The sequence below is a fragment of the Plantactinospora endophytica genome (genome assembly GCF_016862915.1).
Taxonomy (GTDB): Bacteria; Actinomycetota; Actinomycetes; order Mycobacteriales; family Micromonosporaceae; genus Plantactinospora; species Plantactinospora endophytica.
Genome location: NZ_BONW01000022.1, coordinates 1 through 55,169, shown reverse-complemented (window position 1 = coordinate 55,169; position 55,169 = coordinate 1). Strand labels below are relative to the sequence as shown.

General features: G+C 71.7%; 48 protein-coding genes, 21 tRNA genes and 3 pseudogenes (1 of these 72 running past the window's edge). 30 read left to right on the top strand and 42 right to left on the bottom strand.

Annotation, left to right across the window (positions count from 1 at the left end; all coding sequences use genetic code 11):
• The 3 genes from Pen02_RS23995 to Pen02_RS23985 form a co-directional block, all read right to left on the bottom strand.
• Positions 1-91: the 5' portion of a hypervirulence associated TUDOR domain-containing protein gene (locus tag Pen02_RS23995; RefSeq protein ID WP_307837728.1), read on the bottom strand. It extends 86 nt beyond the left edge of the window; the window shows 91 of its 177 coding nt (coding positions 1-91); it begins with the start codon at positions 89-91; the stop codon falls past the left edge of the window.
• A gap of 99 nt (positions 92-190) precedes the next feature.
• Entirely contained in the window at positions 191-793 is a 603-nt protein-coding gene (locus Pen02_RS23990; RefSeq protein WP_203868334.1) for a Uma2 family endonuclease, read from the bottom strand.
• 28 nt (positions 794-821) lie between these two features.
• Positions 822-1,667, bottom strand: a complete 846-nt coding sequence (locus Pen02_RS23985) for a class I SAM-dependent methyltransferase (RefSeq protein ID WP_372445657.1) — start codon at positions 1,665-1,667, stop codon at positions 822-824.
• A gap of 409 nt (positions 1,668-2,076) precedes the next feature.
• On the opposite strand from Pen02_RS23985, the gene rpsA reads away from it, so the two are divergent.
• The 3 genes from rpsA (at position 2,077) to uvrB (ending at position 7,618) form a co-directional block, all read left to right on the top strand.
• Positions 2,077-3,588: a 30S ribosomal protein S1 gene (gene rpsA, locus Pen02_RS23980; RefSeq protein WP_239141184.1), complete on the top strand. Its 1,512-nt coding sequence runs from the start codon at positions 2,077-2,079 to the stop codon at positions 3,586-3,588.
• Positions 3,589-3,912: 324 nt separating this feature from the next.
• Positions 3,913-5,115, top strand: a complete 1,203-nt coding sequence (gene coaE / locus Pen02_RS23975) for a dephospho-CoA kinase (protein WP_203868333.1) — start codon at positions 3,913-3,915, stop codon at positions 5,113-5,115.
• Between the two features lie 391 nt (positions 5,116-5,506).
• Positions 5,507-7,618, top strand: a complete 2,112-nt coding sequence (gene uvrB, locus Pen02_RS23970) for an excinuclease ABC subunit UvrB (protein ID WP_203868332.1) — start codon at positions 5,507-5,509, stop codon at positions 7,616-7,618.
• Between the two features lie 38 nt (positions 7,619-7,656).
• On the opposite strand, the gene Pen02_RS23965 is transcribed toward uvrB, so the two are convergent.
• Complete coding sequence (locus Pen02_RS23965; RefSeq protein ID WP_203868331.1) at positions 7,657-8,436, bottom strand: SDR family oxidoreductase; 780 nt, start codon at positions 8,434-8,436, stop codon at positions 7,657-7,659.
• 173 nt (positions 8,437-8,609) lie between these two features.
• Here Pen02_RS23965 and Pen02_RS23960 point away from each other — a divergent pair, with 173 nt between their 5' ends.
• Genes Pen02_RS23960 through Pen02_RS23935 form a run of 6 tightly spaced genes read left to right on the top strand, consistent with a single transcriptional unit; the run spans position 8,610 to position 14,456 of the window.
• A complete protein-coding gene (locus Pen02_RS23960; RefSeq protein WP_203868330.1) occupies positions 8,610-9,539 on the top strand; it encodes an STM4015 family protein in 930 nt (309 codons plus the stop codon).
• A complete protein-coding gene (locus Pen02_RS23955; RefSeq protein WP_203868329.1) occupies positions 9,536-9,715 on the top strand; it encodes a hypothetical protein in 180 nt (59 codons plus the stop codon). Before Pen02_RS23960 ends, Pen02_RS23955 begins: the two co-directional genes overlap by 4 nt.
• 7 nt (positions 9,716-9,722) lie before the next feature.
• On the top strand, positions 9,723-11,192 hold the full coding sequence (locus tag Pen02_RS23950) for an STM4014 family protein (RefSeq protein ID WP_203868328.1): 1,470 nt from the start codon (positions 9,723-9,725) through the stop codon (positions 11,190-11,192).
• Complete coding sequence (locus Pen02_RS23945) at positions 11,189-12,031, top strand: STM4013/SEN3800 family hydrolase (RefSeq protein ID WP_203868327.1); 843 nt, start codon at positions 11,189-11,191, stop codon at positions 12,029-12,031. The genes Pen02_RS23950 and Pen02_RS23945 overlap by 4 nt, the downstream gene beginning before the upstream one ends.
• A complete protein-coding gene (locus Pen02_RS41940; RefSeq protein ID WP_239141182.1) occupies positions 12,028-13,494 on the top strand; it encodes an STM4012 family radical SAM protein in 1,467 nt (488 codons plus the stop codon). The genes Pen02_RS23945 and Pen02_RS41940 overlap by 4 nt, the downstream gene beginning before the upstream one ends.
• On the top strand, positions 13,491-14,456 hold the full coding sequence (locus Pen02_RS23935; protein WP_203868326.1) for an STM4011 family radical SAM protein: 966 nt from the start codon (positions 13,491-13,493) through the stop codon (positions 14,454-14,456). Before Pen02_RS41940 ends, Pen02_RS23935 begins: the two co-directional genes overlap by 4 nt.
• Positions 14,457-14,539: 83 nt before the next feature.
• On the opposite strand, the gene Pen02_RS23930 is transcribed toward Pen02_RS23935, so the two are convergent.
• From Pen02_RS23930 to Pen02_RS23920, 3 genes are all read right to left on the bottom strand, one after another.
• Positions 14,540-14,881, bottom strand: a complete 342-nt coding sequence (locus Pen02_RS23930) for a hypothetical protein (protein WP_203868325.1) — start codon at positions 14,879-14,881, stop codon at positions 14,540-14,542.
• A gap of 485 nt (positions 14,882-15,366) precedes the next feature.
• A complete protein-coding gene (locus tag Pen02_RS23925) occupies positions 15,367-15,537 on the bottom strand; it encodes a hypothetical protein (RefSeq protein WP_203868324.1) in 171 nt (56 codons plus the stop codon).
• Positions 15,538-15,789: 252 nt separating this feature from the next.
• The gene (locus Pen02_RS23920) at positions 15,790-16,791 is read right to left on the bottom strand and encodes a helix-turn-helix domain-containing protein (RefSeq protein ID WP_203868323.1); all 1,002 of its coding nucleotides are present in this window, start codon (positions 16,789-16,791) and stop codon (positions 15,790-15,792) included.
• 268 nt (positions 16,792-17,059) lie between these two features.
• On the opposite strand from Pen02_RS23920, the gene Pen02_RS43035 reads away from it, so the two are divergent.
• The 4 genes and pseudogenes from Pen02_RS43035 to Pen02_RS23910 all read left to right on the top strand — a co-directional run bounded on the left by Pen02_RS43035 (position 17,060) and on the right by Pen02_RS23910 (position 18,329).
• Positions 17,060-17,329: a Scr1 family TA system antitoxin-like transcriptional regulator gene (locus Pen02_RS43035; RefSeq protein WP_372445656.1), complete on the top strand. Its 270-nt coding sequence runs from the start codon at positions 17,060-17,062 to the stop codon at positions 17,327-17,329.
• On the top strand, positions 17,326-17,508 hold the full coding sequence (locus Pen02_RS23915; RefSeq protein ID WP_203868322.1) for a DUF397 domain-containing protein: 183 nt from the start codon (positions 17,326-17,328) through the stop codon (positions 17,506-17,508). Before Pen02_RS43035 ends, Pen02_RS23915 begins: the two co-directional genes overlap by 4 nt.
• Before the next feature lie 158 nt (positions 17,509-17,666).
• Positions 17,667-18,178 (top strand): annotated as a pseudogene (locus Pen02_RS43030) (DUF5753 domain-containing protein).
• Positions 18,135-18,329: a DUF397 domain-containing protein gene (locus tag Pen02_RS23910; protein ID WP_203868321.1), complete on the top strand. Its 195-nt coding sequence runs from the start codon at positions 18,135-18,137 to the stop codon at positions 18,327-18,329. Before Pen02_RS43030 ends, Pen02_RS23910 begins: the two are co-directional and overlap by 44 nt.
• A 317-nt stretch (positions 18,330-18,646) precedes the next feature.
• On the opposite strand, the gene Pen02_RS23905 is transcribed toward Pen02_RS23910, so the two are convergent.
• Entirely contained in the window at positions 18,647-18,946 is a 300-nt protein-coding gene (locus Pen02_RS23905; RefSeq protein ID WP_203868320.1) for an antibiotic biosynthesis monooxygenase family protein, read from the bottom strand.
• Positions 18,947-19,054: 108 nt separating this feature from the next.
• On the opposite strand from Pen02_RS23905, the gene pnuC reads away from it, so the two are divergent.
• The 3 genes from pnuC (at position 19,055) to Pen02_RS23890 (ending at position 22,332) form a co-directional block, all read left to right on the top strand.
• Entirely contained in the window at positions 19,055-19,708 is a 654-nt protein-coding gene (pnuC, locus tag Pen02_RS23900; RefSeq protein ID WP_203868319.1) for a nicotinamide riboside transporter PnuC, read from the top strand.
• Between the two features lie 176 nt (positions 19,709-19,884).
• Entirely contained in the window at positions 19,885-21,036 is a 1,152-nt protein-coding gene (locus Pen02_RS23895) for an AAA family ATPase (protein ID WP_239141180.1), read from the top strand.
• A 297-nt stretch (positions 21,037-21,333) separates the two neighbouring features.
• Complete coding sequence (locus Pen02_RS23890; RefSeq protein WP_203868318.1) at positions 21,334-22,332, top strand: TerC family protein; 999 nt, start codon at positions 21,334-21,336, stop codon at positions 22,330-22,332.
• Positions 22,333-22,353: 21 nt separating this feature from the next.
• Here the strand turns inward: Pen02_RS23890 and Pen02_RS23885 are convergent, their stop codons facing one another.
• The 4 genes from Pen02_RS23885 to typA all read right to left on the bottom strand — a co-directional run bounded on the left by Pen02_RS23885 (position 22,354) and on the right by typA (position 27,279).
• On the bottom strand, positions 22,354-23,280 hold the full coding sequence (locus Pen02_RS23885) for a C40 family peptidase (RefSeq protein ID WP_203868317.1): 927 nt from the start codon (positions 23,278-23,280) through the stop codon (positions 22,354-22,356).
• A 129-nt stretch (positions 23,281-23,409) separates the two neighbouring features.
• Positions 23,410-24,504, bottom strand: coding sequence for a mandelate racemase/muconate lactonizing enzyme family protein (locus Pen02_RS23880; protein ID WP_203868316.1), 1,095 nt, complete (start codon positions 24,502-24,504; stop codon positions 23,410-23,412).
• A gap of 24 nt (positions 24,505-24,528) precedes the next feature.
• Positions 24,529-25,389 (bottom strand): serine hydrolase, encoded by an 861-nt coding sequence (locus Pen02_RS23875; protein ID WP_203868315.1) that lies wholly within the window; start codon positions 25,387-25,389, stop codon positions 24,529-24,531.
• A gap of 21 nt (positions 25,390-25,410) precedes the next feature.
• On the bottom strand, positions 25,411-27,279 hold the full coding sequence (typA, locus tag Pen02_RS23870) for a translational GTPase TypA (RefSeq protein WP_203868314.1): 1,869 nt from the start codon (positions 27,277-27,279) through the stop codon (positions 25,411-25,413).
• Between the two features lie 134 nt (positions 27,280-27,413).
• Here typA and Pen02_RS23865 point away from each other — a divergent pair.
• The 3 genes and pseudogenes from Pen02_RS23865 to Pen02_RS23855 form a co-directional block, all read left to right on the top strand.
• Positions 27,414-28,748 (top strand): annotated as a pseudogene (locus Pen02_RS23865) (DedA family protein); the annotation flags it as partial.
• 300 nt (positions 28,749-29,048) lie between these two features.
• Positions 29,049-29,912, top strand: a complete 864-nt coding sequence (locus tag Pen02_RS23860; RefSeq protein WP_203868312.1) for a transglycosylase SLT domain-containing protein — start codon at positions 29,049-29,051, stop codon at positions 29,910-29,912.
• Between the two features lie 150 nt (positions 29,913-30,062).
• Positions 30,063-30,938, top strand: a complete 876-nt coding sequence (locus tag Pen02_RS23855) for a peptidoglycan recognition protein family protein (protein ID WP_203868311.1) — start codon at positions 30,063-30,065, stop codon at positions 30,936-30,938.
• Positions 30,939-31,081: 143 nt separating this feature from the next.
• Here Pen02_RS23855 and Pen02_RS23850 read toward each other — a convergent pair whose 3' ends face one another.
• Complete coding sequence (locus Pen02_RS23850) at positions 31,082-32,137, bottom strand: NAD-dependent epimerase/dehydratase family protein (RefSeq protein ID WP_203868310.1); 1,056 nt, start codon at positions 32,135-32,137, stop codon at positions 31,082-31,084.
• Positions 32,138-32,270: 133 nt separating this feature from the next.
• Positions 32,271-33,047: a GntR family transcriptional regulator gene (locus Pen02_RS23845; RefSeq protein WP_203868309.1), complete on the bottom strand. Its 777-nt coding sequence runs from the start codon at positions 33,045-33,047 to the stop codon at positions 32,271-32,273.
• Positions 33,048-33,121: 74 nt separating this feature from the next.
• Between Pen02_RS23845 and Pen02_RS23840 the strand changes: the two genes are divergently transcribed.
• From Pen02_RS23840 to Pen02_RS23820, 5 genes are all read left to right on the top strand, one after another.
• Positions 33,122-34,009, top strand: coding sequence for a Cgl0159 family (beta/alpha)8-fold protein (locus tag Pen02_RS23840; protein WP_203868308.1), 888 nt, complete (start codon positions 33,122-33,124; stop codon positions 34,007-34,009).
• Complete coding sequence (gene iolB / locus Pen02_RS23835) at positions 34,006-35,007, top strand: 5-deoxy-glucuronate isomerase (RefSeq protein WP_203868307.1); 1,002 nt, start codon at positions 34,006-34,008, stop codon at positions 35,005-35,007. The genes Pen02_RS23840 and iolB overlap by 4 nt, the downstream gene beginning before the upstream one ends.
• Positions 35,008-35,217: 210 nt before the next feature.
• The gene (gene iolD / locus Pen02_RS23830; protein WP_203868306.1) at positions 35,218-37,101 is read left to right on the top strand and encodes a 3D-(3,5/4)-trihydroxycyclohexane-1,2-dione acylhydrolase (decyclizing); all 1,884 of its coding nucleotides are present in this window, start codon (positions 35,218-35,220) and stop codon (positions 37,099-37,101) included.
• Between the two features lie 99 nt (positions 37,102-37,200).
• Complete coding sequence (locus tag Pen02_RS23825) at positions 37,201-37,725, top strand: ArsR/SmtB family transcription factor (RefSeq protein ID WP_203868505.1); 525 nt, start codon at positions 37,201-37,203, stop codon at positions 37,723-37,725.
• Between the two features lie 123 nt (positions 37,726-37,848).
• Positions 37,849-39,135 (top strand): MFS transporter, encoded by a 1,287-nt coding sequence (locus Pen02_RS23820; protein ID WP_203868305.1) that lies wholly within the window; start codon positions 37,849-37,851, stop codon positions 39,133-39,135.
• Here Pen02_RS23820 and Pen02_RS23815 read toward each other — a convergent pair.
• Positions 39,116-39,319 carry a cold-shock protein gene (locus Pen02_RS23815; RefSeq protein WP_203868304.1) on the bottom strand — a complete coding sequence of 68 codons (204 nt, stop codon included), beginning with the start codon at positions 39,317-39,319 and terminating at the stop codon, positions 39,116-39,118. The two genes, Pen02_RS23820 and Pen02_RS23815, sit on opposite strands and share 20 nt — an antisense overlap.
• Before the next feature lie 283 nt (positions 39,320-39,602).
• Here Pen02_RS23815 and Pen02_RS23810 point away from each other — a divergent pair, with 283 nt between their 5' ends.
• Positions 39,603-40,211, top strand: coding sequence for a DedA family protein (locus Pen02_RS23810; RefSeq protein ID WP_203868303.1), 609 nt, complete (start codon positions 39,603-39,605; stop codon positions 40,209-40,211).
• A 213-nt stretch (positions 40,212-40,424) separates the two neighbouring features.
• Complete coding sequence (locus tag Pen02_RS23805) at positions 40,425-40,676, top strand: SCO4848 family membrane protein (RefSeq protein ID WP_203868302.1); 252 nt, start codon at positions 40,425-40,427, stop codon at positions 40,674-40,676.
• Between the two features lie 153 nt (positions 40,677-40,829).
• Here Pen02_RS23805 and Pen02_RS23800 read toward each other — a convergent pair.
• From Pen02_RS23800 to Pen02_RS23675, 26 genes are all read right to left on the bottom strand, one after another.
• A tRNA-Cys gene (locus tag Pen02_RS23800) sits at positions 40,830-40,902 on the bottom strand.
• Between the two features lie 33 nt (positions 40,903-40,935).
• Positions 40,936-41,018: transfer RNA gene (locus Pen02_RS23795), tRNA-Tyr, on the bottom strand.
• 3 nt (positions 41,019-41,021) lie between these two features.
• A tRNA-His gene (locus tag Pen02_RS23790) sits at positions 41,022-41,094 on the bottom strand.
• 44 nt (positions 41,095-41,138) lie between these two features.
• Positions 41,139-41,210: transfer RNA gene (locus Pen02_RS23785), tRNA-Val, on the bottom strand.
• Between the two features lie 50 nt (positions 41,211-41,260).
• A tRNA-Glu gene (locus Pen02_RS23780) sits at positions 41,261-41,334 on the bottom strand.
• Between the two features lie 7 nt (positions 41,335-41,341).
• A tRNA-Val gene (locus Pen02_RS23775) sits at positions 41,342-41,414 on the bottom strand.
• Between the two features lie 2 nt (positions 41,415-41,416).
• Positions 41,417-41,488, bottom strand: a tRNA-Met gene (locus Pen02_RS23770).
• A gap of 2 nt (positions 41,489-41,490) precedes the next feature.
• Positions 41,491-41,563 (bottom strand) — tRNA-Lys (locus Pen02_RS23765).
• Between the two features lie 16 nt (positions 41,564-41,579).
• Positions 41,580-41,662 (bottom strand) — tRNA-Ser (locus Pen02_RS23760).
• A gap of 402 nt (positions 41,663-42,064) precedes the next feature.
• Positions 42,065-42,811 (bottom strand): DUF7873 family protein, encoded by a 747-nt coding sequence (locus Pen02_RS23755; RefSeq protein WP_203868301.1) that lies wholly within the window; start codon positions 42,809-42,811, stop codon positions 42,065-42,067.
• Between the two features lie 64 nt (positions 42,812-42,875).
• Positions 42,876-42,949, bottom strand: a tRNA-Pro gene (locus tag Pen02_RS23750).
• Positions 42,950-42,955: 6 nt separating this feature from the next.
• Positions 42,956-43,028: transfer RNA gene (locus Pen02_RS23745), tRNA-Arg, on the bottom strand.
• 6 nt (positions 43,029-43,034) lie between these two features.
• Positions 43,035-43,120: transfer RNA gene (locus tag Pen02_RS23740), tRNA-Ser, on the bottom strand.
• Positions 43,121-43,145: 25 nt separating this feature from the next.
• A tRNA-Leu gene (locus tag Pen02_RS23735) sits at positions 43,146-43,218 on the bottom strand.
• 78 nt (positions 43,219-43,296) lie between these two features.
• A tRNA-Leu gene (locus Pen02_RS23730) sits at positions 43,297-43,371 on the bottom strand.
• Positions 43,372-43,377: 6 nt separating this feature from the next.
• A tRNA-Gln gene (locus Pen02_RS23725) sits at positions 43,378-43,449 on the bottom strand.
• Between the two features lie 35 nt (positions 43,450-43,484).
• A complete protein-coding gene (locus Pen02_RS23720) occupies positions 43,485-43,925 on the bottom strand; it encodes an HNH endonuclease (protein WP_203868300.1) in 441 nt (146 codons plus the stop codon).
• Between the two features lie 52 nt (positions 43,926-43,977).
• A tRNA-Gly gene (locus Pen02_RS23715) sits at positions 43,978-44,050 on the bottom strand.
• Between the two features lie 7 nt (positions 44,051-44,057).
• Positions 44,058-44,131: transfer RNA gene (locus Pen02_RS23710), tRNA-Leu, on the bottom strand.
• A gap of 6 nt (positions 44,132-44,137) precedes the next feature.
• Positions 44,138-44,221 (bottom strand) — tRNA-Gln (locus Pen02_RS23705).
• Positions 44,222-44,234: 13 nt separating this feature from the next.
• Positions 44,235-44,305, bottom strand: a tRNA-Gly gene (locus Pen02_RS23700).
• An 11-nt stretch (positions 44,306-44,316) separates the two neighbouring features.
• Positions 44,317-44,389, bottom strand: a tRNA-Glu gene (locus Pen02_RS23695).
• Between the two features lie 213 nt (positions 44,390-44,602).
• Positions 44,603-44,675: transfer RNA gene (locus tag Pen02_RS23690), tRNA-Trp, on the bottom strand.
• A 476-nt stretch (positions 44,676-45,151) separates the two neighbouring features.
• Entirely contained in the window at positions 45,152-45,955 is an 804-nt protein-coding gene (locus tag Pen02_RS23685; protein WP_203868299.1) for an alpha/beta fold hydrolase, read from the bottom strand.
• Between the two features lie 89 nt (positions 45,956-46,044).
• Entirely contained in the window at positions 46,045-46,698 is a 654-nt protein-coding gene (locus tag Pen02_RS23680; protein ID WP_203868298.1) for an MBL fold metallo-hydrolase, read from the bottom strand.
• 31 nt (positions 46,699-46,729) lie between these two features.
• On the bottom strand, positions 46,730-47,485 hold the full coding sequence (locus tag Pen02_RS23675) for a maleylpyruvate isomerase family mycothiol-dependent enzyme (protein WP_203868297.1): 756 nt from the start codon (positions 47,483-47,485) through the stop codon (positions 46,730-46,732).
• 221 nt (positions 47,486-47,706) lie between these two features.
• On the opposite strand from Pen02_RS23675, the gene rsgA reads away from it, so the two are divergent.
• The 4 genes and pseudogenes from rsgA to uvrC all read left to right on the top strand — a co-directional run bounded on the left by rsgA (position 47,707) and on the right by uvrC (position 54,697).
• The gene (rsgA, locus tag Pen02_RS23670) at positions 47,707-48,777 is read left to right on the top strand and encodes a ribosome small subunit-dependent GTPase A (protein WP_203868296.1); all 1,071 of its coding nucleotides are present in this window, start codon (positions 47,707-47,709) and stop codon (positions 48,775-48,777) included.
• Between the two features lie 228 nt (positions 48,778-49,005).
• Positions 49,006-51,939 (top strand): annotated as a pseudogene (uvrA, locus tag Pen02_RS23665) (excinuclease ABC subunit UvrA); the annotation flags it as partial.
• A gap of 257 nt (positions 51,940-52,196) precedes the next feature.
• Positions 52,197-52,685, top strand: coding sequence for a Rieske (2Fe-2S) protein (locus Pen02_RS23660; protein WP_203868295.1), 489 nt, complete (start codon positions 52,197-52,199; stop codon positions 52,683-52,685).
• A 74-nt stretch (positions 52,686-52,759) separates the two neighbouring features.
• Positions 52,760-54,697, top strand: coding sequence for an excinuclease ABC subunit UvrC (uvrC, locus tag Pen02_RS23655; RefSeq protein ID WP_203868294.1), 1,938 nt, complete (start codon positions 52,760-52,762; stop codon positions 54,695-54,697).
• 36 nt (positions 54,698-54,733) lie between these two features.
• On the opposite strand, the gene Pen02_RS23650 is transcribed toward uvrC, so the two are convergent.
• Positions 54,734-55,009: a bacteriocin immunity protein gene (locus Pen02_RS23650; protein WP_203868293.1), complete on the bottom strand. Its 276-nt coding sequence runs from the start codon at positions 55,007-55,009 to the stop codon at positions 54,734-54,736.
• Positions 55,010-55,169: the final 160 nt, after the last annotated feature.

Genomic DNA, 55,169 nt, shown 5'->3' with positions numbered 1-55,169 from the left:
CGGCGACCGTACGCTTCCCGGCGTACGTCCGTTCGGTGATCTCCTCCTGGACGGTGCCGTGCGCGCTGGAACCGTGGCTTCGCCAGCTCACCCGGTCGCCCTTACGCAGTTTTCTCCGCTCTGGCATGCAGCGGTCTACCCGGCTGCCCGGGGCGGTAACCGGTGCGCCCGACCGGAACCGGAAACGGAGTTACGGGGCGATTTCGCCGATCGCCAGCTTGATCGGGAACGGATCGACCAGTTCCAGCAGCTCGTCGGCCTTGGCGAGCAGTTCGTACTCCCGGTTGCCGCTGCGCCCGGGCCGGTCGGCCAGCCGGTACGCGTGCACCCGTACCGGGTTCTGCTCCACTCGCCAGTAGCAGGCGATGCCGGCCGCCGCGTACTCGGCGGGCTTGCTGAACCTGTCCGTACGCCGGGTCCCGGGCGAGACGACCTCGACCGCGAGCACCACCTCGTGCGGCAGCAGGAAGTGCCGCTCCGCCGGGACCTCCGCCCGGTAGACCAGGACGTCCGGTCTGCGGATGTGGTCGGTGTCCAGCGCCACCCCGACCGCCTGGGTCACCCCGAGGTGCCCGGGTGCTTGGTCTCCCAGCAGACGGCGGAGCAGACCAGAGATGTGCTGATGGCCCAGGTCGGGGGCGGGGAGCGCGCGCAGGACTCCGTCGAGGAGCTCGACGCGCGGGGCGTCCGACGGGAGGCGTAGGAGGTCTTCCAGTCGGTAGCCCGCCTGACGCTGCCGGACCGGGTCTGGTCGCCACGGTCCGGGCAGCCGGGCGGCCGGTTCGCTGGTCACCCGCCCAACGTAGTGAGCGGGATCGGTGTTAGCCGGACGTGCCGTCCGGTTTTTCGCAGACGAAGATGGCGGTGCCGGGGAAGAGTCGGCCGCGCAGCGGGCTCCACTGCCCCCAGATCTGCTCGTGTCCGGCCGGCCACTCCGGCTCCACCACGTCCCGCAGCACGAAACCGGCGCCGACGATCTCGCGTACCCGGTCGCCGAGGGTGCGGTGCTGCTCGACGTAGGTCGGCGTGCCGGTAGCGTCCTGCTCGACGTACGGGCGGCGGTCGAAGTAGGAATGGGTGGCAATCAGTCCGCCCTCGCCCGGGTCGTCCAGGAAGATCCACCGCATCGGGTGGGTGACCGAGAACACCCACCGGCCGCCGGGGCGGAGCACCCGGTGCACCTCGCGCAGCGCCGCCGCCGAGTCGGCCACGAACGGGATCGCGCCGAAGGCCGTACAGACGATGTCGAAACTCGCGGCCCGGAACGGCAGGGCCAGGGCGTCGGCCTGGACCAGCGGCACGCGTACCCCGGAGGTGGCGGCGCCGAGCGCGGCGTGCCGCAACATGCCGGCGGACAGGTCCAGCCCGACCGGCCGGGCACCCTCGGCGGCGAGCCAGCGGGCCGCCGAGGCCGCACCGCAGCCGAGTTCGAGCACCCGCCGGCCGGTCAGCTCGCCGAGCAGCCGGGCGTCGGCCTCGCGCAGCCGCTCCGGGCACCAGACGAAGTCCGCCTCGCCCAGGAAGGCGCCGTGTTCGGCCTGGTAGTCGTCGGCGTCCGTGTCCCACCAGCGGCGGTTGGCCCGCCGGCTCTCGGCGTCGGTGACCGGACGCCGGAGTACTCCGGACGCGTCGTCCTCGGGCAACTCCGCCAGCGTGTTCTCGTGCACCCCGCCACGCTAGTGCCCGGGACGGACGCCGGTCCGGGTCGGGCCCCGGCCACGCCGACGTCGCCGGCCGGCCCGGCGCGGGTCGCCGGCCGTTAACCGCCGCCGGTGCCGGGTAAGGTCATGTCGAGAGTGCCGGAATCCGGCGCTACGCGAACTCTTCCCGAGCAGTGGACAGCGGATCTCATCACGTGCGGGGAGGGCTTGCACGCTGTGGTAATGCACACGGTAAGCTGTTCGATGCGCTCGCGGATCGTGTGCCTCGGCAGGGAGCAGGTCCGCGGTCGTCGGATACCAACCAGCGGTCGGGAGCAGCGATCGCCCGGGGGCCCGGCGACGGATCCGCAGGCGTAAACGGGTCACCGCGACACAAACCTGCTGTGACATCCATCCGACCGGAGCAACCGCCCACATGACGAGCAGCATCGAGGCCCCCTCGAGCGCCACCAAGGTCACCGTCGACGACCTCGGTTCCGAGGAAGCTTTCCTCGCCGCGATCGACGAGACCATCAAGTACTTCAACGACGGCGACATTGTCGAAGGCACCGTCGTCAAGGTCGATCGGGACGAGGTCCTGCTCGACATCGGCTACAAGACCGAGGGTGTCATCCCCTCGCGCGAGTTGTCGATCAAGCACGACGTCGACCCCGCCGAGGTGGTGTCGGTCGGTGACCACATCGAGGCCCTCGTCCTCCAGAAGGAGGACAAGGAGGGGCGCCTGATCCTCTCGAAGAAGCGGGCCCAGTACGAGCGCGCCTGGGGCACGATCGAGAAGATCAAGGACGAGGACGGCGTCGTCCGCGGCTCCGTCATCGAGGTGGTCAAGGGCGGCCTCATCCTGGACATCGGGCTGCGTGGCTTCCTGCCCGCGTCCCTGGTCGAGATGCGCCGGGTGCGGGACCTCCAGCCGTACGTCGGGCGGGAGCTCGAAGCCAAGATCATCGAGCTGGACAAGAACCGCAACAACGTGGTGCTGTCCCGCCGTGCCTGGCTTGAGCAGACCCAGTCCGAGGTGCGTACCGAGTTCCTCAACAAGCTGCAGAAGGGCCAGGTCCGCAAGGGCGTCGTCTCCTCGATCGTCAACTTCGGCGCCTTCGTCGACCTTGGCGGCGTGGACGGTCTCGTGCACGTCTCCGAGCTCTCCTGGAAGCACATCGACCACCCGTCCGAGGTCGTCGAGGTCGGCCAGGAGGTCGAGGTCGAGGTGCTGGACGTCGACCTCGACCGCGAGCGGGTCTCGCTGTCGTTGAAGGCGACCCAGGAGGACCCGTGGCGCCAGTTCGCCCGTACCCACGCGATCCAGCAGATCGTGCCGGGTAAGGTCACCAAGCTGGTGCCGTTCGGTGCGTTCGTGCGGGTCGACGACGGCATCGAGGGCCTGGTGCACATCTCCGAGCTGGCCGAGCGCCACGTGGAGATCCCGGAGCAGGTCGTCCAGGTCGGCTCGGACGTCATGGTCAAGGTCATCGACATCGACCTGGAGCGGCGGCGGATCTCGCTCTCGCTCAAGCAGGCCAACGAGGGCTTCGTCGAGGGCGAGGAGCACTTCGACCCGACCCTCTACGGCATGACCGCGACGTACGACAACGAGGGCAACTACATCTACCCCGAGGGCTTCGATCCGGAGACCGGGGAGTGGCTCGAGGGCTTCGACAAGCAGCGGGAGACCTGGGAGACGCAGTACGCCGAGGCGCGTACCCGCTGGGAGGCGCACACCAAGCAGGTGCAGAACTCCCGGGCGGCCGACGCCGAGGCCGCTGCCAACCCCGCCGGTCCGACCGGTGGCGCTGGCGGCGGTGGCGGCGGTGGCGGTGCCACTTCCAGCAGCACCGCTCCGGCCCGCCAGGCCGAGGAGCCGGCCGGCACGCTGGCCACCGACGAGGCGCTCGCCGCTCTGCGGGAGAAGCTCGCCGGCGGTAAGTAGCCGACACGTAGTACAGCGGCGGAGGCCCGCTTCCCAGATCCGGCTCGACCGGTCCGGGAAGCGGGCCTTCCGCCTTTCCAGAGCGGGCCTTCCACCTTTCGAAGGCGGGCAGTCCGCCTTTTCGAGGCCGGCCTTCCGCCTTTTCGAGGGCGGGCCGTTCGCTTTACCCAGGGCGGGCCTTCCCCTCTCCCAGGGCGGGCCTTCCCCGCGTCCGGGCGGATGGTGCCTGGGATCGCCAGCCCCGCCCCCGGTCGGTCGGCGCCCGAACGGGTCGCGGTGGGCGGAGATCTTGGCGGGCGGGCGCCCATCGGGTTGACTGGACCGGTGCTGAAGGTCGGACTCACCGGTGGGATCGGTTCGGGAAAGAGCGTCGTCGCGGCCCGGCTGGCCAGCCTCGGGGCGGTGGTGGTCGACTCCGACCGGATCGCCCGGGAGGTGGTCGAGCCCGGCACGGACGGGCTGCGGGAGGTGGTGGCCGCGTTCGGCCCCCGGGTGTGCGCGGACGACGGCAGCCTGGACAGGGCCGCGCTCGGGGAGATCGTCTTCGCCGACCCGACCGCGCGGACCCGACTGGAGGCGATCATCCACCCCCGGGTACGCCGACGCAGCGCCGAGCTGATCCACGGGGCGGCTCCGGAGGCGGTGGTGGTCAACGACGTACCGCTGCTGGTGGAGGTGGGGCTCGCCCCGACGTACCACCTGGTGCTGGTGGTGCGGGCGGCCGAGGCGACCCGGGTCGAGCGGCTGGTCCGGGATCGCGGGATGACCGCCGAGCAGGCGGCCCAGCGGATCGGGGCACAGGCCGGCGACGAGCGGCGGGCAGCCGCCGCGGACGTACTGCTGGACAACGACGGCGACCTCGCCGAACTGCACGCCGCGGTGGACGCGCTGTGGCGGGAGCGGTTGACGCCGTACGAGCGGAACGTCCGGGAGCGCCGGGCGGTACGGGCGACCGAGGCGCGGCTGGTCGAGCCGGATCCGGACTGGCCGGCCCAGTACCGTCGACTGGCCGCCCGGATCCGGCACGCCGTCGCCCCGGCCGGGGTACGCGTCGACCACATCGGGTCCACCTCCGTGCCCGGCCTGGCCGCGAAGGACGTCGTCGACCTGCAACTCGGCGTCGCCTCGCTCGCCGACGCGGACGCGCTGGCCGACCGGCTCGCCGACGCCGGCTTCCCGCGCTGTCCGGGCGAGTGGTGGGACAACGCCCGCCAGCCGGCCGCTGTCACCCGGTGGGAGAAGCGGTTGCACGGCAGCGCGGACCCGGGACGCCCGGTCAACCTGCACGTCCGGGAGATCGGCTCGCCCGGCTGGCGGTACGCCCTGCTGATGCGTGATCATCTCCGGGCCGACCCGGAACGCCGGGCCGACTACCTGGCGGTGAAGCGCCGGCTGGCGGCGGCCGGCCCGGACCTGGACGCCTATGCCGAGGCCAAGGAGCCGTGGTTCGACCTGGAGCACCGGTACGCCGAGGAGTGGGCGGCGGCCGTCGGCTGGCAGCCAGCACCGCCCGAGGAAGGGGCGTAGCCGCCTTCCGGACGAGGCCCAGCAGCCATCCGAAAAGGGTCGGCCCCGGGATCGGGCGTGGCAGCCCGCCGAGGAGGCGCCCCGAGCACGCGGCAGTCGCTGGCGGGGCGGGGGAGGTGGGTAGGTACGTAAAGGGCGCTCGCGGCGGCCGGTCTGCGCTCGCGCGCGACCACATCGGTGCGCTCGCCGGCCTGAGCCGGGGCTGCAACCTTGCGCCGGATGCGACGCAGCCGGTGTGGCGGCTCGCGTCGCAGACCCGGTCGGCCGCCGCGAGCGGCCTACCCTAGAACGGTAGCGCGGTGAACTTTCACACACAATGACGATATCGAAGCCGATCGTGTACCCACCGTGGCCCGGCGGCTTGTCACACCGGCGGCGTACGGTTGAGGTCATGGCGCTCGACATTCCGCGGCTGGACGGCCGTTTCCAGGTGATCTCCGAGTTCGTGCCCTCGGGTGATCAGCCGACCGCCATCGACGACCTCGAGCGGCGGGTGCGTCGGGGCGACCGGCACAGCGTGCTGCTCGGCGCCACCGGCACCGGCAAGAGCGCGACGGCCGCCTGGCTGATCGAGCGGTTGCAGCGCCCCACCCTGGTGCTGGCGCCGAACAAGACCCTCTGCGCCCAGCTCGCCAAGGAGTTCAGCGAGCTGCTGCCGAACAACGCCGTCGAGTACTTCGTCTCCTACTACGACTACTACCAGCCCGAGGCGTACATTCCGCAGACCGACACCTACATCGAGAAGGACTCCTCGATCAACGAGGAGGTCGAGCGGCTGCGGCACGCCACCACGATGTCCCTGCTGACCCGCCGGGACGTGGTGGTCGTCGCCACCGTCTCGGCGATCTACGGCCTGGGCACCCCGCAGGAATACCTGGAACGGTCGGTGCGGATCCGGGCCGGCCAGGAGGTCGAGCGGGACAAGCTGCTCCGCCGGCTGGTCGACGTGCAGTACACCCGCAACGACATGGCGTTCAACCGGGGCACCTTCCGGGTCCGGGGCGACACGCTGGAGATCATCCCGGCGTACGAGGAGCTGGCGCTCCGGATCGAGTTCTTCGGCGACGAGGTGGAGAAGCTCTACTACCTGCACCCGCTGACCGGCGAGGTGGTCCGTGAGGTGGACAACCTGCTGATCTTCCCAGCCACCCACTACACCGCCGGTCCCGAGCGGATGGAGCGGGCGCTGGCCGGCATCGAGGCCGAGCTGGCCGAGCGGCTGGCCGAGCTGGAGCGGCAGGGCAAGCTGCTGGAGGCACAGCGGCTGCGGATGCGGACCAGCTACGACGTGGAGATGATGCGGCAGGTCGGCTTCTGCTCCGGCATCGAGAACTACTCGATGCACATCGACGGCCGTTCGCCGGGCAGCGCACCGCACTGCCTGCTGGACTACTTCCCCGACGACTTCATGACGGTGGTCGACGAGTCGCACGTCACCATCCCGCAGATCGGCGGCATGTACGAGGGCGACGCCTCCCGGAAGCGGATGCTGATCGACCACGGCTTCCGGCTGCCCAGCGCGGCCGACAACCGGCCGCTGCGGTTCGACGAGTTCCTGGACCGGGTCGGCCAGATGGTCTTCCTCTCCGCCACCCCGGGCCCGTGGGAGCTGGAGCGGGCCCAGGGCGAGGTGGTCGAGCAGGTGATCCGGCCGACCGGCCTGGTCGATCCCGAGGTGGTGGTGAAGCCCACCAAGGGGCAGATCGACGACCTGATGCACGAGATCAAGCTGCGTACCGAGCGGGACGAGCGGGTGCTGGTCACCACGCTGACCAAGAAGATGGCCGAGGACCTCTCCGACTATCTGTTGGAGCACGGCATCCGGGTCCGCTACCTGCACTCCGAGGTCGACACGCTGCGCCGGGTGGAGCTGCTGCGCGAGCTGCGCAAGGGCGACTACGACGTACTCGTCGGGATCAACCTGCTCCGGGAGGGGCTGGACCTGCCCGAGGTGTCGCTGGTGGCGATCCTCGACGCCGACAAGGAGGGCTTCCTGCGCAGCGGCCGGTCGCTGATCCAGACCATCGGCCGGGCCGCCCGGAACGTCTCCGGCCAGGTGCACATGTATGCCGACAAGATGACCCCGTCGATGGCCGAGGCGATCGAGGAGACCAACCGGCGCCGGGCCAAGCAGGTGGCGCACAACGAGGCGAACGGGATCAGCCCGGAGCCGCTGCGCAAGAAGATCCACGACATTCTGGACGACATCTACCGGGAGGCCGAGGACACCGAGGGTGCGACCACCCGGGTCGGCGGCGCGGTCCGGCAGATGTCCCGGGGCAAGGCGCCGACGCCGGAGACCCGCAGCCGGGGCCGGGTCGGCACCGCACCGGCCCGGGAGGGGATGGCCCGGGCCGAGTTGGCCCAGCTCATCCAGGAACTCAACGACCAGATGCTCGCCGCCGCCCGGGAGTTGCAGTTCGAACTCGCCGCCCGGATCCGGGACGAGGTGGCCGAGCTGAAGAAGGAACTGCGCGGCATGGACGCGGCCGGGGTGAACTGACCGCCGGCCTCGTGCGGTCCGGGGGCGGTCGGCGTGCTTCAGGCGTACCGGTCGAAGCCGCCCTCGGAGTCGATCACCTGACCGGTGATCCAGCGGCCGTCCGGCGAGCAGAGCCACTCGACCAGCCGGGCGGCGTCGTCGGGTCGGCCCCACTCGCCGCCGGGGAACAGTTGCCCGACCGTCGCCAGGTCCGCCGTCGAGGCGTAGCCGGTGTCGGTCGGCCCCGGGTTGACGCAGTTCACCGTGATGCCGCTCGGCATCAGCAGCGGGCTCAACTGCCGGGTCAGGTTCTCCACGCCGGCCTTGCTGGCCGCGTACGCCAGCTCGGTCGGCATCGGGCCGAGCCGCTGGCCGCTGGAGAAGAGCACCAACCGTCCGCCGGAGTCGGCCTCGAACGCCGCCGCGAACGCCTCGGCCAGCAGCAGGGTCGCCCGGACGTTGACGACCAGGTGCCGGTCGATCTCGGCGGCGTCGAGCTTGCCCAGCGGGGTGTGCGTCGAGTGGGCGTGCACCGCGACCAGCACGTCCAGCCGACCGTGGGTGCGTACCGCCGTCTCGACCAGTTCGGCGGGAGCGGTGGGCGAGGTCAGGTCGGCGGCCCGGTAGCGGACCACGTCGGGATCGCCGGTCACCTGCTCCAGTTCGGCGAGCAGCCCGAGGATGCCGTCGGGGTCGCCGCCGTACGGCTGCGCGTCGTCGTAGCCCGGCAGTCCGGTGAGCTGTAGGCGGTAGCCGGCGGCGGCGAACCGCCGGGCAATCGCGGCGGCGATCCCGACCCGACGGCTGACTCCGGTTATCAACGCGACCCGTTCGTCCATGCCGCAGAGTCAACCCGATCCGTCCGGTCCCGGCCAGCACGAATACCGGCGGGCTCGAACGGTGGCGGCGACGGCGCACAGCGGGTACGACAGGAGGCTTCGCGTCGGGCAGTCGGATGTCGGGGCGTCTTGTTAGGGTTCTGCCGCCCCCGACCGTTATCGGAGCCCTCACAATGACGATCAATTCCCACATAACCGAGTTCGCCGGCCTGCCGGTGGTCGACTTCGATCCCGCCGAGCCGCCGACCGTGGCACCCGGTGCGGCTGCCTGGCGGCTGAGTCTCACCGACTTTCCGAAGGACGAGGGCGAGTTTGCCGAGCTGACCGAGCAGTTCCTGGCCGCTGTCGATCCCGCCGGGGTCGCCGCGCTGATCGTCGGCGACTGGGGCGAGTCGTACGACAACGCCGCCCCGGTCGAGCTGCTGGTCGAGTTGGCGCCACGACTGACCGCACTGCGGGCGGTCTTCATGGGCGAGATGGTGATGGAGCAGTCCGAGATCTCCTGGATCACCCAGGCGGATCCGGCACCGCTGCTGGCGGCGTACCCGGGGCTGGAGGTCCTGCGGATCCGTGGCGCGACCGAGGGGCTGACCCTGACCCCGACCCGGCACACCGCCCTGCGCGAGCTGGCGATCGAGGCCGGTGGCCTGCCCGGGCACGTGGTCCGGGCGATCGCCGAGTGTGACCTGCCGGCGCTGGAGCACCTGGAGCTGTGGCTCGGCACCGACCAGTACGGCGGCGACGCCACAGTGGACGATCTGGCGCCGATCCTGGGCGGGGCGCGACTGCCGGTGCTGCGCTACCTCGGGTTGCGCAACGCGGAGATCGCCGACCAGGTGGCGGCAGCCGTGGCAGGTGCCCCGGTGGTGGCCCGGCTGCGGGAGCTGGATCTGTCGCTGGGGATCCTCTCCGACACCGGGGCGGCGGCGCTGCTGGCCGGGCAGCCGCTGACCCATCTGCGCAAACTGGACCTGCACCACCACTACCTCGGCGGCGAGCTGGCCGGCCGGCTGCTGGCCGAGCTGCCCGGCGTCGAGGTCGACATCTCCGACGTGCGCCGTCCCGACCGGGACGGTGACCGGTACATCGCGGTGTCCGAGTGAGCATCCGCCGCAGCGGGCACGGCACGGCGTTCGGCGGGTGGGCGATGCTCCACTCGCCGGGGACCGTCCGTCGGCTGGTCGCGGAGCTGCCCGCCGCCGGAGAGTCGCGCATCGATGCCGGGCGGCCCGACAAGTACGGCGACCGGTACGTGGCCGTCGACGGGTCACTGGCATGATCGACGGATGACTGGCAGGGCCCCGCTGGTGGTCGTCGGAAACCCGGAAAACCGTCGGGTGACGCTGTTCCGGGCCGCCGCCGCCGAGGCTGGCGTACCCGTGGAGGTGCTGCCCTGGCGGCGGCCGGCGACCGGCCCGGTGCGGCTGCCCGACGCGGCCGTGGTCCGGATCGACTCGCCGGGCGAGGACGCCGAGGTCGACCGGCTGCTGCGCGGTGCCGACCGGCCCGCCGAACACGGCGAGATCGTCGGGCTGGCCGCCTGGTATTCCGGGCTGCGGGATGCTCTGGGCCGGCTCGGCGAGGCTGTCCGGAGCGCCGGGGCGACCCTGCTGAACGACCCCGACGACGTGCTCGCGATGTTCGACAAGCGGGTCTGCCACGCCCGGTTGACCGCTGCCGGGGTGCCGGTGCCGCCAGCCCTGGCCGCCCTGTCGACGACGTCGGCCGGTCGGGTCCGGCCGTCCGGTGGTTACGCCGAGCTGCGAGCGGCGATGCGGGCCGCGCGCTGGTCCCGGGTCTTCGTCAAGCCGGCGCACGGCTCCTCCGCGTCCGGAGTGCTCGCCCTCCAGGTGGCGCCGGGCCGGATCCGGGCCACCACCTCGGTCGAGGTGGCTGGCGACGGCCGGCTCTACAACTCGTTGCGGGTCCGCGACTACACCGACGAGCGGCAGGTCGCGGCCATCGTGGACCGGCTCGCCCCGGACGGGCTGCACGTCGAGCGGTGGTTTCCCAAGGCCGGTCTGGACGGCCGGACGATCGACCTGCGGGTGCTGGTCATCGCCGGCCGGCCGGAGCACGTCGTGGTCCGGGCCAGTCCCGGGCCGCTGACGAACCTGCACCTCGGCAACGCGCGCGGCGACCTGGCCGCGGTCCGGGCGGCGATGGGCGAGCCGGCGTACGCCGCCGCGCTGCACAGTTGCGTCCGGGCCGCCGCTTGCTTTCCGGGCAGCCTGCACGTCGGGGTCGACCTGCTGGTCGGTACCGACTGGCGACGGCACGTGGTGGCCGAGGTGAACGCCTTCGGTGACCTGCTGCCGGGGCTGTCCGATCCGGCCGGCCGGAGCAGTTACGCGGCCGAACTGCACGCGCTGCGGACCGGCCGCTTCGACCGATGGCGGGCCGGACTGGCGTCGACCGCCGAGCCGCCACCGACACCGCCACCGACACCGGAGCCCGACCCGACAGCGGAGCCGGTACCGGCCGCGACAGCGGTGCCGCCACCGACACCGGAGCCCGAGCCAGCAGCGGAGCCGGTGCCGGCCGCGACAGCGGTGCCGGCGGCGACAGGGGGGCTGGCCGCGAGAGCGGGGCTGCTGTCGGCAGCGGGCCTGGTGGCGACAGTGGTACCGAACGGGAGAGTGGGGCTCGCGGCGACAGCCGAGCCGGGTAACCAGCAGGCCCGGCGAGCGGGCGAGGGTGGTAGCGGGCAGCATGAGATCCAGGAGGCTGGCATGAAGGTGGGGAGGGCGGCATGAGGGAACTGATCGGCAGCCACGACCTGTTGTTCGTCACCCTGGACACACTCCGCCACGACGTGGCCGCCGAACTGGCCGCCGCCGGGCGTACGCCGAATCTGGTGCGTGCGCTGCCGGGTGGTGTCTGGGAGCGTCGGCACAGTCCGGCCAGCTTCACGTACGCGGCACACCAGGCGTTCTTCGCCGGTTTCCTGCCCACCCCCACCACCCCCGGCCCGCACACCCGACTCTTCGCGGCGGCCTTTCCGGGCAGCGAGAGCACCGGCGAGCAGACCTGGACCTTCGACGCCCCGGACGTGGTACACGCACTGGCCGACGCCGGCTACCACACCCTCTGCGTGGGCGGGGTCGGCTTCTTCAACGGCAAGTCCCCGCTCGGCGGCGTGCTGCCGGCGCTGTTCACCGAGGCACACTGGGAGCCCGAGTTCGGCGTCTCCGCCCCGCGCTGCTTCGAGGCGCAACTCGACCGGATCGCCACCGTGCTGCCGACGGTGCCGGAGGACCGGCCGCTGTTCCTCTTCGTCAACGTCGCCGCGATCCACCAGCCGAACCGGCACTACCTGCCCGGCGCCGACCGGGACACCCGAGAGAGCCACGCCGCCGCGCTGGAGTACGTCGACCGGCACATCGGGCGGCTCTTCGCGCTCGCCACCTCCCGGGACCGGCCCTGCCTGGTGCTGCTCTGCTCCGACCACGGCACGGCGTACGGGGAGGAGGGGCACAGCGGCCACCGGCTCGGCCACGAGGTCGTGTGGACTGTCCCGTACGGACAGTTCGTGCTCGAACCGGGTGACTGGGGCAAGCCCGGCGACTGGCCCCCGTCGGAACAGTCGGGGTGACCGGCTCGCTCGACGGGTCGCCGTACCAGGGCTACCTGTACGCGTATCCGCACAAGACGGCGTACCGGCCGCTTCGTCCGCGCCCGGCGCTGCGCGAGGTCTGGGCGGAGGAGCGGCGGGACGCCCTCTTCCTCTACCTGCACGTCCCGTTCTGCGAGATGCGCTGCGGGTTCTGCAACCTGTTCACCCGCTCGAATCCGCCGGCCGAGCAGGTGAGCGGCTATCTCGGCCAGTTGGCCCGGCAGGCCGACCGGGTTCGGGCAGCGCTCGGCGACGACGTCGGGTACGCCCGGGTGGCGGTCGGCGGCGGCACCCCGACCTATCTGGACCCGGCCGAGTTGTCCGCGATGTTCGACGTGTTGGCCGGTTTCGGCGCCCGGCTCGGGGCGGTACCGATGGCGGTGGAGACCTCGCCGGCCACCGCCACCCCGGACCGGATCGGGGTGCTGGCCGAGCGCGGGACCACCCGGGTCAGCATCGGGGTGCAGAGCTTCCTCGACACCGAGGCGCGGGCCGCCGGGCGACCGCAGCACCGCACCGAGGTGGAGCGGGCCCTGGACACCATTCGGGCGTACGACATCCCGGAACTGAACCTCGACCTGATCTACGGGATTCCCGGCCAGACCGCGACGACCTGGGCCGAGTCGATCTCCTCCGCGCTGCGCTGGCGACCGGAGGAGCTGTTCCTCTATCCGCTCTACGTCCGCCCGCTCACCGGCCTGGGCCGACGTTCTTCCACAGTGGAGACCGCCGACCCGGCCTGGGACGCGCAGCGGCTGGCGCTGTACCGGCAGGGCCGGGACCTGCTGCGGGCCGCCGGCTACCGGCAACTGTCACTGCGGCACTTCCGCCGCACCGGCCTGACCCACGGCGCTTCCCGACCGACCATCGACAACCCTGACCGCACCGAACTGACCGGCGACGACCTCCGACCCACCATGGAAAGCCCTCGCCGCACCGCGCCGACCGGCGATGGTCCGCGACCGACCGTCGACACCTCCGGGCAGGGCGGGCCGGACTACTGCTGCCAGGACGACGGCATGGTGGGGCTGGGCTGCGGGGCCCGGTCGTACACCGCCGACCTGCACTACTCGTTCGACTACGCGGTCGGGGTCCGGCACGTCCGGACCATCGTCGAGGACTACCTGCGCCGGCCGGCCACCGACTTCGACGTCGCCGAGGTCGGCTTCCGGCTCGACGCGGTGGAGCAGCGGCGCCGCTGGCTGGTCAAGTCCCTGCTCCGGGCGGACGGGTTCGACCCGGCCGACTACGCCGCCCGGTTCGGCAGCCGGGTCGACGACGACTTTCCGCAGCTCGACCGGCTCGCCGAGCGGGGCTGGCTGACCTCGGCGGGCGGCCGTACCGCGCTGACCGAGACCGGGTTGGAGCGGTCCGACACGATCGGGCCGTGGCTGGTCTCCGGGCCGGTCCGCCGGGCGATGGCGGACTACGCGCTCCGATGAACCCTGGGCTGGATGTGCGCGCGGTGGCCGGCCGTCCCGACCCGTCGGGCAACGGCGGAGCACCCGTACCGGCGACGCTCTCCGTGCTCTACCGTGGCCCGCTGGCGAGCTGCAACTACGACTGCCCATACTGCCCGTTCGCCAAGCGCCGGGACAGCGCGGCGGAACTCGCCGCCGACCGGGCCGCGCTGGACCGGTTCGTCGACTGGGCGACCCGCAACCCGGACGGCGACCGGCTGTCGGTGCTCTTCACGCCGTGGGGCGAGGGACTGTCCCGGTCCTGGTACCGCGACGCGCTGGTGACGCTCTCCCGGCTGCCGCACCTGGACCGGGTGGCGATCCAGACCAACCTGGCCTGCCGGCTGGACTGGCTGGCCGCCGCCGACCGGCGCACGGTCGCGCTCTGGGCCACCTACCACCCCGGACAGGTACGCCGGGAGACCTTCCTGGCCCGCTGCGCCCGGCTGGCCGAGCTGGGCGTACGGTACTCGGTCGGCGTCGTCGGGCTGCCGGAGCACCTGGCCGAGGCGGAGGCGGTCCGGGCGGCCCTGCCCGCCGACGTCTACCTCTGGGTGAACGCGGCCGAGGGGCACGTCTACACCGCCGCCGAGGAGGTGGCCTGGACGGCGCTCGACCCGCTGTTCGGCTACAGCGTCCGGCCGCATCCGTCGGCCGGTGCACCCTGCCGGGCCGGCGAGACGGTGATCTCGGTGCGTGGGGACGGCAGCGTCCGGCGCTGCCACTTCGTGGAGACCCCGCTGGGCAACCTCTACGACGGTTCGTACCGCGCCGCGCTGCGACCCCGGCCGTGCCCGAACGCCGCCTGCGACTGCCACATCGGGTACGTCCACCTGAAGACCCTTCCGCTGTACGAGGTTTTCGCCGGGGGCGTGCTGGAACGGATCCCGGCCCGCTGGGGCGTACCGCCCGTCGCGCTGGGCCGGCCACCCGGCGGGGAATGACGGCGGCCCATCCGATCTACGCGTTTTCTTCTTCGTTCGGAACGGCCCGGGGATGCGAGGGAGCCCACCCCGGGCTACCACCGTTACGGGGGAAGGAATGGCGGCCCGGGGTGGGGGTCGGGTGATTCGGCCGGTTGATCTCGTCGGCGCGGAACCCAATAGATGATCTGGCCGACGATCTGTGCGGGATGCCGATCGGGCAGTGCTTCCAGGGCGCGGGCAAGATGCGCGGCAAGGTACATCATCAGTCCCACCCGATTACCGTCGAAGCCGATCAGCAGCGACAGCCGGGCGTGCGGACAGGGCCAGTCGTGCTCACACGCCAGACAGCCGTACGCGGGTCCGGGTAGATGCTGGCCGATCTCGCGTTGGAGTCGGCGTCGTCGAGTCAGGTGTCGATCCCAGCGCGCCCACGGCCCGATCACCGGTCAGATCCGTTCGCCGTGCCGGGCACGGCTCTCCTGGGCAGGGGTGAGGTTCCCGGCCCGCCCGTTGGTGAGCCTGGGATACGCGCGGGTCGGGCTGTTCCAGCCCGCATAGCGGGTGGTCCGCTGCCGTTCTGGGACGGGCCGGGCGCTCCGCATCGTCGCGGCCTCGCGAGCGATAGCGGTTTCGGCCTGGACACGCCGCACCGCCGCCCGGAACGCGGCGTAATCCGGTGCTGCCGGCGCCACAAAGGACAAGGCGGGGCAGCGCCAGCGGTGCCCACACCGGCAGCGCAACCAGAGCCGCCGCCAATCTCGTCGGTGTTGCTGCCTCCGCCGGATTCCCATTCGGGCCACCTCCCAGACTCGCGGTAAAACGGAAGGGCAGGGACCGGTCCGGTATGCCCCGAGCTGATTCCTGCCCCCGAACGAACACGTGCTGGCCAACTGCATCCGGCCGCAGTCCGGGGCGCTCTCGTGGCCGTTCACACGAGCCGCCCGACGCCGTGCCGGATCCGCCCGGGGGCGACGTCGGTCCGGCGGCGTACGGCGGCAAGCAGCGCCAGGCAGCCACCCCGGGGGGCGCACTCGGTGCACCGGCCGCCGTTGCGGTGCTGGCGTACGAGCTGGAGATCCGCTAACCATTGCTGCCGCACGTCGACCTCCCGGATACGCCACGGCGCTCCGGAGCACAACCTCGGAGCGCCGCTCACATTGGGCGGATGGCTGGGTGCCGGCCGGGCCTCAGTCACGGGGAGAACCGGCCCGACCGGCCGGGATGCCGGACCAGCTGCGTACACCCGTACGGCGTCCCTACACGCAGCGTCGCCCCTTCGGTACGGTGAGATCCAGCGTGCGGGTGTCCGGCAGGTGTCCGGTGCGGTGTCCGATGATCCGGACAGGCAGCGTTAGCGATCGTCGCCGGACAGCGCCTCCCGGTACTCCAACGTCCACTCGGCTTCTCGCTGATGCGGCGGCAGGCTGTCCAGTCCGGCCCGGAGGTTGTCCTCGGCGGCGGCCCGGTCGCCGAGCGCCAGGTACGTCAGCCCGATACCCATCCTGCTGAACGTCGGCGTCAGCCAGTAGGCGGCGGCCGGTGCCGTCTCGGCCTCGGCCGCCTCGGTCAGGTCGCTCGCTTCGCCGAGCAGACGTCGGGCCGAGCCCGGGTCGCCGAGGAGTGCGTACCCGTGTGCCGCTTGTACCGCGTCGCCGACCCGTTGCAGCGCGGTCGCGCCGGGAGTCTGGTACGCGGCCAGGAAGTGCCGGACGATGCCGCGCGGGTTGCCGCGCTGCCGTTCCAGGTAGCCCCGGAAGTTCTCGACCTGCGCCGCGAGCGTGCCGCTGTCGACTGCATCGGCCTGCCGGGCGGCCTCAATCAGGACCCGCGTCGCCGCGTCCCCCTGGCGGCCCTCGGCGTACATCCACCCGATGAACTGGGTCCACTCGGCGACGACCTCGTGTAGCTCGGCGGCGTGCGGGCCGCCGGCCTGCTCGGCGAGGGTCTGCACCGTATGCCACTGCGGCACGGACCACGGCAGCATCACCGGGGCCGGCAGCACGTCGTCGAGCCGACGCTGTGCGGCCAGCGTCTCGGCCAGCGTCCGCACGGTGGCAGCGTCTAGTCGGGAGGGTGCGGCGATCACGTACGCGATCCGCTGGTCGTCGTCGGGGGTGGTCACCGTCGGCGCTTCGACGACCAGGGCGGCGAGCGTCCCGCCCGCTTCAAGGACGTCGTCTAGGCGTCGGGCCGCCTCGACGGTTGGACGTGCCCGAGACGCCTCTAGGTCGTGAAGCTGGCTCTTGCCGTAGTAAGCGCGGCGGGCGAGTTCCCGCAGAGACCAGCCACGGGCGGTACGCAGCTCGCGCAGTCGCGCCGGGAATCGGGGGTCGACGATGGGCGGGTACGGCATGGCGTGACTCCCAAGGTTACGGCTTGGGGTGGTGGCGACCCGGGCCGTAACCCCGGGTCGCCACTCCGGACGGTACACCTGACCGACTGCGTTACCCCCGAACCCAACGGACAAGGTGAGGCGTGCTGGCCTGGAACATCAGGTACGACAAGGCGTACCTGATGTTCCAGGCGGTTCCGGCGCATCACTCAGTCATTGCTCGGCGGGGGGTCTTTCAGTCGGACATGCTGTGCGGCGGTATGACGGTGCGGGTCGGCAAGCATTGGGCATGCAGGACAAGCTTCTACGCGTTGTCGAAGCGGCCGACCGAATACCCCGGTCGGCCGATTCATACGTCGGGCAGACTTGGCCGCTGGTCCTGGCGTCGCTGCCCGGCGGCAGCGACGTGGCATACCTTGAGGACCAGGCGGAAGGCCGCGTGATCACCGATCCGGACCGGGTTGCGGCATTGGTCCGCGCCTGGGACGCGATACGCTCTGTAGCACCACCCCGGGACATGTCCCGGGACTTGATCGCGAGGATGGCGAACGAGCTATGACCCCCATGTGGCGGAAGTCGACCCGCAGCAACACGAACGGCGGCAACTGCGTCGAGGTCGCCGCCAATCTTCCCGGCCGGGTGCTCGTCCGGGACACCAAGGACCGTGACGGTGGAACGCTGGCCTTCGGCCCGGCCGCGTGGCAGGCGTTCGTCAGTCTGGCGAAGCAGCACGGCTGACGGCTCCACAGGAGCCGCATCGCGACGAAAAGTCCCGGCCCTCGCAGCAGGGTCCGGGGCTTGTCGTCCTCTTGCAGAGGACGCCCGAAGGAACGAGGAACCGACCGAGCGGGCGGAGTTCTCCGGCGGCGGGTTGATCGAGCCGGACCGACAGGCCACTGCTGCTGGACCACACCGAGGAGTATGCACGCCAGATCATCCGTGCTGGAGCGCATTCCGAGGTGCAGACCGAGGAGCGCACCCGTGAGCGGATGGCGCGGCAAGTTGCCACCTTGGCGCGGGCAGAGCCCGTGATCCTGTCTGCAATCATCGGAGAGGCCGCACTTCGCGACGGGGTGCCGGACTGATGAAGGAACGGTTGGGGCACCTAATCGACGTTGGTCATCGGCCAAACGTGCACATTCGCGTGGTCCCGTTCGGTGGCGACCTGCACTTGGGACACGGCGGGCCGTTCGCCCTGGCAACGCTCCCCAACGAGTCGAGGGTGGCTTACACCGACGATCCGCTCGAAGGGAAGGTGGTCGCCTCGATATCGGACTTGGCGCACCTCGACGGAGCGTGGGAGTCTATCGGTGCCAGGGCGCTGCCCTGGCCCCAGACGCGAGACCTGATCTTGAGAGCGGTCGATGAATACGAAGATCGAACCGGCCTGGCACAAGTCGACCCGTAGCGGACCGAACGGCGGAGACTGCGTCGAGGTCGCCGCCAATCTTCCCGGCCGGGTGCTCGTCCGGGACACCAAGGACCGTGACGGTGGAACGCTGGCCTTCGGCCCGGCCGCGTGGCAGGCGTTCGTCAGTCTGGCGAAGCAGCACGGCTGACGGCTCCACAGGAGCCGCATCGCGACGAAAAGTTGGTCGACCGGACCGACAGGCCGCTGCTGCTGGACCGCCGGACCCGGCGGCCCCGAACCCGCCGGGGCCGGCGGAGCCGGGATTCGGGCCGGTCGACGGGACCGTCCCGGTCAACAAGGCAGCGGCCAGCGCGCTTCCGCGCGACGAGGACAGCCAGGACGGCTGCCGGACGGCCGACGGCAACGACCAGCGCACCGCCCTGTCGATGCATCCGCCGCCTCCCAGGTACGTCCTCTTTCCGGGACGCTACCGACGGCGTACGACAGTTTTCGCCGTGCCGTCGGTCAGGCCGGCGGCGGTACGTCGGTGAAGTGCTCGACCACCGGCGGCGCGGCGAAGTACGGGCCGATCAGCGAGCGCCAGGTGGTGAACCTGTCGGTTTCCCGGAAGTTCTCCACGTGCGCCTCGACCGAGTCCCACTCCACCAGCAGCACGAACCGGGACGGCGACTCGATTCCCCGGGTCATCCGGACTGACCGGCAGCCCGGGGTCCCGGCCAGCGTCGGGTGGGCCTTGGCGTACGCCTCGGCGAACGCCTCCTCCTGACCGGCCACCACGTCGATCAGCGCAACCTCCAGCACCATGCCCGGGAGCATGGCACGGGCCGGTCCGGGCTGGTCGATCGGGGTCTACCCGTTCCGTCCGGCGGTACCTACGGTAGGAACTCCGGAGGATCTTGCGGGAGGTGCGCCATGCTCGACTGGCTGACAGGTACGGCGTTCACCGTGGCGGACACGCCGACGAGCCGGGCCGAACTGCTCGGCTTCGCGACCGGGGTGCTCAACGTCTGGCTGCTGGCCCGGCAGAAGATGTGGAACTGGCCGATCGGCATCGCCAACGTGCTGCTGCTGATGGTGCTCTTCTGGACCGCCGGCCTGTACGCCGACGCCGGACTCCAGATCGTCTACGTCGGGCTCGGCCTCTACGGCTGGTGGGCATGGCTGTTCGGCGGCGCGCAGCGCAGCCGGCTGGTGGTCGCGCGTACCGACCGTCGGGAGTGGACGGTGCTGGTGGGCGCGGGCGGGCTGCTGACCCTGCTGCTCTGGCTGCTGCTGGACCGGGCGACCGACTCGACCGTACCGCTGCCGGACGCGTTGACCACCGCGCTCTCCCTGATGGCGACGTACGGCCAGTGTCGCAAGCGGGTGGAGAGCTGGTGGATCTGGATCACCGCCGACCTGATCTACATTCCGCTCTACGCCTACAAGGGCCTCTACCTCACCGCCGGGCTGTACGTCGTCTTCCTCGGGCTCTGCGTGCTCGGGCTGCGGAACTGGCGGGCCGACCTGCACCGGCTCTCCGCCGCCCGACCGGTGGCGCCCGGCCCGGCGCCCGCCACCCCGTGACCGGGCGGAACGGCAACACCTCACCCGCCACCCGCCGGCCCCATCGCCCGACGGGCGCTCCGAATCAGTCGGGCGCTCCGAATCAGTCGGGCGCTCCGAATCAGTCGGGCGGAGCGACTCCGTCGGGTGCTCCGAATCAGTCGGGCGGGGCGACTCCGTCGGGGACGGGGAACCAAATGCGGCCTGCGGATCGGGCGGGGCCGGCGGGCATGGGCGCGGCGGCGACGGGGGAGCGGCCGGCGGCCGGGCCGGAGCCGCCGGAGTTCGGGCACGGGCTGGTGGTGGGGAAGTTCTATCCGCCGCACGCCGGGCACCACGCGCTGATCCGGGCGGCGGCCCGCCGGTGTGCCGCCGTCACCGTGGTGGTCGCACCGTCCCGCCGGGAGTCGATTCCGCTGGACCTGCGGCTGGACTGGCTGCGCGAGGTGCATGCCGCCGACCGGCACGTCCGGTTCGTCGGCCGGTACGACGACCATCCGGTCGACTACGCCGACCCGGCCGTCTGGGAGGCGCACTGCGCGGTGTTCCGGGCGGCCGTCGGCCCGGCCCGGGTGGACGCGGTCTTCTCCTCCGAGGCGTACGGGGCGGAACTGGCTCGCCGGTTCGACGCGGTGGACGTACCCGTCGACCCGGCCCGGGGCGCCGTCCCGGTCTCGGGTACGGCGGTCCGGGCCGATCCGGTGGCGCACTGGGCGATGCTCAGCCCGCCGGTCCGGGCCTGGTTCGCCCGCCGGATCGTGGTGGTCGGCGCCGAGTCGACCGGTACGACCACGGTGGCCGAGGCGCTGGCGGCGCACTACCGGACCCGCTGGGTGCCGGAGTACGGGCGGGAACTGACCGCCGCCAAGCTGGCCCGGCTGCGGCGGACCGATCCCGACGCGACGATCTTCGACGTGCGCTGGGACCGGTCCGACTTCGAGACGGTGCTCCGGGAGCAGCAGATCGCCGAGGACGCCGCCGCCCGGCACAGCGGGCCGCTGCTGTTCTGCGACACCGACGCCCGGGCCACCGCGGTCTGGGAGGAGCGGTATCTCGGCTCGACCTCGCCCCGGGTCGAGGCGGCTGCGGCTGCCCGCCGACCCGACCTCTACCTGCTGACCGACCATCACGGGGTGCCGTTCCACGACGACGGACTGCGGGACGGTGCCCATCTGCGGGGCTGGATGACCGGGCGGTTCCGGGCGGTGTTGGCCGGTTCCGGCGTACCAGTGATCGAACTCACCGGACCGCTCGCGGACCGGTTGGCTACCGCGATCCGTGCCTGTGATCGGGTCCTTGCGGCCGGTTGGTCCCTCGCCGACCCGCTGCTGCCCCGGCGTCGCACCTAGGTTCCTAGGAAGCTGTACAGGGGGTGGCTCCGAGCACCCGGAGCAGGGGGAGATGCGCAACCGACGGGGAATGGTGAACAATGGCGCTGTAGGAGGGGAGTATTCCTTCGCGACGGTGTCGTCAACACGGTCGTCGGCCGGCAGACCGGCACGAGGACCCGGCACCGTAGGTTGTCGCCGTGGCGGTTTTCGCACGGCGATGGCGGAAGAGACCTCCGACAGTCACCATCGTCTACGCCGCCCGACGCGCGTCACTTCTGTGCCGACGGCGGCGCCGCGTGCCTGCCGGAGGGAAACTTGAACGTGTCCGCCTGGGTTTGGGCAGTGTCGCTCGTCGTACTGACGGCGATCCTGCTACTCGATCTCTTGATCATCGGCCGTCGACCACACGAGCCGAGCATCAAGGAGTCCGGCCTCTGGGTCGCCTTCTACGTCGGCCTCGCCATCGTCTTCGGGGTCGGCCTCGCCCTGACCACGAACTTCACCGTGGCCGGGGAGTTCTACACCGGTTGGCTCACCGAGTACAGCCTCTCGGTGGACAACCTCTTCGTCTTCGTGATCATCATGTCCCGGTTCGGCGTACCCCGGCAGTACCAGCAGAAGGTGCTGCTGATCGGCATCGTGCTGGCGCTGGTGATGCGCGGTGGCTTCATCGCGGCCGGCGCGGCCCTGATCAACCAGTTCTCCTGGGTCTTCTACATCTTCGGCGCCTTCCTGGTCTACACGGCGATCAACTTCTTCCGCCAGGGTGAGCCGAACGAGGAGGACTTCAAGGAGAACGTGCTGATCCGGTGGAGCCGGCGGGCCCTGCCGGTCTCCCGGGACTTCTCCGGCTCGCGCCTGACGGTGCAGGAGAACGGCCGCCGGTTGTTCACCCCGATGCTGATCGTGCTGATCGCGATCGGCACCACCGACCTGGTCTTCGCGCTCGACTCCATCCCGGCGATCTTCGGGATCACCCAGGAGCCGTACCTGGTCTTCACCGCCAACGTCTTCGCGCTGATGGGTCTCCGGCAGCTCTACTTCCTGCTCGGCGGCCTGCTCGACCGGCTGGTCTACCTCAACATCGGCCTCGCCGTCGTGCTCGGTTTCATCGGCGTCAAGCTGGTACTGGAGGCGCTGGCCGGCAACAACCTGCCGTTCCTCAACGGCGGCGAGCCGATCGGCTGGGCCCCGCACATCCCGATCTGGCTCTCCCTCACGGTCATCCTCGGCACGCTGGCGATCGCGACCGTGGCCAGCCTGATCAAGTCCAGCCGGGACCGACGGTCAGCCGAAAAGGTGCCGGTCGGCTGAGCCGGACGCAGTAGCGGCGGGTCAGGGAGTGACCCGGTGCGCGCCGACCAGGGTTGCGGTCCGGTCGGCGGGCATCGGTTCCTCCAGGACCCGCCGCTTCGTGTAGCAGGCGTGCAGCATCCGCCGGTCGCCCTGCGGCCCGGGGCGGGCGGTGACGATGCCGATGTGGTGGACGGGCCGGCCGGGCCGGGCGAAGAAGTAGAGGTCGCCGGGGCGTTCCGCACCGAGCGGTACCGGGACGGTGGCGGCGGCCTGGTCGTCGGCGTCCCGGGGCAGCCGTACCCCGAAGCGCCGCCAGGCCAGGTGCACCAGCCCGGAACAGTCGATCCCGTACGCCGAGACGCCGCCCCAGACGTAGACCACGTTCCGCAGCCGGCTGGCCACGGTGAGCACCTCGGTCGCGCTGGGCGGTCGGCGCGGTGCCGGCGCGAGATGGGTGTCGGGAGCCCAGAGCGGCTGCTCCTGATCGGGCACCCGCACCGGTCGCCAGCCGCCGCTGACCGGCCCCGCGCTGGTCAGCCGGGTGCCCAGGATGACGCCGGGCAGCACCACCGGCCCGGCCGGGGCGGCGTGCAGCCGGGTCACCGTGGCCGCCACCACCAGGTCCGGCGGCCCGGGGAGCGGCTCGGCCGGGGCGGCGAGCTGGTCGAGTGGCAGCCAGCCCGGATAGCCCCGGGGGTCGAGCTTGGCCGCCGGCTGTTCCACCGCGACGAGGCGTACCCAGCCGTCCGGGCGGACCTCCTCGACCAGTACCCGTTCGCCGAGCAGTAGCTGACTGAGTACGCACTCGCCGACGCGCTGGTCGGCGGTCATCCCGGAGATCCAGCTCGCGATGTCGGTGCGGCGGGACAGCGCCGGTGCGTCGATCGGGCGGACGGCCTCGGGACGGGCCCACAGGGTGGCGACGGCGACCCGGACGACGGCTTCCTGACCCGAGCGCAGCACCATGTCAGTCCCACCCGTTCCTCGCCCGCTCCCCGCCCGAACGATATGAAAATTAGCGCCGAACTGCAACAGTCACTTGAATGTTGCCTTCACGTTGCGGACAGGTGGGCGGCGAGTGCCGGGTGGGTGGCGTCACGGCGTCGGCGGCGGGCTGTGGTGCAGTCCGGCGATGCCGAGGCCGGGTGCGTCGGGCAGCAGCACGCCGGCGTTCTCGTACCGGATGCCGCCCTGCACCGGCGACCAGGCCAGCCACCAGGCGGCGTCCAGGTCCGAAACGGCGCTGGTGCCACAGGCGGCGACCAGGCTGGCGGCGGCGCCGAGCCCGATCTGGGTCTCCATCATCGAACCGACCAGCGTGCCCAGGCCGTGCTCGGCGGCCAACTCCAACAGGGTCCGGGCCGGACCCAGCCCACCGCACTTGGCCAGCTTGACGTTGACCATGTCGGCGGCCCGTCGCTGGATCACCTCGACCAGGTCACGCACCCCGTAGACCGTCTCGTCGGCCAGGATCGGCACGTCCACCCGGTCGGCCACCCAGGCCAGCCCGGCGAGGTCCCGGGCGTGCACCGGCTGCTCGACCAGCTCCACGTCCAGCCCGGCGTCCTCGACGCTGCGGATCACCCGGACCGCCTCCCGGGGCGTCCAGCCCTGGTTGGCGTCGAGCCGGATCCGCACCTGCGGGCCGGCGGCGGCCCGCACCGCCCGGACCCGGGCCAGGTCACCCGCCGCGTCCGTGCCGACCTTCACCTTGAGTACGTCGAAACCGTCCGCCACCCGCTGCTTCGCCGCCCCGCCCAACTCGACCGCGTCCCCGGCCGACAGGGTCACGTCGGTGGCGACCCGGCGGGACGTACCACCGAGCAGCCGGACCAGCGGCACGCCGAGCCGCCGCGCGGCCAGGTCGTGCAACGCCACGTCCACCGCCGCCTTCGCCGCCTCGTTGCCGGCCACCGCCCGGCGCAACTCCGCACACCGGGCCACCAGGTCGTCCGGGTTCCGCCCGGTCAGCAGCGGGGCGAACACCTCCTCGACACAGGCCCGCGCCCCGCCGATCGACGAACCGGTCACCTGCCACACCTGCGGTGCCTCGCCGAACCCGGACCGGCCGTCGGTGTCGACCACCTCCACGACAAGGGTCTCTACTGTGGAGGTACGGCGCAGCGCGGTCACGAACGGGGTGTGCAGCGGAGCGGAGATCCGGTGGGTGCGTACCGAGGCGATCGACATGTTGGCACCATATCGACCGTCGGCTCAGTCGACGGTTCCCAGCCGGTGCCGGGCGGCCCAGACCAGGGCCGAGATCCGGGCGATGAGCCGACGGGCCAGCTCGTCCCGCTCGTCGCCGATCCGCCCGCCCTCCCGGTCCGGCGACACGCTGGTGCAGACCACCAGCGCGTACGGGGGCGCGTCGTCCGGGAAGACCACGCCGGCACCGTGCCGGACCCCGCGTACCCAGCCGTTCTTGTGCGCGATCCGGGTGCCCGGCGGCAGCCCGGCCGCCAGGTCCTCCCGGCGTTCCTGGGCGAGCAGCACGTCGAGCATGGCGGCGCAGGCGGCCGGGGAGGCGATCCGGGACCGGGCGATCCCGCCGAGCAGCCCGGCCAGGTCGGCGGCGGTGACCTGGTTGTCCAGCCCGGCGTCCCGGGCGGCGAAGTCCTCGATGCCCCGCCCGGTACGGCTGTGCCGGGCGCCGCTGTCCGCCCAGACCTGCGCCACGGCGGGCAGCCCGACCCGCCCGAGCACCAGGTTGGTGGCGAGGTTGCTGGACCGGACGATCATCCGCTCGGCGAGCCAGCGCAGCGGCGCGGTGCCGCCCAGCCGGGCCCAGACCGCCTCGTCGTTGTCGTAGTCGGCCGCGCAGGAGAACCGGGCCGCGCCCGGGCGGGCCGAGTCGAACTCGTTGACCACCGGCACCGGCGCGTCCAGCGCCACCTGCCCGGCCTCGGCGGTCCGGTGCAGTGCGGCCAGCACCGCCACCTTCATGGTGCTGGCCGCGTAGTGCGGGGTGTCCGCCAGCCGGGTGTAGGCGGGCCGGCGGCCGAGCCGACCCGCGTAGACCGAGACGGTGCCGGCCACGGCGGCCAGCTCGGCGTCGAGCGCGTCCCAGGGCATCTGCGCGGCGTACGACCGGAGTCAGCCGGCGTGCTTGCGCCGGGCGGCGGCCCGGGCCCGGGACGGCGCGTCCAGCACCACCTTGCGCAGCCGGATCGCCACCGGGGTCACCTCGACGCACTCGTCCTCGCGGCAGAACTCCAGGGCCTGCTCCAGGGAGAGCTTGCGCGGCGGGATCAGCTTCTCGGTCTCCTCGCTGGTCGAGGAGCGCATGTTGGTGAGCTTCTTCTCCTTGGTGATGTTGACGTCCATGTCGTCGGAGCGGGAGTTCTCGCCGACCAGCATCCCTTCGTAGACCTCGGTCGCCGGCTCGACGAAGAGGGTGCCGCGCTCCTGGAGGTTGAGCATCGCGAAGGCGGTCGCCACCCCGGTCCGGTCGGCCACCAGCGAGCCGGTGTTCCGGGTACGCAGCTCGCCGAACCACGGCTCGTACGACTCGAAGACGTGGTGCAGGATGCCGGTACCCCGGGTGTCGGTGAGGAACTCGGTCCGGAAGCCGATCAGCCCCCGGGCGGGTACCAGCCACTCCATCCGGATCCAGCCGGTGCCGTGGTTGACGAGTTGTTCCATCCGGCCCTTGCGGGTGGCCAGCAACTGGGTGATGGCGCCGAGGTATTCCTCCGGGGCGTCGATGGTGAGCCGCTCGACCGGCTCGCAGGTCTTGCCGTCGATCTCCCGGGTCACCACCTGCGGCTTGCCGACGGTCAGCTCGTACGACTCGCGGCGCATCTGCTCGACCAGGATGGCCAGCGCCAGCTCGCCCCGGCCCTGCACCTCCCAGGCGTCCGGCCGGTCGGTGGGGAGGACCCGGAGCGAGACGTTGCCGATCAGTTCCCGGTCCAGCCGGTCCTTGACCATCCGGGCGGTGACCTTGGCGCCCTTGACCCGGCCGACCAGCGGCGAGGTGTTGGTGCCGATGGTCATCGAGATCGCCGGCTCGTCGACGGTGATCAGCGGCAGCGGACGGGGATCCTCCAGGTCGGCCAGGGTCTCGCCGATCATGATCTCCGGGATGCCGGCGACCGCGATGATGTCGCCCGGCCCGGCGGAGGTGGCCGGCTTGCGCTCCAGCCCCTCGGTCATCAGCAGTTCGGAGACCCGTACCCGCTCCACGGTGCCGTCGGTGCGGCACCAGGCGACTGTCTCGCCCTTGGTGACGGTGCCCTGCCGGACCCGGCACAGCGCCAGTCGGCCGAGGAACGGCGAGGCGTCGAGGTTGGTGACGTGCGCCTGCAACGGCGCGGCCTCGTCGTAGGCGGGCGGCGGGATGGTGTCGAGCAGGCTGCGGAACAGCGGTTCCAGCGAGCTGCTGTCGCTCGGCACGGTGCCGTCGGCGGGCTGGGTCAGCGAGGCGATGCCGTCCCGGGCGCAGGCGTAGATGATCGGGAAGTCGATCTGCTCGGCGTCGGCGTCCAGGTCCAGGAAGAGTTCGTACGTGTCGTCGACCACCTCCTTGATCCGGGCGTCCGGCCGGTCCACCTTGTTGATCACGAGGATGATCGGCATCCGGGCCTGCAACGCCTTGCGGAGCACGAACCGGGTCTGCGGCAGCGGGCCCTCGCTGGCGTCCACCAGCAGCAGCACCCCGTCGACCATGGTCAGCCCGCGTTCCACCTCGCCCCCGAAGTCGGCGTGCCCGGGAGTGTCGATGATGTTGATGGTGACCGGGTCAGAACCGTCCGCCGGCAGGTAGCGCACGGCGGTGTTCTTGGCCAGGATGGTGATGCCCTTCTCCCGCTCCAGGTCCATGGAGTCCATCACCCGGTCGGTGGGCTCGGCCCGGGCGGAGAACGCGCCGGACTGCCGCAGCATGGCGTCGACCAGCGTGGTCTTGCCGTGGTCGACGTGGGCGATGATTGCGACGTTACGAAGGTCCCCGCGGGTCTGCATGCCCTCCATCCTCTCGTCCCGGCGATCCGGGCCGGCGTCCGGGTTCCCCCTGAGGTAACCCGGCTCTCGTCGGGAATCGCTGTGCCGGCACCGCGCCGGGCTGGCATGCTGGCCGGGGTGTTCGGGGGGTCGCCGTGCAGGATGTGTTGACGGTGGTGCGGGAGTTGCCACCGGTGCTGGTCTACCTGGCCGCCGCGCTGCTGGTGGCCACCGAGACGGCACTGATCGTCGGTCTGGTGATGCCGGCGGAGGCGACCCTGCTGCTGGTCGGCTTCCTCGCCTACACCGGGATGCTGCGGCTGGGACCGGCGCTGGTGGTGATGATTCTCGCAGCGGTGCTCGGCGACGCCCTGGCGTTCCGCAGCGGCCGGCGGCACGGTCCCCGGCTCCGGGGCGGCCGGTGGGGAAGCCGGGTCGGTGCGGCGCGCTGGGCCAGGGCCGACGCGATGCTGGCCCGACTGGGTGGGCGTGGGGTGTTCGCGGCCCGCTGGGTGGCCTTCGCCCGTACCCTGGTGCCCCGGCTGGCCGGCAGCGCCGGGATGCCGTACCGGCGGTTCGCGCCGTGGAACCTGGCCGGGGTGGTGACCTGGGTCGGCGGCTCGGTGCTGGCCGGCTACCTGGCCGGGGAGTCCTACGAGACCGTCTCCCACTACCTCGGCAAGGCGACCGGGGCGGTACTGCTGCTGATCGTCTTCATCGTGGCGATCGTGCTGGTCGGCCGCTGGCTCGGCCGCAACCCGGATCCGGTGCGGTCGCTGCTGACCCGGGCCGTCGCCCGCCCGCCGCTGCGCTGGCTGGCCCGGCGGTACGGGGTGCTCTTCTTCGTGCTGTCGCTGCACATCGGGCCGGGCTGGACGCTGCTGGCCAACCTGGTGGCCGGGTTGGCGCTGCTCTTCGTGACCGGGCTCACCCTGGCCTGGCTGCTCGACCTGGTGGTCACGCACAGCGGGCTGTCGGTGGTCGACAGCGCGATCGCGGAGTGGTTCGCGGTCCGGCGTACCGACGGGGTCGCCGAGTTGGCGCACGGTGCGATCGGTGCACTGCGCGGGTGGGTGCTGATCCTGGTGGTGGCGCTGGTCGCCGCGGTGGTCGGCTGGCGTACCCGGCCGTGGCGGGTCGACCTGCTCAGCGTGCTCGGCACGGTCGGCGCCTTCGTACCGCTGCTGGTGCTGCTGCTGGTCAGTGACGTCACCGGCCCGACCAGCGGCGCCCCGGTACGGCTGCTGCCGGCCCAGAACGCGGTGGTCGCGGCCAGCCTCTGCACGCTGGCCTGGCTGCTGGCCCGGCAGAGCCGCTGGCCGACGGCGGTGGCGGCCTGGACGGTGGCGGCGGTCGGGGTGGTGACCGTCGGCGCGGCCCGGCTCTACGTCGGCTGGAGTTCGGCGAGCGAGACGGTCACCTCGATGCTGCTCGGCGTGCTCTGGACCGCGGTCTTCATGGTCGCCTGGGCGACCCGCGACCGCGCCGTCCGCCGCGCCGGCCCGTCGGCCGGCCCGGTGTCGGCTGGCCCGGTCTCGGCGGTCCCGGCCGGAGTATCGGCAGAGCCGGCCGGATCCCAGGCCGGCCCGGTGCCGGCCGACCCGGCGGGAACGGCGGCTGGCCCGGTGTCGGCGGTACCGGCGGAAGCGTCGCCGGAGCCGGTTGACGGGTCGTCGGGGTCGGCCGGGGCTCCGGGCACCGAGCGGGCGGCTCCGGCCAGCCGGGCGGTCGATGCCCCCTGAGCTGTCGGTCTGCCTGTTATGGTGCGCCGGGAGATCTGGGGGGACTCGATGACTGAGCGGCTGCGCAGGACCGCGCTGGTGTTGGGGGCGGTGGCGCTGGCGCTGGCCACCGTGGTCGCCTGCGCCAACGGCGAGCCGGGCGGGGACGGCACCGGGACCGGCGTCGAGGCCGCCGCCGATCCGTCCGCCGAGGCGGAACAGAGCCCGGCGGACGAGCCGACGACCGAGCCGGAGCCGCCGGCCGTGGCGGGGCTCGGGGCCAGGCCGACCCCGTCGGCGACGCCGAAACGGACCCCGAGCAAGAAGCCGGGGCCGCGCAAGGTGCCGAAGCCGCCGACCGAGACGAAGCTGCCCCCGCCACCGCCAAAGCCCGAGACCGGCTGCACCAAGCCGCGCTACGAGGGCACCCAGGCCAGCCGGGCGCAGGTCAAGCAGGCGTTGACCGAGGCGGCCGGCCGGACGTACTGGCCCAGTTCGGCGCCGAGCATCCGGGTGCCGGTCGACCTGGTCAAGGCGACCGCCTGGCAGGAGAGCGGCTGGCAGTCCAACATCATCGCCTGCGACGGCGGGGTCGGGCTGATGCAGGTCATGCCGGACACGGCGGCCTTCGTCAACCAGCGCTTCGACCAGTCGTACGACATCGACGCCTACCGGGACAACGCCACGCTCGGCGCGAACTACCTGGCCTGGCTGATCAAGTACATCGGCGACGCCTTCTTCGAGAGCGACTACGGGGTCTCCGCCGACGCCTGCACGAGCGAACTCAACTCGTGTCTGCTGAACGCGGTGATCTCGGCGTACAACTTCGGGCCGGGTGCGGTGGTGACCGAGGACGGCTTGAAGATCCCCAACCCGCAGTACGTGCGAAACGTCCGAGCACTGATGACGGAGTGTGAGTGCCTGGCCTTCTGAGGCCGATGGCCGGTTGACCGTCCCCACCCGACATCGAGTGGGTTGACCATTGCTTTTGGTCAAATTGGCAGCTTGGACGACTGGACTCTGTCCGACAGCACGGATACGGTCAGTAGTGAATACCTGCCTCCGAGTCAGGAGGGCTGATCGATGCGACTGCTCTGGCTCGCCGATGTGCTCCGGTCCGCCGGGCTCACCGTGCACGAGGTCGGCGGTTGGCGGAGTCGCGGCTCGACGTCATTCGATCCACACGGGATCATGTGTCACGAGACCCGCGGCTCGCTGCGTTCCACCGACGCCGGCGAGATATACGTCCTGCTCAACGGGTCCGCGACGGCACCACCGCCGATCGCCCAGCTCTACCTGTCCCGGAGCGGGGACTGGCACGTGATCGCCTCCGGCCGGTGCAACCACGTACGGGTCGGCTGGGCCGGGCCGTTCAAGGGCGTCGGCAACTCCGGCCTGCTCGGCATCGAGGCGCAGCACGCCCTCGGCGAGCCCTGGACCGACCAGCAGTACGACTCGTACGTCCGAGGCGTCCGCGCGCTGCGCAAACGTACCGGCTGGGGAATCGGCGGGCACAAGGAACACCAGCCGGCCGGCTACGGGCACGCGAGCGTCAAGACGGACCCGAGTTTCAACATGAACCAGTTCCGGCGCGACGTCGCCGCGCCACCACCGTCCGACGAGGAGAACATCATGCCGGCACTGTCCGATCAGGAGCAGGAGCAGCTACTCAAGTTCGCCAAGGACAACAACTACCTGCTCTGGCACGGCGCGCAGAAGCCGGACGGCACCGGCCGTACCGACATCCGGCAGCACTTCTACAACATCGAGGGGATGCTGACCGAGGTCAAGGCCAACCAGATGGCCATGCTCGGCAAGGACTGGGTCAACGAGCAGGAGATCATCGACGGCGTACTCAACGGGCTGGGCTCGAAGGACCTCGACGACGCGGCGACGGCGCTCCGGGCGGCGTTCGGCGACCGGATCGGCGAGCTGGCCGCGAAACTCACCGCAGCCTGAGCCGGCTCGGTCAACCGGCGGCAGGAACCACCGCGGCCTGAGCCGGTTCCCTCAACCGGCGGCGCGACCCGCCGCGCCTGGGCCGGTTCGTTCAGCCGGCGGCGGGACCCGCCGCCGCTCGGGGCTGGCGCCGGCCGGGGGCGTCAGCCGGGCGTGCGGCGGCGCAGCCAGGCGTCCTCGGCGAGGTAGTCGAAGTAGTCGGTGCGGTAGTTCTGCGCGAGATCGGGGAAGACGGTCCGCCAGTCCCGGCCGTGCGCGGCGTCCACCAGCCACCGTACGGTCGCCGGCAGCGAGTCGAGATAGCTGGTCACCGGGCGGTAGCCGAGCTGACGTTCCGCCAGGCTCATGTCGAGCACCACCGGATGTGGGGTGGACCACGGCGTCTGGCCGACCGGCGGTGCCGGGGAGGGACCGTCGATCAGCACGTCCTCCGCGTCGTGGTCGAGCACCGCGTGCACGGCGGCGCCGATCTCGCGTACGGTCGGCGGCTCCGGGTCGCCCGCGTTGAGCACCCGGGCACCGGGTTCGGCGGCGGAGAGTCGGATCAGCTCGGCGAGATTGGCCGTGCAGACCGGGTGGAACCGGCTCTCGCCACGGTACGCAAGCACGCGTACCGGCCGGTTGTCGAGGGCGCGTTTGACGAAGTGCCACTCGCGCGGGTGCACGGTGTGCGGCCCGTGGATCGCGCCGGCCCGCAGCAGCGTGGTCGGCAGGATCGCCCCGGCGGCCAGCAGTTCGCGCTCCAGGGCCGCCTTGCCGGCGGCGTAGCCGTCCCCGTCCGGCTCGGCGTCGGGGTCGAGCGGTGCGACGGTCCGCTGGGTCTCGGCGATCGGCACCGGAAACCGCACCCCGTCGGCGCCGAATCCCCGGCCCTGGTCGTCCAGGTAGACCGCGGCGCTGGAGACGACCACTGCCGAGCCGATCCGGTCGGCGAGCCGGAGGAGCTGGCGGGCGTGCCGGGCGTCGTACGCGACGGTGTCGACCACCACGTCGCAGCCGTCGCCGACCGCGACGGCGAGCCCGGCGTCGTCCGCACGGTCCAGCGGCACCAGCTCGACGTTCCAGTCCGGTGGCCACGGGGCGCCGGCCCGCAGGCCACGGGCGGCGGCCCGGACCTGCCAACCGTCGGCGACCAGGGCGCGGACCGCAGCCCGGCCGATCTGGCCGGTGGCACCGACGACCAGGGCGAGCTTCTCCATGCCGTCACGCTAGAGCCACCGTGACGAGCCCGGCGAGCGCTTCAGCTATCAGCCGAAACCTCCGCCGGTCGATGCCTGCCGCGCCGGGAGCGATCCCGTACCGCGACCGGTGCCGGGGCTGCCAGAGGTTGGGTCAGCGGGGTACCAGGGTCATCTCGACCGAGTAGCGGGCTGCCAGGTAGGCGTGCGCGCCGTACTCGACGGCGCGGCCGGCCGAGTCGTAGGTGGTACGCCGGATGGTGAGCAGGGTGCTGCCCCGGGCCACCCCGAGCAGCCGGGCCTCCCGGGCGAGTGCCGGCCGGGCGGAGACCTCCTGGTTGGCCAGTTGCAGCGTCACGCCCTGCCGGCGCAGCAACTGGTAGAGCCCGTGCTGGCCGAGCGCGGCCCGGTCGACGCTGACCAGTGCCGGCGGCAGGTAGTTGCGCATGAGTGCCAGCGGCTGGCCGTCGGCGGACCGGAGGCGTTCGACGGCGATCAGTTCGGTGCCCTCGGGTACGCCGAGTGCCGCCGCCTCCTCGGGACCGGCCGGGGCCCGTTCGAGGGTGAGCACCTCGGTCGACGGCCGGCGCCCGGCGCTGGTGAGGTCGTCGAAGAGGCTGGTCAGCGCGAGCGGACGGCGGACGGGCCGGGCCATCACCACCGTGCCGAGGCCGCGTCGGCGGACCAGCAGCCCCTGCCGGACCAACGTCTCGATCGCCTTGCGCATCGTGGGCCGGCTGACCGCGAGTTGGTCGGCGAGCTCGATCTCGTTGTCCAGCCGACCGCCGGGTGGCAGCGTGCCGGCGACGATCGCCTGCTCCAGTTGCTGGGCGATCTGGAAATAGAGCGGCATCGGACTGTCCCGGTCGATGACGACACCGTCCAACGAGACCTTTTCGCCGCGCTCACCCGCGAGGACCACGACGGTCATCGTACGGCATCGTGCTGAGGTGAGGTTGTCACTATGTATTGACAAAAGTTGAGTTCGACGGGGATCGTTGGGTGATGTCCGACCGGTATGATCAGCTCCGGGAGGTACGCGCCCGCCACCCGGAGGCGATCCTGGCGACGGCCGCCCGGCGGCGACGTCGTCCACTGCTGGGCGACACCGGCCGGCTGCTGCTGATCGCCGCCGACCATCCCGCCCGGGGAGTGCTCGGGGTCCGGGACTCCGCCTCGGCGATGGCCGACCGCTACCGGCTGCTCGACCGGCTCCGCATCGCCCTCGACCGGCCCGGCGTCGACGGGGTGCTCGGGACCCCGGACATCCTGGAGGACCTGCTGCTGCTCGACTGCCTGGACGACAGGGTGGTGATCGGCTCGATGAACCGGGGCGGGCTGCACGGCTCGGTTTTCGAGGCGGACGACCGGTTCACCGCCTACGACGCACCGACGATCGCCGAGATGGGCTTCGAGGGCGGCAAGATGCTCTGCCGGGTGGACCTGGCCGATCCGGCCACCGTCCGTACCCTGGCGGCCTGCGGCCGGGCGGTGGGGGAGTTGGCCCGGTACCGGCTGATGGCGCTGGTCGAGCCGTTCCTGTCCCGCCGGACCGGCGGGCGGCTGCGCAACGACCTCGACGTGGAGGCGGTGGTCCGGTCGGTGGCGATCGCCTCCGGGCTCGCGCCGACGTCCGCGTACACCTGGTTGAAGTTGCCGGTGGTGCCGGGGATGGCCCGGGTGATGACCGCGACGACCCTGCCCACGCTGCTGCTCGGCGGCGACCCGTCCGGCGATCCGGCGCGGACCTTCGCGGCCTGGGCCGAGGCACTGGCCCTGCCCGGCGTACGCGGGCTGGTGGTCGGTCGGAGCCTGCTCTTCCCGCCCGACGACGACGTGGCCGGTGCGGTCGACCGGGCAGCCGCACTGGTGCACGGGACGGCGCCCCGGTGACCGGCGACGCCGAGACCGGGCCGGCAGGCGCCGACGGCTCCCCGACCGGTGGTGGCACGGGCCGTTGTTACTGGCCGGCCGGCAGCGCCGCCGTCGGCCGGTGGTCGGTGGCGCTGGACCCGCAGCGGTGCGGCTGGACGTACACCGGGCTGCGGGTGGTGGAGTTGCCACCCGGCGCCCGCGTCGGCTTCGACACCGGGCCGGACGAGGTGATCGTGCTGCCGCTGGCCGGCTCGGCGGTGCTGCACTGCACCGACTCCGATTCCGATTCCGCCTGCGGCCCGGACACGGACCGGGCGCCCGCAGGTGGGGCGGGTGGTGGCTGGACGATGGAGCTGGCCGGTCGCTCCGGGGTCTTCGCCGGGATCAGCGACTTCGGCTACCTGCCGCCGGGCACCCGGGCCGAGCTGTCCAGCGCCGACGGCGGCCGGTTCGCGCTGCCGGCGGCCCGGGCCCGGCGCCGCTTCCCGGCCCGGTACGGCCCGGCCGACGGGGTACGGGTCGAGCTGCGCGGCGCCGGCACGTGCAGCCGTCAGGTCAACAACTTCGCCACCCCGGAGACGTTCGAGACCGATCGGTTGATCGCCTGCGAGGTGCTCACCCCGGACGGCAACTGGTCGTCGTACCCGCCGCACAAGCACGACGAGCCGCGGGCCGGGCAGGAGGTGGTGCTGGAGGAGATCTACTACTTCGAGGTCGGCATCGGCCCGACCGGTACCCCCGGGTACGGCTACCACCGCATCTACGGCACGGTACGACGCCCGATCGACGTACTGGCCGAGGTGCGCTCCGGCGACACGGTGCTGGTCCCGTACGGCTGGCACGGCCCGTCGATCGCCGCACCCGGACATCCGCTCTACTACCTGAACGCGATGGCCGGGCCGGCCGAGGAACGGTCCTGGCTGATCTCCGACGATCCGGCGCATGCCTGGGTACGCGCCTCCTGGGCGGGTCGGCCCGTCGACCCGAGACTCCCGCTCACCTCGCACTCCCGCTGACCCAGCACTTCCGCTGACCCAGCACTCCCGCTGACCTCGCACCTCACTGATGCCGATCTCGCCCTGATGCCGATCTTGCAGGCTCGGCCGGGTTCACCCCGACCTCGGACTCCGGCAACGCCCGACGTCCCGCCCGAAGCCCGACGCCGACGCCTGACGCCCGATGCCCGACGATTGCCGGCTCACGGCCCGTCCCGACCGGAGGCCCCGATGACGACCACCAGACTCACCGTCGGGCAGGCGCTGGTCCGGTTCCTCGCCGCCCAGCGGACCGAACGGGACGGCGTACGGCACCGGCTCTTCGCGGGCTGCTTCGGCATCTTCGGGCACGGCAACGTCGCCGGGCTCGGCCTGGCGCTCGCCGAACACGAGATCGCCGGTGCCCCGGGTCTGCGCTACCTGCCGGCCCGCAACGAGCAGGCGATGGTGCACGCCGCCGTCGGCTACGCCCGTACCCGCCACCGGCTGAGCACCTGGGCCTGCACCAGTTCGATCGGCCCCGGCGCCACCAACATGGTCACCGGGGCGGCCCTGGCCACGATCAACCGGCTGCCGGTATTGCTGCTGCCCGGCGACGTCTTCGCGACCCGGGTGGCCGGTCCGGTGCTCCAGGAGCTGGAGGATCCGCGCGGGTACGACGTCTCGGTCAACGACTGCTTCCGGCCGGTCTCCCGGTTCTTCGACCGGGTGTACCGGCCGGAGCAGTTGCCGAGCGCGCTGCTGGGTGCGGTGCGGGTGCTGACCGACCCGGCCGAGACCGGGGCGGTGACCCTGGCGCTGCCGCAGGACGTGCAGGCCGAGGCGTACGACTGGCCGGTGGAGCTGTTCGCCGAGCGGACCTGGCACGTACCCCGGCCGGTGCCGGAGCCGGCGGCGCTGGCCCGGGCGGTCGCGGTGTTGCGGGCCGCGCGGCGTCCGCTGCTGGTGGCCGGCGGCGGCGTGCTGCATTCCGAGGCGACCGAGGCGCTGCGCGACTTCGCCGAGGCGAGCGGCATTCCGGTGGCGGTGACCCAGGCCGGCAAGGGTGCGCTGCCGTCCGACCATCCGCTGGCCGTCGGCGCGGTCGGGGCGACCGGTGCCGACGCCGCCAACGAGCTGGCCGCCGACGCCGACGTGGTGCTGGGGGTCGGCACCCGGTACACCGATTTCACCACCGCCTCCCGGACCGTCTTCGCCGATCCCGGGGTGCGGTTCGTCAACCTGAACGTGGCCGCCTTCGACGCGGTGAAACTCTCGGCGGTGCCGGTGCGGGCCGACGCCCGGGCCGGGCTGACCGCGCTGACCGAGGCGCTGGCCGGCTGGTCGGCGCCGGCCGGGCACCGGGAACGGGCGCGGCGGCTCGCCGCCGACTGGGACGCGACGGTCCGGGCGACGTACGCGCGCCGGCACGAGCCGCTGCCGGCCCAGGCCGAGGTGCTGGGCGTACTCGACGAGGTGGTCGGGGCACGGGACGTGCTGGTCTGCGCGGCCGGCTCGCTTCCCGGCGAGCTGCACCGGCTCTGGCGGGTACGCGACCCGCTCGGCTACCACGTCGAGTACGGCTACTCCTGCATGGGCTACGAGATCGCCGGCGGGCTCGGGGTGAAGCTCGCCGCACCGGACCGGGAGGTCTTCGTCCTGGTCGGCGACGGCTCATATCTGATGATGGCCCAGGAGCTGGTGACCGCGGTCGCCGAGGGGATCAAGCTGATCGTCGTCCTGGTGCAGAACCACGGGTACGCCTCGATCGGCGCGCTGTCGGAGTCGGTCGGCGGGCAGCGGTTCGGCACCCGCTACCGCTTCCGGGACGGGGAGTCCGGGCGACTGGACGGGCCGGTGCTGCCGGTGGACCTGGCCGCCAACGCGGCGAGTCTGGGCGCCGAGGTGTTCCGGGTGCGGGGCGTCGACGAGCTGCGGGTGGCGCTGGGCCGGGCCCGGGAGTGCCGGCGTACGACCGTCGTGCACGTGGAGACCGATCCGCTGCTGCCGGGGCCGCCCGGTGGGGCGTGGTGGGACGTGCCGGTGGCGGAGATGTCGACGCTGGACGGCGCGGACGCGGCGCGGGCGGCGTACGAGCGGGGCAGGCGCGAGCAGCGCCACTACCTGCAACCATAGTTGCGCAATAGTTCTTGCACAACTGCTCTTGCGTATGCCAGCCTGGGTGGCGTGACGAGAGAGATCCGCAAGATCACCGACTCCCGGGTGCTGGCCGCCATGTCCCACCCGCTCCGCCGCCGGCTGATGGACGTGCTGAAGGTCTACGGTCCGGCCACCGTCAGCACGCTCGCCGAGCGCACCGGGCAGGCGGTCGCGAACGTCAGCCACCACCTGAAGGTGCTGGCCGCCGCCGACCTGGTCGAGGAGGCGCCGGAACTGGCCCGGGACCGCCGGGAACGCTGGTGGCGGCTGGTCTCGGCCGGCCTGCGCTGGTCCGGCGCCGACTTCGCCGACGACCCGTCCGCGCAGGCGGTGCAGCAGGCGGCCGTCTCGCTCAACCTCGACCGCCAGATCGGCCTGGTCCGGGACTGGCACGCCGTCGCCGACGACGAGCGCGCCGCCTGGGACGAGGCGCCCTTCTCGACCGACCGCTGGCTGCGGCTCACCCCGGCCGAACTGGCCGAGTTCGAGGCCGAACTGCTGTCCCTGCTGTCCCGCTGGGGCGACCGCGAGCTGCCGGACGACGGGCAGCGCCGCGACCCGGTGTTCTTCTTCGCCCACGGCATCCCGGCACAGCCCTGACCTGACCCGGTGGGCAAACCGCCGGCCCGGTGGGCACACCGCCGGTAGGCACGAGCCCTCGACACGAGCCCTCGACACGAGCCCCCGACCAGAGAACGAGGTCAGCGGGAGTGAGGAGACGAGATGAGCCTGCTCCGACACCGAGACTTCCGGCTGTTCTGGATCGGTCAGGCCGGCAGCAGCTTCGGCGCCAGCGTCACCAGTGTGGCGCTGCCGCTGGTCGCCGTCGCCACCCTCGGCGCCAACACCTTCCAGGTTGCGCTGCTGACCGCCGCGACCTGGCTGCCCTGGCTACTGGTCGGGCTGCCGGCCGGTGCCTGGGTGGACCGGCTGCCCTGCCGGCCGGTGATGGTGACCTGCGACCTGGTCGCCGCGCTGCTCTTCGTCAGCGTGCCGGTGGCCGGCTGGCTCGGCGTACTCACCATCGGGCAGCTGCTGGCCGTGGCGTTGGCCGGTGGCACGGTGAGCGTCTTCTTCAAGACCGCGTACCAGGTCTACCTGCCCACCCTGCTGGCCCGGGCCGACCTGCCGGAGGGTAACGCGAAGTTGCAGGGCACCGAGGCGGTGTCCCAGGTGGCCGGGCCGGGGGCGGCGGGCCTGCTGGCCAGCCTGGTCGGCGCGGCGACGGCGCTGCTGGTGGACGTGCTCACCTTCGTCGGCTCGGCCGTCTGCCTGCTGTCGATCCGCCGACCGGAGCCGCGCCGCGACACCGGTCCGGCGCCGGGCTTCGGCCGGCAGATCGCCGAAGGGGTACGGTTCACCGCCCGCGACCCCTACCTGCGGGTGCTCACCGTCTGGGGAGCGGTCAGCAACGTCGGCCTGGTCGGGTACCAGGCGATCCTGGTCGTCTTCCTGGTCCGCGAGGTCGGCCTCGGTCCGGGTACGGTCGGCGGCCTGGTCGCCCTGATGAGCCTCGGCGGGGTGATCGGCGCCGCCGTCGCCACCCGGCTGTCCCGACGGCTGGGCAGTGCCCGAGCGCTGCTGCTCTGCGCCCTCGGCGCGGAACCGTTCGCGCTGCTGATCCCGATGACCGCACCCGGTGCCCGGCTCGGGCTGGTGGTGGTGGCCGGCGTGGTGATCGGCGCCGGAGTTGTCGCCGGCAACGTGATCAAGAGCGGCTTCCGCCAGGCATACGTGCCGCACCGGCTGCTCGGCCGGGTCGTGGTGACCATGCAGGCGGTCAACTACGGCACCATCCCGCTCGGTGCCGTACTCGGCGGTGCCCTCGGTACGGCGTTCGGCCTCCGGCCGGCGATGTGGTTGATCACCGGCAGTCTGGCGCTGAGCGGGCTGGTCCTGCTGACCGGCCCGCTGCGCCGGCACCGGAACCTGCCCGAACCGTCCGGTACGCAGGTGCCGGCACCGGCCTGCCCGGGGCCTCGCGACCTGGTCAGCGCGGCTGGACGTTAGCCGCCTGCGGGCCCTTCTCGCCCTGGGTGACGTCGAATTCGACCTTCTGCCCCTCGTTGAGCTCCCGGTAGCCGGACGTCGAGATCGCGGAGTAGTGGACGAACACGTCCGGCCCTCCGCCGTCCTGCTCGATGAAGCCGAAGCCCTTTTCCGAGTTGAACCACTTCACGGTTCCGCTTGCCATGGGTGTCTCCTTAGCGGCGCGCCCGGTGCGTGGCGTGCCTCGTACGCCACCGACAGTAGCGGTCCGGGGTATCCGGCGCGGCCGGAAGCCGGGAGTCGGCGGGGGCGAGTCGGAGTTCGACGGTCGGAGTCCACCGGTCGGGAGGCCGGAAGTAGGTGGAGCTAGCTGCCTCGGCCTACGCCGAGCGGTGGAGTCACCCCTAGATCGGGTCAGGGTTGCCCGCGCCGCTTACCAGGGCTCGGCCCGGATGTCCGGGGCATTCCCGGTCCGTAACGTTCCTGACGTGGCGGACTGGCTGGTTCAGGTGGGGGAACTGCCGTCGGGGGTCTTCCTGGCGGTGCTCGGCGGAGTCATGATGCTGGACGCGATTCCGTTGCTCGGCGTACTGGTGCCGGGCGACGTCGCGGTGCTGGCGGCGGTGGGGGTCGGTCGGCCCGCGAGCGTGGGGGCGTTCCTGGCGGTGATCGGCGGCTGCCTCGGCGGCTGGTCGCTCACCTTCTTCGCCGGTCGTCGGTTCGGCACCCGGCTGCGGAACAGCCGTACCGGGGCGTGGATCGGGGAGGCGCGCTGGTCGGCCGCCGAGCGGATGCTCGGCAGTGGCGGGGGCCGGATGGTGATGGTGGCGCCCTTCCTGCCGGTGCTGAACGCGCTGCTGCCGCTCGCGGCGGGCGGGCTGCGGATGTCGTACCGGCGGTTCGTGAGCTTCGCGGCGGTCGGCGCGGTGCTCTGGGCCGGGCTCTACATGCTGCTCGGCATCCTGGCCCGGTCGGTCGGCGGGCTGCTGCCCGGCGAGTCGTTCGCCATGCTCGGCACGGTGGGCTTCGGGATGATCTTCGGTGCGCTCGTCCTGCTGGGCGTGCGCCGCCGACTCGCCTCGACGGTGCCGGGCTGACCGGGCGACGCCCGGTGTTCGGGGGGTGATCGGGTGACGCCGGCCGGCCGGGGGGCCGCCGGTCGGCGTCACCCGGGGGCGGCTCACGGAACCCGGGCGGCCCACGTCAGCAGGGGAGTCGACCACCAGGCCGCCGGTGACCCCCACGAGTGGGCACCCCACGAGATCGTGCCCCGACCGGGCTGGTCCGACCGGCTGGCATACTGGCCTGCCATGGTGTTGTCACGGCGCTGGGCCACGTTCCTGATCCTGGTCGGCGTGTGGACCTGGGTGATCTGGCCCCGGTTCGCCGTCGCTATCTGGAACGACGCCCGGGCCTGGTCGACCGGGGAGATCGGGCAGGGTAGCCCGACGAGCTTCCTGTGGGTGCACGCGCTGCTGATCGGGGCGTCTTTGGCGATCGGGACCACCGTCGGCGTGCTCGGCGTACGCGCCTGGTTGGCGGGACGGCGGCAACGGTCCTGAACCGGGAGTGGGCCGCCGGCCGGCGTACCCCCGTCGTGACCATCGCCGGCCGGCGAGTCGTGGGCCCCGGTGTCGATCCGGGCACACCGCCATCATGAGTGGCGGCCGAGCAGCCAACGCCCGCGCCCACGCTGTCCACAGTGGATGGCATCGAGACCTCGCCGGGAGTCGAACCCGAATCACCCGCTTTGCAGGCGGGACGCCCCACCGGGGACGAAACGAGGTCATCGCCACGACCTCCGGTGACCGGAGGCGTGCGTGCGGGTGGGAGGACTCGAACCTCCTCAGCGCAAAGCATCTGCTTTACAGGCAGACCCGACTCTCCACCGTCGGCGCACCCGCGTGGGTGACTGGCGGGACTCGAACCCGCGACCTCCGGATCCACAGTCCGGCGCTCTTCCTGCTGAGCCACAGTCACCATTTCCGGCCGAGCCACGGCCACCGTCGTGGCCGCTCGGCGAGTACCCGGACCTGGGATCGAACCAGGGACCTCCTCGGTGTGAACGAGGCGCTCCTCCGCTGAGCTATCCGGGCGCCGCTCCACCCGGACCGGGGGAGCGTGGATCGGGGGAACCTGGATCGGGTAGCGCCGACGGGATTCGAACCCGCGAAATCCAGGGTGAAAGCCTGGCGACTCTAGCCACTCGTCCACGGCGCCATGTGCGTGTTCCGGGCTGGACTCGAACCAGCGACCTTCGCGGTGTCGACGCGATGCTCCTCCGACTGAGCTACCGGAACGGGAGCGGGACCGGGAGTCGAACCCGGGGCCTGCGGCTTATGAGACCGCCGCGCTACCACTGCGCTATCCCGCGAGTACGCCGCCAGGGACTTGAACCCTGAACCCACGCATTAAGAGTGCGTTGCTCTGACCATTGAGCTAGCGGCGCATGACATTGCAGAGAGAGGAAGGCGGAGGAGTCGAACCCCTGCCGTTGCCGACACCCCGGTTTTCAAGACCGGTCGCCCGCCACCGGGCGGCGCCTTCCGAGAGTTTGGCGGACCCCCGGGGTATGCCCTGCCCCGGGGGCCCTCAAGATTCCACCCGTTCGCACGCCAGCGGCGTTTAAGGCCCACGATCAGTCTGCGGTCGACGTGCTTTGCCATTAAGCGACCGCCGCAGGAAGAGCGGCAGACTGGACTCGAACCAGCATCTCGTCGAGATTGTCGTGGTCGGTAGGTCTGGCGATGGGTGGGGGTGCTGAGCCTGGAGCGATAGTCTCAGCCTGCTCGGTGCCGGCCTGCCTCTACCGGTTGGGCTACCTCGGCCCGAAGTGCCGAGGGGAGGACTCGAACCTCCACTGGAACCGTCACCTTGATGAGTCTGACGAGTCAGTCTCAGTCTCGGCGCATTTCGCGCCACCCCCCGCTCCACGGGGGTGCCTGGGAGACTACCCGAACAGGTAGCCGAAAACCTCGTCGCCGACCGTACGGTCCTCGACGGTGGTGCTGTTCGCCTCCTCGCGGGCCACCTTCACCGCCTCCAGCAGCTTGTCGACCCGGCCGCGCAGCACCTTGACCCGCTCGGCGGGCAGCGCGCCGGAGAGCTTGACCGTGGTCCAGGTGCCCACCGGTACGTCCTCGGTGTAGACCTCGACCTGCGCCGGGTGCTTCTCGGTCGCCTCGGCCTTCACGTGGTTGCGGTGCACCTTGCGCATCTTCTGCGTCTGGCTCGGCGTACTCGCGTGGCAGCCCCGGTCGGGGTCGAACTCCCACCGCTCCGCCGCGTCCAGGGTGGCCAGTCCGTCGACGAAGGTGCGCAGGTCGACGAGCTGCTTCTCCAGGAAGAGCAGATAGGTGACCGGTGCCTCCCGGACCAGCGTCCGGCCGTCGACCACGACGTCGGCCTTGGCGGTGGCGTTGCCGGTGTCCTGGAGGAACTGGAGGTCGAAGAGCCGACCCATGGTCGAGGCAACCTCGTCGAGCACCTCCTGGACGGTGTACTGCACCCGGGTCGACTCCGGCGGCAACTGCTCGCGGATGTCGTCGGCGAACGGCTGGTACGTCCGGGAGATGCCGGACAGCGGCGGTGCCTTCTGGGTACGCCGGTGCGCGTCGGTGAGTTCCCGCTTGGCCTGCGGCTTGAAGCCCTGCACGAGCGCATTGATTTTGTGCAGTTCGGTCGGATTCGGCACCATGATCCTCTCGGTCTCGTCGGGCAGACGTTAGTCGTCGTCGCCACGTACGGCGACCCTGTCGAAGTCGGGACGGCCGGATTTGAACCGACGACCTCCGCACCCCCAGTGCGGCGCGCTACCAAGCTGCGCCACGTCCCGTTGTCGTACCCCTGGGAGGAGTCGAACCTCCGACCTTCTGGTTCGTAGCCAGACACTCTGTCCACTGAGCTACAGGGGCGTGAAGCGGAAGGAGAGGGATTCGAACCCTCGCCGGTTACGAGCCGGTCCGCCTTAGCAGGGCGGTGCCATGGACCTCTCGGCCATCCTTCCGAAACCGCGCCGACGGCGCGTGACGTACCCGGAGCAGGAGTCGAACCTGCAACGCACCGGTTCTGAGCCGGCGGCCTCTACCGTTGGGCTACCCGGGCATACGTGGAGTGACGCGGGATCGAACCGCGCACGCGCAGCTTGCAAGGCAACACTGTGCACCAGCACCCACCCCGAAGTGCCCTCGGCGCGACTCGAACGCGCACGTGACCAGGCTCTCGACCTGGCGCCTCTACCAATTGGGCCACGAGGGCATCGCGCTCCCGGACAAGGATTTGAACCTCAATTTCCTGAGCCAGAATCAGGCGTCCTGCCAGTTGGACGATCCGGGAATGGTGGCCGGCGGGGGAGAGTCCGCCGGCCGCGCTCAGCGCCGGGTCAGCGCGGCCCAGCTCGGGACCGTCGCCGCCGACCGCAGCACCATGCCCGCCTCGGCGGGGGTGCGGTCTGCCTTGCGCTGGTTGCAGCCGTCGCAGGACGCGACGGTGTTGGTCCAGGTGTTCCGGCCACCGCGGGAGCGGGGCAGGATGTGGTCGACGGTGCTCGCGTGGCCGCCGCAGTAGCCGCACCGGCGCCCGTCCCGGGTGAGTACGCCCGGCCGGGACCACGCGGGCCCGGAGCTGAAGCGCCACCTGGTGACGACGTACCGGACCAGTCGGACCACCGTCGGGACCGGGTAGACCCCGATCAGCCGGTCCGGCTCGGCCTCGTGCACCTCGGCGACGCGCCGGACCAGCATCCGGACGGCGTGCCGGAGACTGACCCGGTGGAGCGGGCCGAGATCGGCGTTGATGACCAGGACGTCCACCGGATACCTCCTTCTCTCGTCGTTGTGCGGGAACTTCCGTCATAAGGTTCGGAGCGGCTACCGGGACTTGAACCCGGGACCTCCACCATGGCAAGGTGGCGCGCTACCAACTGCGCTACAGCCGCATGGAAATGCTCCGGGTGCGATTCGAACGCACACTGTGCGCGTTTTGAGCGCGCTGCCTCCTGCCGTTGGGCTACCGGAGCGGGTAGCCGGGGAAGCTGGACTCGAACCAGCACGAGCGTTACCGTCTCCCGGTTCAAAGCCGGGCATGTTGCCAGTTACACCATTCCCCGGCGGGGCACTGCGAGCGGCCACGGAGAATCGAACTCCGGTCCTCTGGGTGGAAACCAGGCGCTCTTCCGTTGAGCTATGACCGCGATGTCGTACGTAGACCGTGCCGGGATCGAACCGGCCTTCTCCAGAGTGAGAGTCTGGCGAGATAACCACTACTCCAACGGTCCGTGCGGGGCTGGCCGCCCCGAGTCCTTCCGTCCGGGACCCGAGAATCGAACTCGGTGTCTCCTGTACCCAAAACAGGCGGGTCAGCCGTCTCCCTCGCCCCGGATCCGCCCGGCCGGCGCGGTGGTACGCCGCCGGCCGGGCATCGGTAATGCCATCCACTGTGGAGTTTTCAACGTGGTACCGGTCCCGCCGGCCGAGGTCGGGGGAGAAAGCAGGGGTGACAGGACTCGAACCTGCAACCTTCGGATTTGGAGGCCGCTGCGCTGCCAGTTGCGCCACACCCCTGTGGCGTGGTGAATGGCCCGTGGGTAAGGACGCGTGAGCGCAGACCCATGGGTAAAGAAAAGCCGCCCGGTCCCGGTCTGGGTGGGCGGCGTGGACGCGAGTGAAGTCGCGTTACGTCCGCCAGCCGCCCAGCTCGGCACATTCGCCGCTGCTTAGGTGGACGGGTCGCCCGAGCGAGGCACAACCCTTCGAGGCGTACGGCATCTGCCGCCACGCTCGCGAGAAGGCCTGCCACAACATCGGATGCTCCCTGTCGTCTCGGTGTCGCTTTGTTGATCGCTGTGGTAACTACGGTAGGTGCCGCCCCGGCCCGGAGCAACATCTTTTTCGACCTTTCCCGCGCCTAGTCGAATTGCCGGCCCGGAATACCTGCTCGACGGCACGGCCACGCCGACCGGGGACGCGGTGGAACGGCGGTGCCGGCACCGGCGGTCTCCGGTGCCAGCACGGTCCTTCCCGGACAGTGGATTCCGGACTCAGGTGGCGCGTCCGACCAGCCGGGCCACTGCCGCCGCGACCAGGTCCGGGGCCTGGACCTGCGGGAAGTGGCCCACTCCGGGGGCCATCACCACCTCGGCCCCGAGCTGTCCGCCGATCCAGCGCGCCTCGGCCTCCGGGTCCTTCCAGTCCACGTCGGCGGCGCCCATCACGACGACGGCCGGGGCGGAGACCTCGGGGAGCCGTTGTCGGGCCGGTTCGTGCGAGGTGCGGGTGGTCTGCACGAAGGCCCGCCAGTGCCCGGGGCGCCGCAGGTTGTCCCTGACCCGGGCCAGGTGTTCCGGGTACCCCTCGGGCTTGGTGCCGGGCAGCCATTTCGGGTAGTAGCCGAGGAAGGCCGCCGGGCCCCAGGGCCGGACGAGCATCACCCGGAACAGCAGGCCCAGCAGCGCGGCTCCGGCGGGCTGTCGGACGAAGGGGCCGAGCAGGGCGAGGCCGCGTACCTTCTCCGGGGCGTCGGCGGCGGCGATCACGCTGGCGCCGGCACCCATGGAGTTGCCGACCAGGAACGCCGGCCCGCCGAGTTCGTCGACGAGCGCGAGCAGGTCGCTGGCGAGGGCGACGTCGTCGTACCCGGAAAAGGTCGCATCGCTGTCGCCGTGCCCCCGGATGTCGAGTACGGCGACCCGGTGGCCCGCCTCGACCAGCTTCGGCACCAGCAGCCGGTACGACTGGCGCAGCTCGCCCATGCCGGGAGCGCAGATCACCAGCGGCCCCTCGCCGTCCCAGAGGTCGTACGCGAGACGCCCGTCCGGGCGACGGAGAAAGCGGGTGTCAGTCATAGCCTAAAAGCTACACCCATTAGCCAAGTGCGCCAAGTACCGGGGCACACCCGCCGGCTACCGGCCGGAATGCCCCGGGTGGCCATGGGTCACCAGCCCCGGGCGCGCCACTCCGGCAGGGCGGGCCGTTCGGCGCCGAGCGTGCTGTCCCGGCCGTGCCCGGGATAGAACCAGGTCTCGTCGGGCAGCCGGTCGAAGAGCTTCTGCTCCACGTCGTTGATCAGCGAGCCGAACCGCACCGGGTCGCGGTCGGTGTTGCCGACCCCACCCGGAAACAGCGAGTCCCCGGTGAACAGGTGCGTCCCGTCGACGTCGTCCCGGTAGAGCAGTGCGACCGAGCCCGGGGTGTGCCCGACGATGTGGATCACCTCCAGCTCGCGGTTGCCGACCCGGATCCGGTCGCCGTCGGCGAGCGGTTCGGAGGCGATCGGCAGCCCGTCGGCGTCGGCGGCGTGCACCAGCGACCGCGCCCCGGTGCTGGCCACCACCTCCTCCAGGGCCACCCAGTGGTCCATGTGCCGGTGTGTGGTGACCACCGCGGCCAGGCCGCCGTCACCGACCAGCGCCAACAGCCGGGGTGCCTCGTTGGCCGCGTCGATCAGCACCTGTTCGCCGGTCGAGGTGCAGCGCAGCAGGTACGCGTTGTTGTCCATCGGGCCGACCGAGAGCTTGCTGACGATGAGGCCGGTCAGCTCGCGTACGTCGGCCGGTCCGTCGGCGACGACGTCTCCGGTGTAGCTCATCTTTCGGGTGCCTCCGAGTCGGTTCGGCGGGTCAGATCCAGGGCGGGGGTGCCGGTAGCGGCCCGGCGGGCGTGACCACCAGACCGGTACCGCTGCTCCGGCCGGTGAGCCAGCCGGCCAGTTCGTGTGCCGGACCGGCGACGGTGCGCAGTTCCGGTCCGCTGTCGGGGGCCGGGATCCCGACCGGCCGGCCCCGGCCGGTACCCACGGTCAGCGGCTGCCCGGTCTCCGCCGGACGCAGTACCAGCGCCAGCGGGTCGTCCCGGCCGGCCAGGTCGTGCGCCACCTCGTGCAGCAGCCGCTGGCCGAACGCGTCCGGCCAGTCGGCGCTCCGGTAGCCGGCGGCGAGGTCGACGTGGTGCACCTCCACCTCCCGCAGCCGTCCCCAGGCGAGGGTGGCGGCGGGCCGGAGCCCCCGGGTGGACCGGACCTGCCCGGCCCACGCCTCGGCGGGCATCTGCCGGGCGGCCTCGGCGAACCGCTCCGCGCTGGCCCGCAGGTCGGCGAGGTGCGCGGCGGCCGGCCGGGCCGCGCCGGCCGCGATGTCCGCGTTCCGGGCCACAGCGCTCGGGTACTGCGGGATGTCCGCACCGGTACGCGCCGAGGTCAACAGGTTGACGTAGCTGTCGGCGTTACGGGCGAGGTGGGTGAGGACGTGCCCCCGGGTCCAGCCGGGCAGTAGCGACGGCTCGCCGATCGCCGCGTCGTCGAGCCCGTCGACGGTCCGCAACAGCCGCTCCGTCGCCCGGTCCACCTCCGGCAGCAGCGCCAGTGGGTCGAGTGTCACGACTTACGACGATAGCGGGCGTCGGCCGGATGGTCCGGTACGCCTCCACCGGATGTCGCCGGAGCCGGGACGGGCGCGGAATTGGCTTTCGGTGCGGCCGGGCCACCACCTACCGTCGATACCGCACCCGGAGCCGTGAGGAGGTGGGATGCATGCCGGTCGCAGTGCGCGTGGCCACCGTTTCCACTTCTCGTATCCACTCCTGACGACAAAGGGTTGACATGACCTTCGATCTCGCGTCCTTCGGTTGGGACGCGTCCCTGGCCGCGGCGTACCCGGACCGTGGCGACGATCTCCGGCCCGGCCGGGTGGTCCGGGCCGACCGGGGAATCTGTACGGTGCTCGGCCCGGCCGGCCCGGTCCGGGCCAGTCTCGGCGGCGGCGTACTCGTGGCGGCGGCCCGGGACGCGGTGAACCTGCCGTGTGCCGGTGACTGGGTACTGGTCCGGAGTTGGCCGGACCGGCGGCTGACCGTGGAGACGGTGCTGCCCCGGCGTACCGCGATCGTCCGGCGTACCGCCGACAAGGACTCGTCCGGCCAGGTGCTGGCGGCGAACGTCGACGCGGCGGCGGTGATCGAGCCGCTGCATCCGTCGCCGGACGTGGCCCGGATCGAGCGGCTGCTCGCGCTTGCCTGGGAGTCGGGCGCCCGGCCGCTGGTGGTGCTCACCAAGTGTGACCTGGTCGCCGACCCGGCGGCGGTGGCCGCCCAACTCGGCCAGGTGGCACCGGGCGTCGAGGTGCTGCCGGTGAGCGCCCAGCGCGGCACCGGGCTGGCCGAACTGCGCCCGTGGGTCGCCGCCGGCCGTACGCTGGCGCTGCTCGGGCCGTCCGGGGCCGGCAAGTCGACCCTGGTGAACGCGCTGGCCGGGGCGACGGTGATGACCACCCAGGGGGTACGCGGGGTGGACGGCAAGGGCCGGCACACCACCACGCACCGGCAACTGATCCCGATTCCGGGCGGGGGAGCGGTGCTGGACACCCCGGGGGTGCGGGCGGTGGGCCTGCTCGACGCGGCAACCGGGCTGGACCAGGCTTTCGCGGACGTGGCGGAACTCGTCGCCGCCTGCCGGTTCGCCGACTGCGGGCACCGGGGCGAGCCGGGCTGCGCGGTCCAGGTCGCGCTGGACGCCGGCGAGTTGAGCCCACGGCGCTGGACGAGCTGGCAGAAGCTCCAACGCGAGGTGGCGTACGAGACACGTCGCCGGGACGCCCGGTTGGCCGCCGAGGAGCGGCACAGGTGGAAGCGGATCACCAAGGAGCACCGGAGCCGGGGCGGCCCGGCGCGCTGACCGGTGGGGGGATCGGGAGCGCACTCGCCCGGGACCTGCGGTCCGTCCGACCGCAGGGTCCGGGACACCGGCGACCGTGGCGTCGATCGATCGAGCATCGAGGTGTTGAGCTGCGGGAATCTGCCGGTGCGGAAAACTGTCATACGCCGGGGCTAGAGTTGCCGAGGCGCTCCTCTGCGCCAGTAAATCGGACAGAACATATCTTTTCTCCCCGGGAGTGCGCGGACAGTGGCCGACCGACTGATCATCCGTGGCGCGCGTGAACACAACCTGCGCGACGTCAACCTCGACCTGCCGCGCGACGCCATGATCGTCTTCACCGGGCTCTCCGGTTCCGGTAAATCCAGCCTGGCCTTCGACACGATCTTCGCCGAGGGCCAACGACGCTACGTCGAGTCGCTGTCGTCGTACGCCCGGCAGTTCCTCGGCCAGATGGACAAGCCGGACGTCGACTTCATCGAGGGGTTGAGCCCGGCCGTCTCGATCGACCAGAAGTCCACCTCGCGCAACCCGCGCTCCACCGTCGGCACCATCACCGAGGTCTACGACTACCTCCGGCTGCTCTTCGCCCGGGTCGGCGAGCCGCACTGCCCGGTCTGCGGCGAGAAGATCTCCCGGCAGAGCCCGCAGCAGATCGTCGACCGGGTGCTGGCGATGGAGGAGGGCATCCGGTTCATGGTGCTCGCCCCGGTGATCCGTGGCCGCAAGGGGGAGTACGTCGACCTCTTCGCCGAACTCCAGGCCAAGGGCTACGCCCGGGCCCGGGTCGACGGGGTGGTCTATCCGCTGACCGAGCCGCCGAAGCTGAAGAAGCAGGAGAAGCACACCATCGAGGTGGTGGTGGACCGGCTCACCGTCAAGGCGAGCGCCAAGCAGCGGCTCACCGACTCGGTCGAGGCCACGCTCGGGCTCTCCGGCGGGCTGGTGCTGCTCGACTTCGTCGACCTGCCCGAGGACGACCCGGGTCGGGAGCGGCGCTACTCCGAGCACCTGGCCTGCCCCAACGACCACCCGCTGGCGATCGAGGACCTCGAACCCCGGGTCTTCTCCTTCAACGCCCCGTACGGCGCCTGCCCGGAGTGCACCGGGCTGGGCACCAAGAAGGAGGTCGACGCCGAGCTGCTCATCCCGGACACCGAGCGGACCCTGCGGGAGGGCGCCGTCCAGCCGTGGGCCGGCGGGCAGACCCAGGAATACTTCCTCCGCCTGTTGCAGGCGCTGGGCGAGGCCGAGCACTTCGACCTGGACACGCCCTGGCGGGCGCTGCCGTCCCGGGCGCAGAAGACCATCCTGCACGGCTCCGGCGACCAGGTGCACGTCCGTTACCGCAACAAGTACGGCCGCGAGCGCTCCTACTACACCGGCTTCGAGGGCGTGGTGCAGTGGATCGAGCGCCGGCACAACGACACCGAGTCGGACTGGTCCCGCGACAAATACGAGGGCTACATGCGGGACGTGCCCTGCCCGGTCTGCCGGGGCAGCCGGCTCAAGCCGGAGGTGCTGGCGGTCACCCTGGGCGGGCGGAACATCGCCGAGGTCTGCGCGCTCTCGGTCGGCGAGTGCGCCGAGCTGCTCGGCGGGATGACCCTGACCGACCGGCAGAAGATGATCGCCGAGCGGGTGCTCAAGGAGATCAACGCCCGGCTGCGTTTCCTGGTCGACGTCGGCCTCGACTACCTGTCGCTGGACCGGGCGGCCGGCACGCTCTCCGGCGGCGAGGCGCAGCGGATCCGGCTGGCCACCCAGATCGGCTCCGGCCTGGTCGGGGTGCTCTACGTGCTGGACGAGCCGTCGATCGGCCTGCACCAGCGGGACAACCATCGGCTGATCGAGACGCTGGTCCGGCTCAAGGGGCTGGGCAACACGCTGATCGTGGTCGAGCACGACGAGGACACCATCCGTACGGCGGACTGGATCGTCGACATCGGGCCGGGCGCCGGTGAGCACGGCGGCAAGATCGTGCACAGCGGTTCGGTGCCGGACCTGCTGACCAACACCGAGTCGGTGACCGGGGCCTACCTGTCGGGGCGGAAGGTCATCCCGACGCCGAAGGGGCGCCGGCCGCAGACCCCGGGCCGGGAGTTGGTGGTGCAGGGGGCCCGCGAGCACAACCTGCGCAACCTCACCGTCTCGTTCCCGCTCGGGCAGTTCATCGCGGTCACCGGGGTCAGCGGTTCGGGCAAGTCGACGCTGGTCAACGACATCCTTTACGCCGTACTCGCCAACCAGATCAACGGCGCCCGGCTGGTGCCCGGCCGGCACACCCGGATCACCGGCCTGGAGAACGTCGACAAGGTGGTCGGGGTGGACCAGTCGCCGATCGGGCGCACCCCGAGGTCGAACCCGGCGACGTACACCGGGGTCTGGGACCACGTCCGCAAGCTCTTCGCGGAGACCACCGAGGCGAAGGTCCGGGGGTACGGGCCGGGCCGGTTCTCGTTCAACGTCAAGGGCGGTCGCTGCGAGGCGTGCAGTGGTGACGGCACGATCAAGATCGAGATGAACTTCCTGCCCGACGTCTACGTGCCGTGCGAGGTCTGCAAGGGTGCCCGGTACAACCGGGAGACCCTGGAGGTGCACTACAAGGGGCGGACGGTCTCGGACATCCTGGAGATGCCGATCGAGGAGGCGGCCGAGTTCTTCTCGGCGATCCCGGCCATCCACCGGCACCTGAAGACGCTGGTCGACGTCGGCCTCGGGTACGTCCGGCTCGGCCAGCCGGCGCCGACCCTCTCCGGCGGCGAGGCGCAGCGGGTCAAGCTCGCCTCCGAGTTGCAGAAGCGCTCCACCGGCCGCACGGTGTACGTGCTCGACGAGCCGACCACCGGGCTGCACTTCGAGGACATCCGCAAGCTGCTCGGCGTGCTGGACAGCCTGGTCGACAAGGGCAACACGGTGATCGTCATCGAGCACAACCTCGACGTGATCAAGACCGCCGACTGGCTGGTCGACATGGGCCCGGAGGGCGGGCACCGGGGCGGCACCGTGCTGGCCGCCGGCACCCCCGAGGAGTTGGCGGAGGTGCCGGAGAGCCACACCGGACAGTTCCTCCGGCCGGTGCTGGGGTTGACCGGGCCGGCCCGGGGAGCGAGCGCGGCGACCACCCGGGCAGCTCGGGCCAACGGCGGCGCGGCGAAGGTCAACGGCGGCGCGACCAGGGCGAACGGCGGTACCACCAAGACCGGTGACGGCTCCGCGAAGGCCGGGAACGGCCGGGCCGGTGCCGGTACGGTGAAGGGCGGCGCCACCCGGGCGGGCGGCGCGGCGAAGACGGCGACCGCGAAGACCGGCCCGGCGAAGAGCCGGCGTACCGGGACATCCTGACGCCGGTCCGGTTGAACCGGTTGGTGGATATATCCGTGTTCCCGGACGTGGCCGCGGAACGACCAGGAGCGCGGCGCCGAATAGGAAGGCTAGGTATGAGTGACGAACTGACCGGGCCGGGCACGCAGACCCGACGGGCGTTGTTGACGGGTGCGGGGGCGATCGGTGCGTCCGTGGTGCTGGCCGCGTGCGGCACCGGCGACGACGACGCGCTCGACGGCACCGGAAGCAGCCCGTCGGCCGGCGGCGCTCCGGCCCCCAGCGGTTCGGCAAGTGCTCCGGCCGAGGGCGGCGGTGGTGCCGCGCTGGCCAAGAAGAGCGAGATCCCGGTCGGCGGTGGCAAGATCATCCAGGACCAGCAGATCGTGGTCACCCAGCCGACCGAGGGCCAGTTCAAGGCCTTCAGCTCGATCTGCACCCACCAGCAGTGCCCGGTGACCGGCGTTGACGGCGGCACGATCAACTGTAGTTGCCACTTCAGCAAGTTCTCGGTGGCGGACGGCTCGGTCAAGGGTGGCCCGGCCACCAAGCCGCTGCCGGAGAAGAAGGTCACCGTCGAGGGGGACAACATCGTCCTGGCCTGAGCCGGGTTGCCTGGCGCGGCCGACCGTCGTCGCCGCGCCAGGCGGTGTCCCACCCGGGGACTAGGCTTGTCGGCGTGCCCGACCCCGCTACCTATCGCCCGGCACCGGGCACGATTCCCGATCTGCCCGGGGTCTACCGATTCCGCGATCCCAGCGGCCGGGTGATCTACGTCGGCAAGGCGAAGAGCCTGCGCAGCCGACTCAACTCCTACTTCGGCGACCTGTGGAATCTGCACCAGCGCACCCAGCAGATGGTCACCACCGCCGGCAGCGTCGACTGGGTCACCGTCGGCACCGAGGTCGAGGCGCTGCAACTCGAATACTCGTGGATCAAGCAGTACGACCCCCGGTTCAACGTGCGCTACCGGGACGACAAGTCGTACCCGTACCTCGCCGTCACGCTGGACGAGGAGTTTCCCCGGCTCCAGGTGATGCGGGGCGCCAAGCGCAAGGGGGTGCGCTACTTCGGGCCGTACTCGCACGCCTGGGCGATCCGCGAGACGCTCGACCTGCTGCTCCGGGTCTTCCCGGCTCGGACCTGCTCCGCCGGGGTGTTCCGGCGGCAGGCGCAGATCGGCCGGCCGTGCCTGCTCGGTGACATCGGCAAGTGCTCGGCGCCGTGCGTCGGGCGCGCCTCGGCCGAGGAGCACCGCCGGATCGTCGACGAGTTCTGCGACTTCATGGCCGGCCGCACCGACCAGATGGTCCGCCGGCTGGAACGCGAGATGGGCGAGGCCAGCGAGGCGCTGGAGTTCGAGCGGGCCGCGCGGCTGCGCGACGACATCGTGGCGTTGCGCCGGGCGATGGAGAAGCAGACCGTGGTGCTCGGCGACGGCACCGACGCCGACGTGGTGGCGTTCGCCGAGGACCCGCTGGAGGCGGCGGTCCAGGTCTTCCACGTCCGGGGCGGTCGGGTACGCGGCCAGCGCGGCTGGGTGGTGGAGAAGGTCGAGGACCTGACCACCGGGGACCTGGTGCACCACTTCTGCTCCCAGGTCTACGGCGGGGCGGAGGGCGAGGGCGACGTGCCCCGGGAACTGCTGGTGCCCGCCCTGCCGGCGGACTCCGACGCGCTCGCGGAGTGGCTGTCGGCGCACCGGGGCAGCCGGGTGGCCCTGCGGGTGCCGCAGCGCGGCGACAAGAAGTCGTTGCTGGAGACGGTCGCGCGGAACGCCGCCGAGGCGCTGACCCGGCACAAGCTGCGCCGGGCCGGCGACCTGACCACCCGCAGCGAGGCGCTGGACGAGATCACCGAGGCGCTCGGGCTGCGTACGGCGCCGCTGCGGATCGAGTGTTACGACGTCTCGCAGATCCAGGGCACCGACGTGGTGGCCAGCATGGTCGTCTTCGAGGACGGGCTGGCCCGCAAGAGCGAATACCGGCGGTTCATGGTGCGCGGCGCCACCGACGACCTGTCGGCGCTCTCCGAGGTGCTGCGTCGACGGTTCGCCCGCTACCTCCAGGCCCGGGGCGAGACGGGCGAGATCGGCGACGAGATGGCCTCCGACCCGGACCGGCCGGGCATCGACCCGACCACCGGGCGACCGCGCAAGTTCGCGTACCCGCCGCAGTTGGTGGTGGTGGACGGCGGGCAGCCGCAGGTGGCCGCCGCTGCCGAGGTGCTGGCCGAGTTGGGCATCGACGACATCGCGCTGTGCGGGCTGGCCAAGCGGCTGGAGGAGGTCTGGCTGCCCGGTGACGAGTTCCCGGTGATCCTGCCCCGCACCTCGGAGGGGCTCTACCTGCTGCAACGGGTCCGGGACGAGGCGCACCGGTTCGCCATCACCTTCCACCGGCAGCGCCGCTCCAAGCGGATGACCGTCTCCGGTCTGGACCAGGTCCCCGGCCTCGGCGAGGTACGCCGCAAGGCGCTGCTGCGGCACTTCGGCTCGGTCAAACGGCTCTCGGCGGCCACCGTCGACGAGATCGCCGAGGTGCCGGGGGTGGGTCGGCGTACCGCCGAGGCGATCGTCGCGGCGCTGAACCCGACCGAGGCTCCGCAGGCCCGCTGACCCCGCAGCCGCACGGGCGAGTTGCCCTCGTCGTCGCTACAGCGCGATCGGGCGGTACGACAGCAGCCGCTCGACGATCTCCGCCGGCCCGGGGTCCGGCCCGAGTCCATGGTCCTCGGGGTGGTAAATCAGCCCGGTGGCGTGGCCGTCCGGTGTCGGACCCTGTCGGTCGAGCATCCGCAACCAGGCGTCGAGTTCCTCCTCGGTGCCCTCGGCCGACATGATCCGTTCGACCAGTCTCACCAGTTCGGCCCGGTCCCGCCGATCTGACCGGGGCAGGCCGGTGTTGTCGCCGATCGACCCGTCAACCACGACTCGCCCCCTCCGCACGACGACCCGAGAATACGGAATCCTGTCTCGGATCGACTGCGTGGATTGTCTGACCCGAGTTCATGATCAGGTCGGCCCGGGGGAATGATCGGGGGCGGCCGGTCGTTACATTACGCGTACGACCGAGTACCAAGGCCTGTGG

What these genes read in the sequence shown, in the direction of transcription:
- Pen02_RS23905 (WP_203868320.1), bottom strand. Translation starts at nt 18,946, where the DNA reads ATGGTGCTGGAGGTTGCGCTGATCGACGTGGTGGCCGGTCAGGAGGAG.
- Pen02_RS23755 (WP_203868301.1), bottom strand. Translation starts at nt 42,811, where the DNA reads ATGGTGCCGAATCCGACCGAACTGCACAAAATCAATGCGCTCGTGCAG.
- Pen02_RS23950 (WP_203868328.1), top strand. Translation starts at nt 9,723, where the DNA reads ATGACTGGCAGGGCCCCGCTGGTGGTCGTCGGAAACCCGGAAAACCGT.
- Pen02_RS23965 (WP_203868331.1), bottom strand. Translation starts at nt 8,436, where the DNA reads ATGGACGAACGGGTCGCGTTGATAACCGGAGTCAGCCGTCGGGTCGGG.
- Pen02_RS23880 (WP_203868316.1), bottom strand. Translation starts at nt 24,504, where the DNA reads ATGTCGATCGCCTCGGTACGCACCCACCGGATCTCCGCTCCGCTGCAC.
- uvrB (WP_203868332.1), top strand. Translation starts at nt 5,507, where the DNA reads ATGGCGCTCGACATTCCGCGGCTGGACGGCCGTTTCCAGGTGATCTCC.
- Pen02_RS23850 (WP_203868310.1), bottom strand. Translation starts at nt 32,137, where the DNA reads ATGGAGAAGCTCGCCCTGGTCGTCGGTGCCACCGGCCAGATCGGCCGG.
- Pen02_RS23680 (WP_203868298.1), bottom strand. Translation starts at nt 46,698, where the DNA reads ATGAGCTACACCGGAGACGTCGTCGCCGACGGACCGGCCGACGTACGC.
- iolD (WP_203868306.1), top strand. Translation starts at nt 35,218, where the DNA reads ATGACGACCACCAGACTCACCGTCGGGCAGGCGCTGGTCCGGTTCCTC.
- pnuC (WP_203868319.1), top strand. Translation starts at nt 19,055, where the DNA reads ATGCTCGACTGGCTGACAGGTACGGCGTTCACCGTGGCGGACACGCCG.
- rsgA (WP_203868296.1), top strand. Translation starts at nt 47,707, where the DNA reads ATGACCTTCGATCTCGCGTCCTTCGGTTGGGACGCGTCCCTGGCCGCG.
- Pen02_RS23935 (WP_203868326.1), top strand. Translation starts at nt 13,491, where the DNA reads ATGAACCCTGGGCTGGATGTGCGCGCGGTGGCCGGCCGTCCCGACCCG.
- Pen02_RS23860 (WP_203868312.1), top strand. Translation starts at nt 29,049, where the DNA reads ATGACTGAGCGGCTGCGCAGGACCGCGCTGGTGTTGGGGGCGGTGGCG.
- typA (WP_203868314.1), bottom strand. Translation starts at nt 27,279, where the DNA reads ATGCAGACCCGCGGGGACCTTCGTAACGTCGCAATCATCGCCCACGTC.
- Pen02_RS23945 (WP_203868327.1), top strand. Translation starts at nt 11,189, where the DNA reads ATGAGGGAACTGATCGGCAGCCACGACCTGTTGTTCGTCACCCTGGAC.
- Pen02_RS23915 (WP_203868322.1), top strand. Translation starts at nt 17,326, where the DNA reads ATGACCCCCATGTGGCGGAAGTCGACCCGCAGCAACACGAACGGCGGC.
- Pen02_RS23660 (WP_203868295.1), top strand. Translation starts at nt 52,197, where the DNA reads ATGAGTGACGAACTGACCGGGCCGGGCACGCAGACCCGACGGGCGTTG.
- Pen02_RS23875 (WP_203868315.1), bottom strand. Translation starts at nt 25,389, where the DNA reads ATGCCCTGGGACGCGCTCGACGCCGAGCTGGCCGCCGTGGCCGGCACC.
- Pen02_RS43035 (WP_372445656.1), top strand. Translation starts at nt 17,060, where the DNA reads ATGCAGGACAAGCTTCTACGCGTTGTCGAAGCGGCCGACCGAATACCC.
- Pen02_RS23805 (WP_203868302.1), top strand. Translation starts at nt 40,425, where the DNA reads ATGGTGTTGTCACGGCGCTGGGCCACGTTCCTGATCCTGGTCGGCGTG.
- Pen02_RS23960 (WP_203868330.1), top strand. Translation starts at nt 8,610, where the DNA reads ATGACGATCAATTCCCACATAACCGAGTTCGCCGGCCTGCCGGTGGTC.
- Pen02_RS23885 (WP_203868317.1), bottom strand. Translation starts at nt 23,280, where the DNA reads ATGGTGCTGCGCTCGGGTCAGGAAGCCGTCGTCCGGGTCGCCGTCGCC.
- Pen02_RS23895 (WP_239141180.1), top strand. Translation starts at nt 19,885, where the DNA reads ATGCGGCCTGCGGATCGGGCGGGGCCGGCGGGCATGGGCGCGGCGGCG.
- Pen02_RS23815 (WP_203868304.1), bottom strand. Translation starts at nt 39,319, where the DNA reads ATGGCAAGCGGAACCGTGAAGTGGTTCAACTCGGAAAAGGGCTTCGGC.
- Pen02_RS23840 (WP_203868308.1), top strand. Translation starts at nt 33,122, where the DNA reads ATGTCCGACCGGTATGATCAGCTCCGGGAGGTACGCGCCCGCCACCCG.
- rpsA (WP_239141184.1), top strand. Translation starts at nt 2,077, where the DNA reads ATGACGAGCAGCATCGAGGCCCCCTCGAGCGCCACCAAGGTCACCGTC.
- Pen02_RS23910 (WP_203868321.1), top strand. Translation starts at nt 18,135, where the DNA reads ATGAATACGAAGATCGAACCGGCCTGGCACAAGTCGACCCGTAGCGGA.
- Pen02_RS23825 (WP_203868505.1), top strand. Translation starts at nt 37,201, where the DNA reads ATGTCCCACCCGCTCCGCCGCCGGCTGATGGACGTGCTGAAGGTCTAC.
- Pen02_RS23820 (WP_203868305.1), top strand. Translation starts at nt 37,849, where the DNA reads ATGAGCCTGCTCCGACACCGAGACTTCCGGCTGTTCTGGATCGGTCAG.
- Pen02_RS23855 (WP_203868311.1), top strand. Translation starts at nt 30,063, where the DNA reads ATGCGACTGCTCTGGCTCGCCGATGTGCTCCGGTCCGCCGGGCTCACC.
- Pen02_RS23685 (WP_203868299.1), bottom strand. Translation starts at nt 45,955, where the DNA reads ATGACTGACACCCGCTTTCTCCGTCGCCCGGACGGGCGTCTCGCGTAC.
- Pen02_RS23845 (WP_203868309.1), bottom strand. Translation starts at nt 33,047, where the DNA reads ATGACCGTCGTGGTCCTCGCGGGTGAGCGCGGCGAAAAGGTCTCGTTG.
- Pen02_RS23920 (WP_203868323.1), bottom strand. Translation starts at nt 16,791, where the DNA reads ATGCCGTACCCGCCCATCGTCGACCCCCGATTCCCGGCGCGACTGCGC.